This is a genomic window from Comamonas testosteroni ATCC 11996, from assembly GCF_000241525.1.
GTDB classification, from domain to species: Bacteria; Pseudomonadota; Gammaproteobacteria; order Burkholderiales; family Burkholderiaceae_C; genus Comamonas; species Comamonas testosteroni.
Genome location: NZ_AHIL01000049.1, coordinates 1 through 57,312, shown reverse-complemented (window position 1 = coordinate 57,312; position 57,312 = coordinate 1). Strand labels below are relative to the sequence as shown.

Genomic DNA, 57,312 nt, shown 5'->3' with positions numbered 1-57,312 from the left:
CTGGGTGTTCCCCCGGGCACGCCCAGCCTGGGCGAGCTGCTGAGTCAGGGCAAGAACAATATCGATGCCTGGTGGATATCCCTGTCCACCTTTGGCGTGCTGGTCATCACACTGCTGCTGCTGACCTTCATGGGGGATGCCCTGCGCGATGCGCTGGACCCGCGCAAGCAGGCGCGCACGCATGCAGCAAAGCGCGCGGGAGGCAAGCCATGAGCCAGGAGAAATACGGGATGGAGAGCCGCAGCCAGCTGCTGAGCGTGCATGATCTGAGCGTGTCTTTTGCTGGCAAGCCCGTGGTGCAGGATGTGAGTTTCGAGCTGGCGGCCGGTGAAAAGCTGGCACTGGTGGGGGAATCCGGCTCGGGCAAGTCGGTCACGGCGCTGTCGCTGCTGCGCCTGGTGGGCGATGCGCAACTGGGTGGCCGGGCCCTGCTGGACGGGCGCGATCTGCTGGGGCTTTCGGAGCGCGAGATGCAGGGCATACGCGGCGGCGATATCGCCATGATCTTTCAGGAGCCGATGACGGCGCTGAACCCGCTGATGACCGTGGGCGCGCAGGTCGCCGAGGTGCTGCAGCTCAAGCAGGCACTGAGCCGTGCCCAGGCCTTGGAGCAGGCGGTGGAGCTGCTGGCCACGACCGGCATTCCCGAGCCTGGACGCAGGGCGCAGAGCTTTCCGCACCAGCTCAGCGGCGGCCAGCGTCAGCGCGCCATGATTGCCATGGCCCTGGCCAGTCGTCCCCGGCTGCTGCTGGCCGACGAGCCGACGACGGCGCTCGATGTGACGCTGCGTGGCCAGATCCTGGATCTGCTGGCGGATCTGCAGCGGCAGACCGGCATGGCCGTGCTGATGATCACGCATGACCTGAACCTGGTGCGCCGCTTCGCCGACCGCGTGGCGGTCATGGAAAAAGGCCGTCTCGTGGAGCAGGGCGCTGTGGCCGATCTCATGCAGAACCCGCAGCATGCCTATACCCGCAAGCTGCTGGCCAGTCGGCCGGTGCGCAATGTGGTTGAGGGCCTCGAGCCGGCCGGCGAGGCGGCCGTGGTCCAGACCCGGGCCCTGCAGGTGAGCTATGCCACACCCTTGCCCGGCATTCGTGGCTGGTTCAAAAAAGGCGCATTCGTGGCGGTCAAGGGCGCGGATATGCTGCTGCGCCCGGGCCGCACCCTGGGCGTGATCGGTGAATCGGGCTCGGGAAAATCCACGCTGGCCCAGGCCGTGCTGGGGCTGTTGCCGGTGGCCGGGGAGCTGCAGGTGGCCGGCAGGCCGTGGCAGCAGCCGGCCATCCGCAACAGCGCGGCCAATCTGGCGCTGCGGCGCAAGATCCAGGTGGTGTTTCAGGATCCGTTTTCTTCGCTGTCGCCGCGCATGACGGTGGAAGAGATCGTCGGTGAAGGCCTGCAGATTCATGCGCCCGAGCTCGCCGCCGGGCTGCGGCGCGAGCGCGTGCTCCAGATGCTGGAAGAGGTGGGGCTGACCGAGGCCCAGTTTCCCGGCCTGCTGCAGCGCTATCCGCATGAATTCTCGGGCGGGCAGCGGCAGCGCCTGGCGATTTCACGAGCTCTCATCATGGAGCCCGAGGTGCTGGTACTGGATGAGCCCACCAGTGCGCTCGACGTCACCATTCAGCAGCAAGTGCTGGCCCTGCTGCAGCGGCTGCAAAAGGAGCGTGGTCTGGCCTATCTGCTCATCACCCACGATGTGGATGTGATTCGCGCCATGGCCCATGAGGTGCTGGTCATGAAGGACGGGCAGATCGTGGAGCAGGGTGGGGTGCAGGCGGTGCTCACGGCGCCGCAGCAGTCCTATACGCGTCAGCTGGTCGAGGCCGCCGGGGTCGTTGCCGAGTCGCCGGCGGTCTGAAGGTGATGGCGGGCAGCGCTTTCCCTTCAAGGGTTTGAGGCGTTGAACACCTGCAATTGCTGTCGATTCACTGATTCGTGAGGCAGGCATTCGCTGAAAAACACTGAATCCGCACTCGAAAGTTTGTATTTATTTGGCGCGAATTCTCTGGCTGTGGCCTAATTGATCCTTTTCAACCTCCCAATTGAGAATTCGACATGGGCAATAAGATCGTTACCGAAGCAGACCGCAAGGCCACTCCCCGTCCCCAGGCACCCAATGGCGTGACCCTGCCCACTCCCGGCCGTGGCCAGCGCGTGAGCCTGGAGCGTGGTTCGCACACTCGCAGCAAGAAGCAGCCCGGCAAGCGCCACGGCTAATTCCTGCAGCAGGCTGCGCCCTGGTGTGCGGCCCGCAAAAAAGCCCTCGTCACTTCGGTGCGAGGGCTTTTTGCTTTTCACGGCTTCAGAGCGCTGGTTCGCTCATCCCTGCAGATTCTTCAGCTTGCGGCGCAATTGCTGCACTTCCTCGATGAGATCGGTGGTCAGGGCGGCGAGCTGAGGGTCGGCGTCGAAGCTGTGTTCCAGTTGGGCAATGCGGCGTGCACGCACCAGCGTCTGGCTGCTGAAGCGCCATTGCTCGTGGCTGATCTCGCGCAGCTGACCTTCGTTGTCGTAGCTGATGACGCCTGTCTGCACATGCTCTATCACCCATTGCGGGCTGGTGCAGCAATGGCGCGCCAGCTCGTGCAGATCAAGCACGGCCTGCTCCAGCAGCTCGGCAGGTTCGTAGAAAGGGTAGTGGGAGGTGCTCATGGGAAAACCTTTCAACTCAGGCTGCGGGCATCGAACTGCGGGAAGGCCTTGGCAAAGTCGGCATAGGCCTGCTTTTGCTCGGGCGTCGCGGCGGGCGGGAAGACCACATCCAGCACCAGATACAGATCACCCGGCGTGGCGGCAGGCAGGCCCTTGCCCTTGAGGCGCAGCTTGCGGCCCGAGCGATAGCCGGCAGGCACGGTGACTTCCAGCTCTCCGGCCAGCGTCTTGAAGCGCACGGGGCCGCCCAGCTCGGCCTCCCAGGGCGCGAGCGGCACGCGCTGGTAGACATCCTTGCCCTCGGACCACCAGCGTGGGTCGCTGCGAAAGTGCACCTCCAGCAGCAGATCGCCCGGGGCACCCTTGCCCAGGCCGGGGTTGCCCTGGCCGGCAAGGCGAATCATCTGGCCCTCGCGCACGCCTTTGGGAATGGTGACCTGCAGCTCCTTGTCCTTGTAGGTGGGGATGCCTTGTTCGTCGAGTACGGTGGCACGCAGATGCAGCGAGCGCACGGCTCCGCTATAGCTGTCCTGCAGATCAAGCTCTATGCTGGCATGCTGGTCCTGGCCGCGCATATCGGGTGTGCTGCTCGCGCCTTGCTGGCCCTGATGGCGCCGTGCACGAGCGGCCTGGCCGAACATCTGCGAGAAGAAATCGCTGAAATCGGCGTCGCTGCCGGCATTGCCCTGGCTGCTGAAGTGAAAATCCTGCTGATCCCAGTCTGGCGGCGGGCGAAAGCCTCCGCCGCCCTGGGCTCTGGCGTTTTGCGCAAACTGCATCTCGTCGCCCATGGCGTCGTAGGCGGCGCGCTTTTCGGGGTCGGAGAGTACGGTGTTGGCTTCGTTGACCTCGGCCATGCGAGCGTCCGCATCTTTTTCCTTGCTGATGTCGGGGTGGTATTTGCGGGCGAGCTTGCGATAGGCCTTCTTGATGTCCTCGGTGGAGGCCTTTTTGTCCACGCCAAGTATCTTGTAATAGTCCTTGTAATCCATGGAGTCACCAATCTTCTTGTCGAAAGAAGGGCGCAAGCCAGCTGCTATGGCTGCTGCCATTGCCGCGCCCGGGTTCAGGAAAATAATAGGGATAGAGTGCGGCAGCTTCAAGGGTCTCAATGCGCGCTGGTCGGGTGATGACCGGGGTTTGAGTCCTTGGGGGCATCTGGCGCTACCATTGCGGGGATCAATGCAGGGGCGTGTGCGAAGGCCTGCCCAGAGTTTGTGAAATGAAACAAGAAATTACAAAAGCAGACGCATGGCTGGTTGTCTGCCTCTGTGCAGACTGGTGCGGTACCTGTAAACAGTACCGGCAGCCCTTCGAGGCTCTTGCTGCCCAGTTTCCGCAGATGCGTTTTGTCTGGCTCGATGTGGAAGACCGCGAGGATGTCGCTGGCGATCTGGACATAGAGACCTTTCCGTCCATTTTGGTGGCGCAGGGCGAGCAGGCCAGATTCCTGGGACCTGTGCTTCCGCAGACGGGGGTGCTGGCGCGGATGCTGCAATCCCTGCCCGCCGATGCAGCGGCGAGGCCTGCCGATGTGCAGGAGGCTCAGGATTTGCTGCAGCGATTGTTGCGCGCCGATGACCTGCAGGAAGTCTTGCGTTGATCGCTGTTTTATGCGAGACACTTTTTGCGAAAACAATGGTTTGCGGCTACAATCACGGCTTCACGACCAAACGGGCGGGTACATACCGCCCGTTTTTTTGGGCAATTCATGGCGAAACCTGTTTTTGACAGAGCTAAGTCCATGATTTGACAGATTTTTCGGGATTGAACTGAATACACGTGGCACTACAGCAAATCGTTGAACAAACCGTGACAGGTCTGGGCTATGACCTGGTTGAAATCGAGCGCTCGGCCGGTGGCCTGCTGCGCATCACGATTGATTTGCCTTGGCAGGCGCCGGAGGAAGGTGCGCCTGAGCTGCCCGAGCAGTTCGTGACAGTGGAAGACTGCGAAAAAGTCACGCGCCAGCTTCAGTTTGCGCTGGAAGTCGATGGTGCGGACTACGCCCGCCTGGAGGTCTCTTCTCCAGGCATTGATCGTTTGCTGCGCCATGAGCAGGACTTCATCCGCTTTGAAGGCTCGGAGGTGGATCTGACGCTCAAGGCTCCCATCGGGGCTGCTGGTGGCGACAAGATCAATGCAAACCGCAAGAAATTTCGTGGCACGCTGGAACGGACTGAAGAAGGTGGCTGGCAGATCGTCTGGAGCGATGAGCCGCCTCCCAAGCCGGGCGTGCGCGTCAGCAAGAAGCGTGAGCCAGCGCCGTTGAACGCCATGGGCTTTACGCTTGACGAGTTGCGCGAAGCTCGTCTGGCACCGATTGTGAATTTCAAAGGACGCGCAGCCAAGCCTGAATGAGGCAGCTGAAGCGTTGGAATCTTTTGGGGCAAAGAGGTCGCATGCAAATCCTCTTTGTGTGATTGAAATAGGAGAGTCGTCGCATGAATCGCGAACTGTTGATGTTGGTTGAAGCCATTTCGCGTGAAAAGAACGTGGAACGCGATGTGGTTTTTGGTGCCGTGGAATCCGCACTGGCACAGGCCACCAAGAAGCTGTACCAAGGTGAAGTAGACATCCGCGTGTCCATCGATCGCGAAAGCGGCGACTACGACACCTTCCGCCGCTGGGTGGTGGTGTCTGACGATGCCGGTCTGCAGAACCCCGACGCCGAAGAAATGCTGATGGATGCGGAAGACCGCGTGCCCGGCATTCAAATTGGTGAGTTCATTGAAGAGCAGATCGAGTCGCTGCCCATTGGCCGTATTGGTGCCATGGCTGCCAAGCAGGTCATCCTGCAGAAGATTCGCGACGCCGAGCGCGAAATGCTGCTCAACGAATTCCTGGCCCGTGGCGAGAAGATCTTCACCGGTACCGTCAAGCGCATGGACAAGGGCGACATCATTGTCGAATCCGGCCGTGTGGAAGGCCGGCTCAAGCGCGGCGAGATGATCCCCAAGGAAAATCTGCGCAATGGCGACCGAGTGCGTGCCATGATCATGGAAGTCGATGCCACCTTGCGCGGCGCTCCCATCCTGCTGTCGCGCTCGGCCCCCGAATTCATGGTGGAATTGTTCCGCAATGAAGTGCCCGAGATCGAGCAAGGCCTGCTGGAGATCAAGAGCTGCGCCCGTGACGCCGGCTCTCGTGCCAAGATCGCCGTACTGAGCCACGACAAGCGCGTGGATCCCATCGGCACCTGCGTCGGCGTGCGTGGTACCCGTGTGAACGCCGTGACCAACGAACTGGCCGGCGAGCGTGTGGATATCGTGCTGTGGTCCGAAGACCCCGCACAGTTCGTGATCGGTGCTCTGGCTCCTGCCAATGTCTCTTCCATCGTTGTGGATGAGGAAAAGCACGCCATGGACGTGGTGGTGGACGAGGAAAATCTGGCCATCGCCATCGGTCGCGGCGGTCAGAACGTACGTCTGGCCTCCGAGCTGACAGGCTGGAAGATCAACATCATGGACGCTGCCGAGTCTGCTCAGAAGCAGGCCGACGAGTCGGCTGTCTCGCGCAAGCTGTTCATGGAAAAGCTGGATGTGGACGAGGAAATCGCCAACATCCTGATCGAAGAAGGTTTCGAGACCCTGGAGGAAGTGGCCTATGTGCCGCTGCAGGAAATGCTCGAAATCGAATCCTTCGACGAAGAGACGGTGAACGAGCTGCGTAGCCGCGCCAAGGATGCACTGCTGAGTCAGGAAATTGCTCGCGAAGAAAATGTGAGCAAGGCATCCGAGGATCTGGTGTCTCTGGACGGCATGAGTGCCGAACTGCTGGACAAGCTGGCGCAAGCTGATGTGCACACCCGTGACGATCTGGCCGACCTGGCAATCGACGAGCTGACCGAAATCACCGGTCAGACTGCCGAAGAAGCCAAGGCCTTGATCATGAAGGCGCGTGAGCACTGGTTTACCGATGGGCAAGAGTAAGGTCAGGGAGGTACAGAGCATTTATGTCGAGTAATACGGTTGCAGAATTTGCGAAAGAGCGCAACACGACCCCTGATACCTTGCTGCAGCAGCTCAAGGCCGCCGGGGTTGACAAGGCCAATGCCGCTGATGCGCTGACCGAAGGTGACAAGCAGCGTTTGCTGTCTCACCTGCAGGCAAGCCATGGCAGCGGTGCCAAGAAGATCACGCTGACCAAGAAGTCCACCAGCGAAATCAAGCAGGCGGATTCATCGGGCCGTGCCCGTACGATTCAGGTGGAAGTGCGCAAGAAGCGCACTTTCGTGAAGCGGGAAGACACTCCCGCCGAGGCTCAGGCCAATGCGGAAAGCATGGCTAAGGCTGTGCAGGAGCGTGCCGCTAGTCAAGAGCTGGTACGCCGTGAAGAAGATGCTCGCCGCGAGGCCGAGCTGTTGAGCCATCAGGAAGAACAATTGGCCAAGGAACGTCAAGAGCGCGAAGAGCGCGAGCGCCGCGAGCGCGAAGCCGAGGAACGTGCTGCAGCCTATGCAGCCGCTGAAGTCGCCAAGGTGGCTGAAGCCAAGGCGGCAAAGGAAGAGGAAAAGCGCGAGCACGCCGCAGGCGCTGCTGCACGTGCTGCGGCCCAGGCCGATGCACGCGCCAAGGCGGAAGCCGAATCCCAGGCCAAGGCTGCTGAAGAAGCCAGCCGCGCCAAGGATCTGGATGAACGCCGCCGCAAGGCACTGGCCGAGGCGGAAGCCATCCGTGCCATGATGGCCGCGCCCAAGAAGGTGCTGGTTGCCAAGAAGCCCGAAGAGCCCAAGAAGGCTGCTCCGGTCGCTGCGGATGCCAAGAAGCCTGTTGCCGCCAAGGATGGCAACAAGCCTGCAGGCAGCGCTGGTGCAGCCAACGCCGGCGGCGGTGCCCGTCCTGGCAAGGAAGTCAAGTCTGCCAAGCTGTCTTCGAGCTGGTCCAACGATGCGGCCAAGAAGAAGGAAATCAAGACCCGTGGCGACAGCTCCGGTGGCGTCGCTGGCCGCTCCAACTGGCGCGGCGGACCCAGGGGTGGCCGTCGTGGCAATGACCGTCACGAGCAGCAACAGCAGCAGGCTCCCGAGTTCCGTCAGCTGGAGATCTCGGTGCCCGAGACCATCACCGTGGCCGAACTGGCCCACAAGATGGCCATCAAGGCATCCGAGGTCATCAAGGTTCTGATGAAGATGGGCCAGATGGTCACCATCAACCAGCCGCTGGACCAGGACACCGCCATGATCGTGGTGGAAGAAATGGGCCACACCGCCAAGGTGGCTGCGCTGGACGATCCCGAAGCCTTCACAGCCGAGGAAGTTTCCAACTCCGAAGCCGAGCAACTGCCCCGCGCTCCTGTGGTGACCGTCATGGGTCACGTGGACCACGGCAAGACCTCGCTGCTGGACTACATCCGCCGCACCAAGGTGGCGTCGGGCGAAGCCGGCGGCATCACGCAGCACATCGGTGCCTACCATGTGAAGACGCCTCGCGGCATCATCACCTTCCTGGACACTCCCGGTCACGAGGCCTTCACGGCCATGCGTGCTCGCGGTGCCAAGTCCACCGACATCGTGATTCTGGTGGCTGCTGCCGATGACGGCGTCATGCCCCAGACCAAGGAAGCCATCAAGCACGCCAAGGCGGCTGGTGTTCCCATCGTGGTGGCCATCACCAAGGCCGACAAGCCCGAAGCCAACCCCGACCGCGTCAAGCAGGAGCTGGTCGTGGAAGAGGTGCTGCCCGAAGAGTACGGCGGTGATTCTCCCTTCGTGGCCGTGTCCTCCAAGACCGGCCAGGGCATCGACGAGCTGCTGGAGCAAGTGCTGCTGCAGGCCGAGGTGCTGGAACTCAAGGCGCCGGTGGAAGCTGCTGCCAAGGGTATCGTGATCGAAGCCCAGCTGGACAAGGGCCGTGGTACCGTGGCTACGGTGCTGGTGCAGTCCGGTACGCTGAAGGTCGGCGACGTGGTGCTGGCAGGCCAGACCTATGGTCGTGTGCGAGCCATGCTCGACGAAGACGGCAAGCAGACCAAGGAAGCCGGTCCTTCCATCCCTGTCGAGATTCAGGGTCTGAACGAAGTGCCCATGGCTGGTGACGACTTCATGGTGCTGAGCGACGAACGCCGTGCCCGTGAAATCGCGACCTACCGCGCCGGCAAGTTCCGCAATACCAAGCTGGCCAAGCAGCAGGCTGCGAAGCTGGAAAACATGTTCGCCGAAATGTCCGCTGGCGATGTGCAGACTCTGCCCATCATCATCAAGGCCGACATGCAAGGCTCGCAGGAAGCTCTGGCAGCCTCGCTGCTCAAGCTGTCGACCGACGAGATCAAGGTTCAGCTGGTGTACTCCGGCGTGGGCGGTATCTCCGAGTCCGACGTCAACCTGGCTCTGGCTTCCAAGGCCATCATCATCGGCTTCAACGTGCGTGCGGATGCTCAGGCCCGCAAGACCGCTGAAGGCAACGATGTCGACGTGCGCTACTACAACATCATCTACGACGCCGTGGATGAGGTGAAGGCTGCGATGTCGGGCATGCTGGCTCCCGAGAAGCGCGAAGAGATCATCGGTATGGCCGAGATCCGCACCGTGTTCGTGGCGACGAAGATCGGCACCATTGCCGGCTCGTACATCACGCAAGGTCACGTCACCCGCAACGCACACTTCCGTCTGCTGCGCGACAACGTGGTCATCTACACGGGCGAGATCGAGTCGCTGCGCCGCCTCAAGGACGATGTCAAGGAAGTCAAGGAAGGCTTCGAGTGCGGTATCAAGCTGCGCAACTACAACGACATCAAGGAAGGCGACGTGCTGGAAGTCTTCGAGATCAAGGAAATCGCTCGTACGCTGTAAAAGCAATAGCTGCTAGCGCCTGCTGCGCAAGGGTTTGAGGCTGAAAACGCCTTGAACTCCTTGTGCAGCAAGCGCAAATAGCTCCTTTTTTATTCATGGCAACCAAACGCAAATCTGCTGCACCCAACCGCAGCTTCAAAGTTTCCGACCAGATCCAGCGTGATCTGTCGGAGCTGATCGCCCGCGAGTTGAAGGACCCGCGCGTCGGCATGGTCACGCTGCAAGGCGTGGAGGTGACTCCTGACTATGCCCACGCCAAGGTGTTCTTCAGCGTGCTCGTCGGCGATCCCGAAGTGACGCTGGCTGCACTCAATCAGGCCGCAGGCTTTCTGCGCAACGGCCTGTTCAAGCGTCTGCACATTCATACCGTGCCCACGCTGCATTTCGTCTACGACCGCACTACAGAGCGCGCTGCCGACATGAACGCCTTGATCGCCAAGGCTGTGGCGTCGCGCGGACCCGAAGAGGAATAAGCACATGAACGCCCCTCGCACCCGGGTGCAGCGGCGCCCTGTGCATGGGGTGTTGCTGCTTGATAAACCGCTGGGCTGGTCCAGCAACGATATCTTGCAGAAGGTCAAGTGGCTGCTGCGCGCCGAAAAGGCCGGGCATACAGGCACGCTTGATCCGCTGGCCAGTGGCGTGCTGCCGCTGTGTTTCGGCGCTGCCACCAAATTCAGTCAGCTTCAGCTCGAAGCCGAGAAAACCTACGAAGCCATTGCCCGCCTGGGCCAGACCACGACCACGGCCGATGCCGAGGGCGATGTGGTGCTGGAGCGTGCCGTCGATCTGGCAGCCATCACGCCCGAGCGCCTGGCGCAGGTGCAGGCCCAGTTCACGGGCGACATCAAGCAGGTGCCGCCCATGCACAGTGCGCTGAAGAAGGACGGCAAGGCACTCTATGAATACGCCCGTGCGGGCGTGGAAGTGGAGCGCCCCGCACGCGATGTCACGATTCATGCATTGGATCTGACGCTGGTGCAGGACGATCAGGGGCATCCGGCCGTCAAGATGAGAGTGACCTGCAGCAAGGGCACTTACATCCGCACATTGGGCGAAGACGTGGGCGAGGCCCTGGGCTGTGGCGCCCATTTGCGTTTTCTGCGCCGTGTGGAAACCGGCGGTCTTGAAGTGTCGCGCTGCGTGACGCTGCAGGCGCTGGAAGCCATGAACGATGAAGAGCGCATCGCGCAGGTCCAGCCTGTGGATACCCTGCTGCATCGTCATGCCGTCGTCACCTTGGGTGAACAGGATGCAGGACGCTTTCTATCAGGCTTGCGCCGTCGAGGGTCTTGGGCTGATGCCCCGGCCGTGGCGGTGTATGGTGAGCGCCCGCATGCCCTTTTAGGGGTAGGCCGTGTGGCGAGCGGGGAGTTGATCCCCGAGCGCCTGCTCAGTCCGCTAGAAATTCAACAAATTTTGGAAGGAACGCCGCGTCCACAAGCAAGCGGCATTTTGGAAACATTATGAGCAAACAAATCCGCAACATTGCGATCATCGCGCACGTTGACCACGGTAAGACCACCATGGTGGACCAGCTGCTGCGCCAGTCCGGCACTTTTGCCGAGCACGAAAAAGTCGTCGACACCGTGATGGACAACCATGCCATCGAACGTGAGCGCGGCATCACCATTCTGGCCAAGAACTGTGCCGTGTCCTGGAAGGACACCCACATCAACATTCTCGACACGCCCGGTCACGCGGACTTCGGCGGCGAAGTGGAACGCGCCCTGTCCATGGTCGACGGCGTGGTGCTGCTGATCGACGCGCAAGAGGGCCCCATGCCCCAGACGCGCTTCGTGACCAAGAAGGCTCTGGCCCTGGGTCTGCGCCCCATCGTGGTGGTGAACAAGGTGGACAAGCCCGGTGCCAACCCCGACAAGGTGATCAACGCCGCTTTCGACCTGTTCGACAAGCTGGGCGCCACCGACGAGCAACTGGACTTCCCCGTGGTCTACGCCTCCGGCATCAACGGCTGGTCGTCCAAGGAAGAGGGCGAGCCCGGTGCCAAGTGGGGTGAGGACATGTCCGCCCTGTTCGACACCATCCTGGATCACGTGCCTTCCGTGCAGGGCGACGCCAGCGCTCCCCTGCAGCTGCAGGTCTCCGCTCTGGACTACTCCACCTTCGTGGGTCGTATCGGCGTGGGTCGCATCACCCAGGGCACGCTCAAGCCCGGTCAGCAAGTGGCTGTGATGGCCGGTCCTGACGGCAAGAGCTACAGCGGCAAGATCAACCAGGTGCATACCTTCCAGGGTATCGATCGCGTGCAGGCCACCGAAGCCGGTCCTTCCGAGATCGTGCTGATCAGCGGTATCGAAAACATCGGTATCGGCGAGACCGTCACCGACCCGGTCAATCCCCAGCCTCTGCCCATGCTGAAGATTGACGAGCCCACCCTGACCATGAACTTCTGCGTGAACACCTCGCCCCTGGCAGGTCGTGAAGGCAAGTTCGTGACCAGCCGCCAGATCTGGGACCGTCTGCAAAAGGAACTGCGCTCCAACGTGGCTCTGCGCGTCAAGGAAACCGACGAAGACGGTATCTTTGAAGTCTCCGGCCGTGGTGAACTGCACCTGACCATTTTGCTGGAAGAAATGCGCCGCGAAGGCTACGAGCTGGCCGTCTCCAAGCCCCGCGTCGTGATGCAGATGATCGACGGCGAAAAGCACGAGCCTATCGAGCTGGTGACTGCCGACATCGAAGAAGGCCACCAGGGCGGCGTGATGCAGGCACTGGGCGAGCGCAAGGGCGAGCTGGTGAACATGGAACCCGATGGCCGCGGTCGCGTCCGTCTGGAATACCGTATTCCTGCCCGTGGCCTGATCGGTTTCACCAACGAATTCCTGAACCTGACACGTGGTTCCGGTCTGATCGCCAACATCTTCGACAGCTACGAACCCCATAAGGGCGACATCGGCGGCCGCAAGAACGGCGTGCTGATCTCCATGGACGACGGTGAAATCTTCACCTACGCCCTGGGCAAGCTGGACGACCGTGGCCGCATGTTCGTGAAGGCCGGCGACCCCGTGTACGAAGGCATGATCATCGGTATCCACAGCCGCGACAACGACCTGGTGGTGAACGCCACGCGTACCAAGCAGCTGACCAACTTCCGCGTCAGCGGCAAGGAAGATGCAATCAAGATCACGCCTCCCATCGACCTGTCGCTGGAATACGGTGTGGAATTCATCGAAGACGACGAGCTGCTGGAAATCACCCCCACCAGCCTGCGCGTGCGCAAGCGTCACCTGAAGGAGCACGATCGCAAGCGTGCTTCGCGTGATGCGTAATTCACAAGCCCAGGCTGTGAATCCAGAAAAAGGCCCTTAGGGGCCTTTTTTATAGCACGTCTGCTGCCAGGCGGGCTGCTCATCTGCCTGACTCGATACATCGCAACCGCTGCGGTATCGATTCGTCGCCATGCGAGCAATGGGCAGAGTTGCTGCCGAGTTGTTGCCGGACTGCTGCCGAGTTTCAGCCGGGCTGTGGCAGTCAAGTGCTGCAGATGCTGACCTCACGGGTGCGGAGCGAAGTCTGGACGTCTGGCGCCGCAGCGCTGATGCAAGAGCAGGGGGAGGTGCTGAGTCGCGGGGGCGTCAGAAACAAAAAAACCGCATGGCAGCCATGCGGTTTTTGAGAACGGCCCTGTCTCGCGCCGTTGAGAAGCAGTCGATTTACTTCTGCGCCAGAATCCAGGCCACCAGCTTCTTGGCATCGGCGTCGTTCACCTGGGGATTGGCGGGCATGGGCACGGGGCCCCACACGCCGGAGCCGCCCTTGATGACTTTGGCAGCCAGCTTGTCTGCTGCATCCTTTTGGCCTGCATACTTGGCGGCCACATCCTTGAATGCGGGACCAACCAGCTTCTTGTCAACGGCGTGGCAGGCCATGCAGTTCTTGGACTGCGCCAGGGCCTGATCGGCCATGGCAGGGGCCACGGCAGCGGCGGAAAGGGCGAAAGCGATCAGAAATTGCTTCATCATGAGTTCCCAGGGTGCGGGGTTAAAGTTGATCTTTTAGCGCATTGTAGTGCTTGGGTTGTGTACTCTCCAGTGCACTCTGTGTTTTGGAAAATCAGCAAAAAAGGGGATGTATGTATCTGTTAGGTTTGGCGATCGTGTTGTCGCTGCTCAAGCTTGCGCAGATCGGGCCTGTCGCAGGCTGGAGCTGGTGGCCGATTCTGGGTATTTATGGCGCGGCTGCCGCCTGGTGGGCCTGGGCCGATGCTTCCGGCTATACCAAGCGCAAGGCCATGGAGAAGATGGACCAGCGCAAGAAAGAGCGTATCGAGCGTCAGAAGCAGGCCATGGCACCGGGCCAGCGACGTCGTTGAGCAGCGAATCAGACATCGTGATTGACGATGTCTTGCGATTGTTTTGCCTGACAGCCCGCCATGGGCTAGGCATCGCTGCCTTGCTGTGCTGGGCCATAATCCAAAGAATCATTTCCCGATAACGTCTTATAGCGAACCCCATGCCCGCATACCGTTCCAAAACCTCCACTGGCGGCCGCAACATGGCCGGTGCGCGCGCCCTGTGGCGTGCCACCGGCATGAAAGATGGCGATTTTGACAAGCCCATCATTGCGATTGCCAATTCCTTCACCCAGTTCGTGCCCGGCCATGTGCATCTGAAGGATCTGGGGCAACTGGTCGCGCGCGAGATCGAGGCGGCCGGCGGTGTGGCCAAGGAGTTCAACACCATCGCCGTGGACGATGGCATCGCCATGGGCCATGATGGCATGCTGTATTCGCTGCCCAGTCGCGACCTGATCGCGGACTCGGTCGAATACATGGTCAATGCCCATTGCGCCGATGCGCTGGTGTGCATCTCCAACTGCGACAAGATCACCCCCGGCATGCTGATGGCCGCGATGCGCCTGAACATTCCGGTGATCTTTGTTTCCGGCGGCCCCATGGAAGCCGGCAAGACCAAGTTGGCCAACCCCGAAACCAAGACCATCGAGTTCAAGAAGCTGGACCTGGTGGATGCCATGGTGATAGCGGCCGATCAGCGCTATTCCGACGCCGAAGTGGCCGAGGTGGAGCGCTCCGCCTGTCCGACCTGCGGTTCCTGCTCGGGCATGTTCACCGCCAATTCGATGAACTGCCTGACCGAAGCGCTGGGCCTGTCCCTGCCTGGCAACGGCACCGTGGTGGCCACGCATGCGGACCGCGAAGAGCTGTTCCTGCGCGCCGGCCGCCGCATCGTCGAGCTGGCCCGCGACTATTACGAGAACGACAACGACAGCGTGCTGCCACGCTCCGTGGGCTTCAAGGCGTTCGAGAACTGCATCACGCTGGACATCGCCATGGGTGGCTCCACCAATACCATCCTGCACCTGCTGGCCATCGCCCAGGAAGCGGGTATCGACTTCACCATGGCCGACATCGACCGCCTCTCGCGCGTCGTGCCCCAGCTGTGCAAGGTGGCGCCCAACACGCCCAAGTACCACATCGAAGACGTGCACCGCGCCGGCGGCATCATGGCCATCCTGGGCGAGCTGGACCGCGCCGGCAAGCTGCACACCGACGTGCCCACGGTGCATGCCAAGACCATGAAGGATGCGCTGGAGCAGTGGGACATCATGCGCACGCAGGACGAGTCCGTGCGTCACTTCTACATGGCCGGCCCGGCCGGCATTCCCACGCAGGTGGCGTTCAGCCAGAACACCCGCTGGCCCAGCCTGGACCTGGACCGTGCCGAAGGCTGCATCCGCAGCTACGAGCACGCTTTCAGCAAGGAAGGCGGCCTGGCCGTGCTGCGCGGCAATATTGCGCTGGACGGCTGCGTGGTGAAGTCCGCAGGTGTGGACGAATCGATCCTGGTGTTCGAAGGTCCGGCCCATGTGGTCGAGTCGCAGGACGAGGCCGTTGCCAACATCCTGGCCGACAAGGTCAAGGCCGGCGACGTGGTCATAGTGCGCTACGAAGGCCCCAAGGGCGGCCCCGGCATGCAGGAAATGCTCTATCCCACCAGCTACATCAAGTCCAAGGGGCTGGGCAAGGCCTGCGCGCTGCTGACGGATGGCCGCTTCTCGGGCGGTACCTCCGGTCTGTCCATCGGTCACTGCTCTCCCGAAGCGGCAGCCGGCGGCGCGATCGGTCTGGTGCAGAACGGCGACATCATCCGCATCGACATTCCCAACCGAAGCATCAACATGCTGGTCAGCGACGAAGAGCTGGAGCGCCGCCGTGAAGCGCAGAATGCCAAGGGCTGGAAGCCTGCCCAGGCGCGTCCCCGCAAGATCTCGGCGGCCCTCAAGGCCTATGCCAAGCTGGTGACCAGCGCCGACACCGGCGCCGTGCGCGATCTGACTCTGCTGGACGACTGAACGATCGCCGTTACGTTTGTTTCGTCATTTCGTCAGCGCGGACTCCCATGCTGACGGACAATCTCACAGCCGCTCGATGCAAGTCGCGCGGCTGTTTTTATTGCCTTGCCAGAAAGTGATCTCCATGTCTTTCGCTGTTCGCCCCTCCTTCTTGTCGAAGACCGCAGGGCTGCTGGCCTTGCTGGGGGCATTGACGGCGCAGGCTGCAGAAGGGCGTTACCCGCAGCGTCCCGTGCGTCTGGTGGTTCCTTTCACACCCGGAGGCTCCACCGATATCGTGGCGCGACTGGTTGCCGATGCCATGCACACGACGCTGGGTCAGCCCGTGGTGGTCGACAACCGCTCCGGCGCCAGCGGCTTCATCGGGGCCGAGGCCGTGGCCAATGCCGCGCCTGACGGCTACACGATCGGCCTGGGCACCATCAGCACGCTGGTGGTCAATCCGATCATGCTGCCCCAGTCGGCACGCATAGACCCTGCCAAGGCCTTTGTACCGGTGGTTGCACTGGCGTCCATTCCGTCGGTGTTCTCCGTGCATCCCAATATGGGTGTGCAGAACTACGCCCAGTTCCTCACTCTTGCGCGCAGCAAGCCGGGTCAGTTCAATATCGGATCGGCCGGAGTAGGCTCCATCGGGCATCTGATTGCCGAGCGTCTCAATGCCGATCTCAAGCTCAAGCTGCACCACATTCCCTACAAGGGGCAGGGGCCGGTGATCAGTGGCGCGTTGTCGGGCGAGACCCAGGTTCTCAGCGATCAGTACCCCTCGTCGGCTGCGCATGTGGCTGCGGGCCGCCTGGTTGCGTTCGCCGTGGCTGCACAGGAGCGTTTGCCGGCCCTGCCGCAGGTGCCCACGTTCAGGGAGTTGGGTCACCCTTCGCTCAACGATCTGGCCATCACCTGGTTCGGTATCGTTGCTCCGGCAGGAACGCCGCAGGCCGTCGTGACCAGGCTCAACGGCGCTGCCAACGCGGCCCTGCAGGAGCCTGCCGTACAGGAGCGTCTGCAGACCATGGGCGTGCATGTCTTGGGCGGCACACCGCAGCGATTGAGCTCCATGATGGATGAGACCGCCAGGGTCGTGCGCCAGACCGTGCGCGAGCAGGGCCCGGCGGTGGACAAGCCGCATTGACGCTTCACATAGGACTGCCGGTGCCGGATGCCGCAGTCATCCAGGCCGCGGCTTGGCGCCTCTGAGGTCTTTGAATCGACGAATGAGGCCTTGCAGCGTTCTCGGAGCATGCAGTTTTGCAGAAACGTCATCGGCCTGCGGCACAATGCCTGACATGCTGATGTATCCGCACATTGATCCTGTAGCCGTGCAGATTGGCCCGCTGGCCGTGCACTGGTATGGCATAACCTATCTGGTGGCCTTTGGTCTGTTCCTGTTTCTGGGCACGCGCCGACTGCACCACCCTCCATTCAAATACATGACGGGCGAGCGTGCCTGGGCGCGCAAGGATGTGGAGGACATTCTCTTCCTCGGCGTGCTGGGCGTGGTCGTGGGCGGGCGCATCGGCTACTGCCTGTTCTACAAGCCTGGCTACTACCTCTCGCATCCGCTGGAGATTCTTGCCGTCTGGCAGGGCGGCATGAGCTTTCACGGCGGCCTGCTGGGCGTCATCGGCTCCATGATCTGGTTTGCTCGCTCGCGCAAGCGCAACTGGCTGGAAGTCGCAGATTTTGTGGCGCCTTGCGTGCCCACGGGGCTGGCTGCGGGCCGGATCGGCAACTTCATCAACGGCGAACTCTGGGGGCGTTTTGCGAGTGCCGATCTGCCCTGGGCCATGGTGTTTCCGCAAAGCGGCTCCATGCTGCCGCGTCATCCCTCGCAGATCTATCAGTTTCTGATGGAAGGGCTGCTGCTGTTCATCATCCTGTGGCTGTACGCGCGCAAGGAGCGCAAGCCCGGCCAGGTCGCGGCGGTATTTCTGATCGGCTATGGGGCCTTCCGCTTCATTGCGGAGTACTTCCGCGAGCCCGACGACTTCCTGGGTATTCTGTCGCTGGGCATGAGCATGGGGCAGTGGCTGTGCATTCCCATGATCGTGGCCGGTGTGCTCATGTGGGTGTGGTGCGGCAAGCGCCAGGCCTACGCGGTTCAGCGAACCACGGCCTGAAGGCCAGATTTTGAAAAACGCAGACCTCGGTCTGCGTTTTTTATGGTGCGGTGTGCGAGGCAGAAAAACTGCACATAATGGCTGAAAGCGTTACTGCAATTGCGGTATCTGCTTCTTCAATGAGAGCATGATGGTGCTGGAACAAGGAGATGCATATGGGGTGGGCAGCCGAGTGGATTGAGCAAACCAAGCTGTGGGTGCGCGGGGCTGAGGGCGAGAAGGGCGACGGCCAGCATCGCCCGCTGGCGCAACGCCTGGAGGCCACCTTGCGTCGCGGGGAGGAGGCGCTGTCGCCGCGCGAGCTGCGTCGCTTGCTGCAGGACATGCAGCAGGTGGCCGATACCGCGCTCAGTGACGTGGAAGGCGGCCGTCACGCGCAGGTGCTGATGGACTGGTATGGCAAGGCCGATCTGGCTGCACGCAAGGACTTCTGGCTGCTGGCGATCGAAAAGTTCGGCCCCGATGCCAAGGCCTTGCAGGCGGCCCGCGAGCGCTACGACAAGGCGGGCAGCGATGTAGAGCGCGGCGAGGCCGAGATGAGTCTGCGCCGTGCCCTGGTTTCATCGCGCACGCGGCTGCTGCAGCGTTTTGCCCAGCCCAGGGGCGGCATGGGCTTTTTGGTCGATATGCGTGCCGAACTGCTGGCCTTGCCCAAGGCCGAGCAGCACTATGTGGCGCTGGACGCCGAGCTGGAGCATCTGTTTTCCAGCTGGTTCGATGTGGCCTTGCTGGAACTCAGAAGCCTGAATTGGGACTCGCCCGCATCGCTGCTGGAGAAGCTGATCAAGTACGAGGCAGTGCACGATATCCGCAGCTGGGCCGATCTGAAAAATCGCCTCGACAGCGACCGCCGCTGCTATGGGTTCTTTCACCCGCGCATGCCCAATGTGCCGCTGATCTTTGTGGAGGTGGCGCTGCTGGACAAGATGGCGGGCAGCATGGCGCCGCTGCTGGACGAGGCCGCAGCGGCCGCCGATCTGGCCAAGGCCAATACCGCCATCTTCTATTCCATCAGCAACACCCAGACCGGACTCAAGGGCGTGAGCTTCGGCGATTCGCTGATCAAGCATGTGGTGGAGACGCTCACGCAGGAGTTCCCCAAGCTCAAGCAGTTCGCCACGCTGTCGCCCATTCCGGGACTGCGCAGCTGGCTGAGCAAGAACGGCGATGCAGCGCTGGCGGAGCTGGACGACAAGCAAAAGGCAGCTCTGGAAAAAGTCGCTGGCGGAGTGAGCGCTGCGCAATTGCTGGCTGCGCTGGACGACCCCGGCTCGCTGCCGGAAAAGTCGGTGGTGCGTCAGGCTGCCATGTTTTGCGCCGCGCGCTATCTGGGTCGGGAAACTGCCAAGGGCCGTCCGCTGGATGCCGTGGCACGCTTTCACCTTGGCAACGGTGCGCGCGTGGAGCGCCTGAACTGGGCGGCAGACCTGTCGTCCAAGGGGCTCAAGCAATCCATGGGGCTGATGGTCAACTATCTGTATGACCTCAAGCGCCTGGACAAGCACCGCAGCCTGTTGGCGCAGAGCAAGATTCCCGTTTCCTCGGAGATCGAATCGCTGTGCAAGGGTTGAGTGCATCGCGACTCGCGCTGCGCCCGGCCTGAGCCGGCTTTTGCTGCTGCGTCTTCCAACCACAAGCCTGGCTGCGGCGATGTTGCTGACCAGGCGCGCAGAGGAGACATAGATGCAGGATTCTTGGGCAAAGAGCGTGGGTTTGCAGCGGCGCACGCTGCTGGGGTCGGCGGGGGCGCTGCTGGCGGCTGGGGCATCGGGCTGGACGGGCATGGCCCAGGCATCGGAGTGGCCGAGCAGGCCTGTCAATTTGATCGTGCCTTTTCCTGCCGGTGGCGGCACCGACACCTTTGCCAGACCGTTCTCTGCCCAGTTCGCCAAGACCTCGGGCAAGACCCTGGTGATAGACAACCGCGGTGGCGCGGGCGGCACGCTGGGTGCCAGCATTGCGGCCAAGGCCGCACCTGACGGCTACAACTTCTTCATGGGCGGCACCCACCATGTGATTGCGCCCTCGGTCTATCCCAAGCTCGAATACGATCTGGAGCGCGACTTCATCCCGCTGGCGCTGCTGGCCAGCGTGCCGCAGGTCGTAGTGGTCAATCCCAAGAAGGTGACTCATGCCAGCTTGCAGGCTCTTGTGCAGGACCTGCGTGCCAACCCCGGCAAGTACAACTATGCCTCGGCAGGGCCGGGGTCTTCGCACCACCTGGCAGGTGAGCTGTTCAAGCTGCAGACCAAGACCCAGATCACCCATATTCCCTACAAGGGCGCAGGCCCTGCGCTGCAGGACCTGATCGCCGGCAATGTGGACATGCTGTTCGACGGCCTGGGCTCATCGGCCCAGCATATCAAGGGCGGCCGCATCAAGGCCTTGATGGTGGCGGGCGCCAAGCGCAACCCCGCCTTCCCCGATGTGCCCAGCGCCGCCGAGTGCGGCCTGCCGGACTTCACCGTCACCACCTGGTATGGGCTATGGGCGCCCAAGGGCACGCCTGCTGCCGTGCAGCAGCAGATGCTGGACGAGGTGCGCAAGATCGGCGCAGCCGAGGACATCAAGGCTGCCTGGGCCAAGAACGGCGCCGATTACGGCCAGCTGAGCCAGCCGCAGTTTGCTGCCATGGTGCAAAGCGAGATCCAGCGCTGGGCCCATGTGGTCAAGGCGGCGAATGTGAAGATTGACTCCTGAGCCGGCTGGCTGCCTTGCGGGGCGGCCTTTGCTCGCATCCCATTTGAAGAAGTGCGTTTTTTCAGTGCCTGGCGCCACCGGCCAGGCCAGGGCCGGGCCTATGATGGCCATGGACCTTTTGCTTTCACCGTTTCCGAGTTCGACAGCATCACGATGACCGACATGCCTCAAGCCAATCTTTTCAGCGCGCTGCGCGCTGCGTTTCCTGCGGATCTGACGAAAATCGCCGTGGAGGCCATCGAGCCCGATGGCTCCAGCCTCTACTACACCTGGGCCGATCTGGAGCAGGGCAGTGCACGCATGGCCAATTTGCTGGCCTCTCTGGATCTGCCCGAGGGCAGCCGCATTGCGGTGCAGGTGGAAAAGTCGGTCGAAGCCATGATGCTCTACCTGGCCACGCTGCGCAGCGGCCATGTGTTCCTGCCGCTGAACACGGCCTACCAGAGCGCAGAGATGGAGTACTTCATCACCAATGCCGAGCCGGCCGTGGTGGTCTGCGCACCCGGCTGTTTCGGCTGGGTGTCCAAGATTGCATTCAACCACGGCGTGGGCCATGTCTACACCCTGGGTACCGACCGCACGGGCAGCTTGCTGGAGCGCGCGGCCCACCACAGCGACGAGCACCAGGTCGTTGCGCGCCGCGCCGACGATCTGGCGGCGATTCTCTACACCAGCGGCACCACGGGGCGCAGCAAGGGCGCCATGCTCAGCCACGGCAATCTGCTGAGCAATGCGGCCATGCTCAAGGTGTACTGGGGCTGGCAGGAAGGCGATGTGCTGATTCACGCGCTGCCCATCTTCCATGTGCATGGCCTGTTTGTCGCCATTCACGGGGCGCTGCTCAACGGCAGTCCCATGATCTGGTTTGCCCGCTTCGAGCCCGAGGCCGTCATGGCGCGCTTCAAGGACGCGACCGTCTTCATGGGGGTGCCGACCCTTTATGTGCGCATGCTGGCCGACGCCCGGCTGGACCGCGACATGGCCGCGCACATGCGTCTGTTCATCTCGGGCTCGGCCCCCATGCTGATCGAGACCTTCCGCGCCTGGAAGACGCGTACCGGTCACACCATCCTTGAGCGCTATGGCATGAGCGAGACCATCATGCTGACCTCCAACCCCTATCAGGCTGATGCGCGCTATGGCAATGAGGCCGAGCGCCGTGGCGCAACCGTGGGCTTTCCCCTGCCTGGCGTGGGCGTACGCATTCATGGCGACGACGGCAAGGCCCTGCCCGCAGGCGAGATCGGCAATATCGAGGTGCAGGGCCCTAATGTCTTCAAGGGCTACTGGCGCATGCCGGAGAAGACGGCAGAGGAGTTCACGGCCGACGGCTGGTTCAAGACCGGCGATGTGGGTCTGCAGGATGAGCGCGGCTATTTCAGCATCGTGGGACGCAGCAAGGACTTGATCATCTCGGGCGGCTACAACGTCTATCCGGCCGAGGTGGAGGGCTTCATCAACGATCTGCCTGGCGTGGACGAAAGCGCACTGGTTGGAGTGCCGCACCCGGACTTTGGCGAGGTCGGCGTTGCCGTCATCGTGCCGCGCAAGGGTGCGCAGCTCGATGGGCTGAAGATTCTGGAGTCGCTCAAGGCCAGGCTGGCCAACTTCAAGGTGCCCAAGCGCTGCTATGTGGTGGACAGCCTGCCGCGCAACACCATGGGCAAGGTTCAGAAGAAGCTGCTGCGCGATCAGTATCAGCAGGAGTTCTCCTGAACCTGCTGCCGAGTGTCTCCAGCTGGACGCCAAGCGTTGGTTTTTGGCTGCACTATTGGCTGCGTTTCAGGCGCTTGTCTTTTGACTTGACTCCTGAAAAGTGAGCTGTTCACGCAGCTTGCAAGGCAGATTCAGCATCGAATCGACCCATAAATAAAGCAGCTTGTACGCAAGCTGCTTTTAATTTGTGAGTGGCAAACGGCGACCCCTGAGCAGCCTGTGTCACTGGATATCAGGGGCAAGATCGGCCAGGGGCGCCCGGCGAGGTCCGTCCCGTCATTGGAAGCCGCGAAGCGGCTCAAGGGGAGCCAGTCAGCGCAGCACCAGCACCGGCACGGGTGAGTGCGTCAGCACATGCTGGGTTTCGCTGCCCAGCAGCAGGCGCTGCAGGCCCTTGCGACCGTGCGAAGCCATGACGATCAGGTCACAGTCATGCTTTTTGGCCATTTCCACAATCGACTCGGCCACCAGGTCGGAGTGGGCGATTTCGGTCGTGACATTGACCTTGCGCTCATGGCCAAAGGCTTTGACGCCGTTCAGCAGGGTCTGGGCCTGATTGGTCCATTGCTCCTCAACGCGCTTGGCTTCCTTGATGTCCAGCAAGTCGCTGCCTTCCAGATAGCTGCGCGGATAGTGCGAGACAACCTTGAGCGCAATCACGCTGGCGCCGCACAAAGCGGCCAGATCCAGGCCTGCATGCACAGCCTTGTCCGAGAGTTCGGTGCCGTCGGTAGCAATCAAAATGCGGTTGTACATAGCTTTCTCCTTAGGTTGCAGGTGTTGTAAATACAAGCATATGTCGATTGGGCAGTTAACGGTTGATTAATGTCAAGGTGGGTATCATCTGGCGTAGTTACGCTTGAAACATGTCCCAACACACTACTGTCCAGCCTTCCGCGGCAGAGCATGCTGTTGCTGACACCGGTTCCCTGAACTTGTCCCAGATGCACAGTCATCTGCTGGACGATCCGCAAGAATGGAGCTCGTTTGGTCGCCCCGCCGGCCAGAGCCCCAAGGCCCCAATCTCCGAGAACGCAACCGAGTCCCCGGTGTGGGATTCCTTCGTGGTTTTGGAGGGCATGCACTGTGCTGCGTGCGCGCTGACCATCGAGGAGGCGCTTCGGGCCGTCCCCGGAGTGCAGGCAGCCGAAGTCAGTGCCGCAACGCGCCGAGCCCGTGTCGAGTGGCGTCCTGCCCAGGTGCTTCCATCGCAATGGATGGAGGCCGTATCGCGTGCCGGCTATCGGGCCTTGCCCGCGCGCGATGCGTTCGCGCGCGAGCTGCGCCAGGCCGAGACGCGCCGTGCCCTGTGGCGCTGGCTGGTGGCCGGCCTGTGCATGATGCAGGTGATGATGTATGCATGGCCGGCCTACACGGCGCGGCCCGGCGACCTGTCGCTGGAGATGGAGACCTTGCTGCGCTGGGCCTCCTGGGTGATTTCTCTGCCTGTGGTGCTGTTTTGCTGCGGCCCCTTCTTCAAGAGCGCGCTCAAGGACATCAGCCAGCGCCGCGTGAGCATGGACCTGCCCGTGGCCATTGGCATGCTGATCACCTTTGTCATCAGCACGCTGGGCACTTTCGATCCCTCCGGTCCCTTCGGTCACGAAGTCTTCTTCGACTCGCTGACCATGTTTGTCTTTTTCCTGCTCACGGGTCGCTGGCTGGAGCTGCGCCTGCGCGACCGCACGGCCGGTGCATTGGAGGCCGTGATGAACCGGCTGCCGGATTCGGTGCTGCGTCAGCAGCCCGACTCGGGCGAGTTCGAGCGTGTGGCCACGCGCCGCCTGCGTGTGGGTGATGTGGTGCGTGTGCTCACGGGCGAAGCTTTCCCCGCAGACGGCCGGATTCTGCGCGGTACCACCCATGCCGATGAGGCGCTTTTGACTGGCGAATCCACGCCTGTTTTGCGCGCACAAGGCGATGCCGTCACCGCTGGCAGCTACAACCTGGACAGTGTTGTCGATATGAGGGTGGACAGCGTGGGTGAGGGCACCCGCTTTGCGCAGATCGTGAATCTGATGGAAAGCGCTTCGCTGCAAAAGCCCACTCTGGCCCAGCTGGCCGACAAGGTGGCCCGGCCTTTCCTTGTCGTGGTGCTGCTGGCGGCGCTGGCTGCCGCCATCTGGTGGTGGCCCACCGACCCGGGCAAGGCCATGATGGTGGCCGTGGCGGTGCTCATCGTCACCTGCCCCTGTGCGCTTTCGCTGGCCACGCCCGTGGCCATGCTGACGGCGGCTGGCACCCTGGCGCGCAGCGGCGTGCTGGTGCGCAATCTGCAGGGGCTGGAGGCGCTGGCCGCTGTGGATACGCTGGTGTTCGACAAGACCGGAACGCTGACGCGCGACGGCCTGGTGCTGCGCGCGCTGACACCTGCTGAAGGTCAGGACACGGATGAGCTGCTGGCGCTGTCCGCCTTGCTGGCGCGTCAGTCCATGCATCCCGCTTCCAGGGCCCTGGCGCAGGCAGCCGAGGTGGCCGAACTGCCTGCCAGCGCATGGCTGCTGGACTCCGTACAGGAAGTTGCTGGCAGCGGCCTTGATGTCTGGGTGCAGGCGCGCAGCAATACCGCTTTGCGCCGCCACCTTCGCCTGGGCTCGGCCGCGCATTGCGGCGTGCCCGAGTTGGCACCGCATGAGCCGGGTCAGAGCGTGATGCTGGCCGAGGAATCGAAAAGTGGCTGGCTGCCCCTGGCGCAGTTCCATCTGAGCGAGGACGTGCGCCCCGAAGCGGCCCAGGTCATTGCCGACCTCAGGCAGGAAGGTGTGGCGGTGCAACTGCTCTCGGGAGACCGTTCTGCAGCGGTGCAAACCGTGGCCGCCAAGCTGGGCATAGAGCAGGCGCAGGGCGATTGCCAACCGCAGGACAAGCTGGCAGCCATGCAGGCGGCACAGGCTGCAGGGCATAAGGTTGCCATGGTGGGCGACGGCCTGAATGACGGCCCAGTTTTAGCCGGAGCGCATGTCTCTTTTGCTTTTGGTAGAGCAGTGCCGCTGGCACAATCGCGAGCAGACTTCGTGGTACTGGGAGACAGCCTGGAGTTAGTGTTGCAAAGCCTGTTGCTGGCCCGACGGACCCTGTCCGTGGTGCGCCAGAACCTGGGCTGGGCAGCAGCCTATAACGCGATCTCTATTCCTCTGGCCCTTGTGGGCTGGATGCCTGCCTGGCTGGCAGGGCTCGGCATGGCGCTGAGCTCCTTGCTGGTCGTCGCCAACGCAGCCCGTCTTGCACGTGCGTTGCCGCTGCAGGCTGTAGATAGCAACGCGTCCGCCCCCGCGCACCTTGCGCCGCGGGGCACCGTCATGCCACTGACTCAAGGAGGCCATTGATGGATATTTTGTATGTATTGATTCCGCTGTCGGTTGTTCTGGTCATGGCCATTGTGGCTGCCCTGTGGTGGGCCGTGTACCGGGGCCAGTTCGAGAGCGTGGAACAAGAAGGCGAGCGCATTCTTCGCGACGATTGATGTGGCTCAACGAGCCCGACCAGAAACCAATGAACACTTTGCAAGATATCTAAGAGGTGCCCGATGGAAGCAACAAATAACAATGCTGTCTATTACGACGACACCGTCGTAAGACAGTTCTCTATCATGGCTGTGGTATGGGGGGTGGTAGGTATGGCGGTGGGCGTGTTTATCGCGTCCCAGCTGGCCTGGCCGGAACTCAACTTCGGCATTCCCTGGCTGAGCTACGGACGTCTGCGTCCGCTGCATACCAATGCCGTGATCTTCGCTTTTGGTGGCTCGGCGCTGTTCGCGACCAGCTACTACGTGGTGCAACGCACCTGCCAGACCAAGCTGTTCATGCCCAAGCTGGCCAGCCTGACCTTCTGGGCCTGGCAACTGGTTATCGTCGGCGCTGCCATCAGCCTGCCTCTGGGTTATACCCAGGGCAAGGAATACGCCGAGCTGGAATGGCCTCTGGACCTGCTGATCGCAGTGACCTGGGTGTCCTACGCCATCGTGTTCTTCGGCACTATTGGCATCCGCAAGGTCAAGCACATCTATGTGGCAAACTGGTTCTTCGGCGCCTTTATCCTGGCCGTGGCCCTGCTGCACATCGTCAACAATATTTCCATCCCCGCCGGCTGGATGAAGAGCTACTCGGCTTACGCCGGCGTGCAGGATGCGATGGTTCAGTGGTGGTACGGGCACAACGCCGTGGGCTTCTTCCTGACCGCCGGCTTCCTGGGCATGATGTATTACTTCATCCCCAAGCAGGCGGGTCGTCCCGTGTACTCGTATCGCCTGTCGATCGTGCACTTCTGGGCGCTGATCTTCACGTACATGTGGGCGGGTCCTCACCACCTGCACTACACCGCTTTGCCTGACTGGACTCAGTCCGTGGGCATGGTGTTCTCGCTGATCCTGCTGGCTCCCAGCTGGGGCGGCATGATCAACGGCATCATGACGCTGTCGGGTGCCTGGCACAAGCTGCGCGACGATCCCATCCTGCGTTTCCTGATCGTGTCCCTGTCGTTCTACGGCATGTCCACCTTCGAAGGCCCGATGATGGCCATCAAGACCGTGAACGCGCTGAGCCACTATACCGATTGGACCGTGGGTCACGTGCACTCCGGCGCGCTGGGCTGGGTGGGTCTGATCACCATGGGCTCTCTGTACTACCTGATCCCCCGTCTGTTCGGCCGCGAGAAGATGCACTCCGTGCCCGCAATCGAGCTGCACTTCTGGATGGCGACCATCGGCATCGTGCTGTACATCGCCGCAATGTGGATTGCCGGTGTGATGCAGGGCCTGATGTGGCGCGCTGTCAACCCCGACGGCACGCTGACCTACACCTTCGTGGAAAGCGTGAAGGCGACCTATCCCTTCTATGTGATTCGCGTGACTGGCGGTCTGCTGTATCTGGGCGGCATGCTGGTGATGGCATGGAACACCTGGAAGACCGCAGTGGCCGGCCGTTCCGTCAAGGTGGCAGTGCCTGCCGTGGTGGCTCACGCCTGAGCATTGAGGAGCAAAAGCAATGTCTGATCAAAATAACGCAGCTCCCAAGAGCTTTTCGCACGAGAAGATCGAGACCAGCAACTTTTTGCTGATCGCGCTGACGCTGTTCGTGCTGACCATTGGTGGCCTGGTGGAAATCGTGCCGCTGTTCTTCCAGAAGTCCACGACCGAAGCCGTGGCGGGTCTCAAGCCCTACACGCCGTTGCAGCTGATGGGGCGCGACGTCTATCTGCGCGAGGGTTGCTACAACTGCCACTCGCAGATGATCCGTCCCTTCCGCGCCGAGACCATGCGCTACGGCCACTACTCGGTGGCTGGCGAGTTCGTGTACGACCACCCCTTCCAGTGGGGTTCCAAGCGTACCGGCCCCGACCTGCATCGCGTGGGCGGCAAGTACAGCGACGAATGGCATCGCATCCACCTGAACAACCCGCGTGACGTGGTGCCCGAGTCCAACATGCCTGCCTACCCCTGGCTGGAAGCCAACAAGGTGGAAGACACGGCCGTGGCAACGCGCATGAGCGCGCTGCGCAAGGTGGGTGTCCCGTACACCGATGCGGAAATCGCCGGTGCTCAGGCCGAGGTCAAGGACAAGACAGAGATGGAGGCAGTGATTGCCTATCTGCAGGTCCTTGGTCGCGCTGTCAAGTAAGAGAGAAAGGGCTGGAAATGGATATCACCACCATGCGTATCGTGGCCACGCTGGCATCGCTGGCGTGTTTCGTGGGCATCTGGTGGTGGGCGTATGCCCGCCGCAACCAGGCCCGTTTTGACGAGGCAGCTCAGGTTCCATTCCTGGAAGACTGAGTCTGATCACCACAACGAGAACATCCCATGAGCGATTTCATTAACAATTTCTGGTCGGTGTATGTCGCGGCGATTACGCTGATCGGCATCTTTGGCTGCTTGCTGCTGCTGATTCTGGTGGCCAGCAAGAAGGTCGTTCCCTCGGGCGACAACACCACGGGCCACGTCTGGGACGAAGACCTGCGTGAACTCAACAACCCCATGCCCAAGTGGTGGATGGGTCTGTTCGTGATCACCGTGGTTTTCAGCCTGGGCTATCTTGTGGTCTACCCAGGTCTGGGTGGCTTCAGCGGCAAGCTGGACTGGAGCCAGACCGGCGCCTACGACAAGGAAATGGCCAAGGCCAAGGCGGACCTGGAGCCCCTGTATGCCAAGTTCACCAGCATGCCTACCGAAGAAATGGCCAAGGACCCTCAGGCCATGGCTATTGGCGAGCGTCTGTTCATGAACAACTGTGCCCAATGCCACGGCTCTGACGCTCGCGGCAGCAAGTCCTTCCCGAATCTGGCGGACGGTGACTGGTTGCATGGTGGATCTCCCGAAAAGATCAGGGAGACCATCACCAACGGCCGTATCGGCATGATGCCGCCCATGGCGGCAGCCGTGGGCTCGGCGGAAGATGTGCGCAATGTGGCGCACTATGTGCTGAGCCTTTCGGGCAGCCCTCACGATGCCGTCAAGGCTTCGCAAGGCAAGTCCAAGTTCGTGGCCTGTGCGGCTTGTCACGGCATGGACGGCAAGGGCAACCCTGCACTGGGAGCGCCTAACCTGACCGATGACATCTGGCTGCATGGCTGGGGTGAGGCGGCAATCGTCAACATTGTCAACAACGGCAAGCACAATGAGATGCCTGCCCAGAAAGAGAAGTTGACGGAGGCTCAAATTGCCGTGTTGGCTTCCTATGTCTGGAGTCTTTCGAATACGCAAAACCAGAAGTAATGCGTTCTTAAAAGGCGGTGCTCTGGCACCGCCTTTTTCGCGTTTCAATTTTCAGTAATTACAAAAATATTAAGGAACTGCGATGCCGTGCGATCAGGGAAAGCCCCGAAAAGTCATACCGATCACGCCTGAGCCTCACGAGGGCGGGCCTGAGTTGGTGCCGATGTTCGCTTCCGAGCAAAAAGTGTACTCACGCTCTATTAGCGGCGTGTTCTCACGGTGGCGCTGGGCCATGGTGTTTCTGACCCAGATCGTCTTCTACGGCCTGCCCTGGCTGCAGTGGGGCGAGCGCCAGATGGTGTTGTTCGATCTGGGAGCCCGGCGCTTCTATCTGTTCGGACTGGTGCTGTATCCGCAGGACTTCATCTATCTGACGGGGCTGCTGATCATCAGCGCGCTGGGGCTGTTCCTGTTTACCGCCGTGGCCGGGCGTCTGTGGTGTGGCTTCTCCTGTCCGCAGACGGTCTACACCGAGATCTTCATGTGGATCGAAAGCAAGGTCGAAGGCGATCGCAGTGCCCGCATGCGTATCGACAAGAACGGCTGGACTTTGGAGAAGATCTGGAAAAAGTCGCTCAAGCAGTTTCTCTGGATCGTTCTGTCTCTCTGGACAGGCTTCACCTTTGTCGGCTACTTCGTGCCCATCCGTGAATTGGGTGTGGAGTTGATGGCCTTCCAGGGCAACTGGCAGATTTTCTGGGTGGCGTTCTACGGCTTCGCCACCTACGGCAATGCTGGCTATATGCGCGAGCAGGTCTGCAAGTACATGTGTCCCTATGCACGCTTTCAGAGTGCCATGTTCGACAAGGACACCATGATCGTCAGCTACGACGCCGAACGTGGCGAGGCTCGTGGTCCGCGCAAGAAGGACGTTGACTACAAGGCTCAGGGTCTGGGGGACTGCATAGATTGCAAGCTTTGCGTTCAGGTCTGCCCCGTGGGCATCGATATCCGCAAAGGGCTGCAGTACGAGTGCATTGGCTGCGGTCTGTGCATCGATGCCTGCAACTCCGTGATGGACAAGATGGAGTATCCGCGCGGCCTGATCCGGCTGACCACTCAGAATGCCGTGGCCAAGGCCTGGAAGCAGGTGCAGGTGATCCGCCGCATTTTCCGCCCCCGTGTGTTGATCTACTCGGCCGTGCTGGTGGCCCTGAGCGCCGCCATGATCGCCAGTCTGGTGCTGCGCGAGCCGCTCAAGGTCGACGTGATTCGCGACCGTGCTGCGCTTTCGCGCATCGTGGCGGGAGGCAAGCTGGAGAACGTCTACCGTCTGCAGATCATGAACGCCACCGAGTCCGAGCAGCACTACCGTATCAGCGCCGTGGGCCTGGAGAATCTGGAAGTCGCATCCGAGCAGGAAGTGACCGTTGGCCCTGCCGAGACGCGCGGCATTGCGGTGCGGCTGCAGATTCCGTATGGCTCCGCAGCTCCCGGCTCGCACCCCGTACACTTCAATGTGGATGCAGTGACTGCCGGAGCAGGGCGTATTTCCGAGAAGACGGTGTTCCTGGTGCCGCGTTGATGCCAGGTCTTGCCGGTCTTCGTGAGCCATCACGGAGGCCGGACAAGGACACTGCCAATCGGCAGCAATCTATGCCACCTTGCCATATGTGCCTGGGTGGCCAGAATTTTGGAAAGAGGTTTCATCATGTCGGCAGCACAAGCCAAGGTCTCGCAAACGGCCAAGATCATCCACCCCGAGGACGGCAAGCCGTGGTGGAAGTTTGCCCATGTCTGGCTCATCATCGCCGGCCCTGTGATCGTGGTGATTGCCGGCTTTGTCACCGCATACATCGCACTGAGCAGGCCCGATCCCGTGATTGACCCTGACTACTACCGCCATGGCATGGAAATCAACCAGCGCCTGAGCGAAAGTGAAAAAAGCATGGCCCCTGCAGTCACCGGCCGCAATCATGCGGCCACTCCAGCCAAGGATCATCCGCTGGATCGCTGAGCGCTCCGGCGCTTGCTCCGCCAAGGTCGCTTTTGCGGCCTTTTTTGTTCCCGATATCAAAATCAGAGCATGCTGCGCATGCTCTGTCTAACGTTGATGCAGCAATAAATGGTTTTTTGTTATTCGGATGGCGCAGGGTGCTACTGAAAAGAGAGTGATTCAGGGTTTCCCGCCACGGTGCATGCCCGCAGTCCTGCATGAATGGTCACCACTGTTGTGCAAAATATGACCAAGCCCACAGCCCAAGGAGAATCAGGATGGATGCTCGACGCTGGATGTGGATTGTCTGGCCGGCCTTTCTGGCGGCGGCAATCATGGAGATGGTGGTTTTTGCCTTTGTGGACCCGCTGGATGTGCACTGGCTGGGCTCCCCTCTGGACTGGTCGCGCCAGGCCATCTATACGGTCGCTTTTTTTGCCTTCTGGGTCGTGACCCTGATCGGAGGTGCGATGACGGTGATGCTGGGGCGCTCCGTCAGCGATCTCAATGGAGGCATTGTTTCCGAGCCTCTGCCCGAGTAATTCGCCCAGACAAAAAAGCCCGCTGTCCGCGGGCTTTGTCTTGAGTGCGTCTGCTGACTCGGTTCAGCTCTGGCATTGCTGGCTGTTGACGATGCGTTTGAGCGCCTCGGTATCCAGAATGCGCAGGTGGCGCTGCTTGACTTCGATGATGCCTTCCTCGGCGAACTTGGAGAAGGTGCGACTCACGGTTTCCAGCTTGAGGCCCAGATAGCTGCCGATTTCTTCTCGCGTCATGCGCAGCACCAACTCCGACTTCGAAAAGCCGCGTGCCGACAGGCGCTGGACCAGGTTCAGCACAAAGGCCGCCAGGCGTTCTTCGGCACGCATGCTGCCCAGCAGCAGCATCACGCCATGCTCGCGCACGATTTCGCGGCTCATGACCTTGTGCACGTGGTTCTGCAGGGCCGTGACCTCGCGCGAGAGCTGCTCCAGTTTGTCAAACGGCATGACACAGACCTCGGCGTCTTCCAGGGCCACGGCATCGCAAGTGTGGTGGTCGTTGACGATGCCGTCCAGACCAATGATTTCGCCCGCCATCTGAAAGCCTGTGACCTGATCGCGTCCGTCTTCGGTGGCCACGCTGGTCTTGAAGAAGCCGGTTCGAATGGCATACAGGGAAGTGAACTCTTCGCCATTGCGAAACAGCAGCCCGCCGCGCTTGATTTTGCGGCGCGTGGCCACAATCTCGTCAATGCGCTCCATTTGTTCATCGTCCAGGCCCATGGGCATGCACAGTTCACGCAGATTGCAGTTGGAGCAGGATGCTTTGATGGTCTGAAGATTCATGGGCTTTTTGCAACCGCGCAGACAGGCACAGAGTGGAGAGTCGCGCTGGTCATTGACCTCGTGGTTGAAGATGAGATGGATCAAATTGTCGCAGCACTTGCCTTGAAGTCTCTTGATTTTCATCAAGGACAGGGTGATTGCCTTGGGGCACATTGCCTATATTCGTTCAAAAACATGCGCTTTTGCCTATTTTGGGCATGATTTTCAGGATCTGATTTCCATTGAAATATGCTCCATACAGTGTGTGGGCGCACCCTAACTCCCAGTTATGACCGCAGTCACGCCTGAGTTGCTGAGCCGCTTTGATATCCCCGGCCCACGCTACACATCGTTCCCAACAGCCGACCGTTTTGTTGAGGCTTTTGGTGCAGACGACTACATACTGGCACTAAAGCAGCGCAAGACGCATTCCGGCTCGCGCGCTTTGCCCCTGTCCGTTTATGTGCATGTGCCGTTCTGTGAGTCGCTTTGCTATTACTGCGCCTGCAACAAGATCGTGACCAAGCATCATGAAAAGGCTGCCGAGTATCTGGACTACCTGAGTCGAGAGCTGGCCATGCATACCGAGCATTGCGGCAAAGGCCAGCTCGTAAGCCAGCTGCATCTGGGTGGAGGCACACCGACCTTCTTCAGCGATGCCGAGTTGCAGCAACTGATGGTCTTGATGCGTGAGCATTTCAAGCTGGATCCGGCGGGCGAGTACTCCATCGAGGTCGATCCGCGCACTGTCAGCAACGAGCGGCTGAGAGCTCTCAAGGACATGGGGTTCAATCGACTGAGCTTTGGCGTGCAGGACTTTGATCCCGCGGTGCAGAAAGCGGTGCACCGCGAGCAGCCCGCCGAGCAAGTCTTTGCGTTGGTGGCCGAGGCGCGCCGCCTGGGCTTTGTCTCCATCAATGTGGACCTGATCTACGGGCTGCCCAGACAGACGCCCGAGTCTTTTGCGCGCACGCTGGCACAGGTCAATGAGCTGCGCCCCGATCGCATTGCGCTGTATGCCTATGCGCATCTGCCCGAGCGTTTCAAACCGCAAAGGCGTATCGAATCGGCAGACCTGCCCATGGGACAGGACAAGCTGAACATGCTCTCCGGCGCAATCGATGCGTTCATGAATGGCGGCTATGTCTATGTAGGCATGGACCACTTTGCACTGCCTGACGACTCTCTGGCCATTGCCAAGCGTCAGGGGCGCTTGCATCGCAACTTTCAGGGCTACAGCACCCAGCCTGATTGCGATCTGATTGCACTGGGCGTATCGGCTATCGGCAAGGTGGGCGCGACCTACAGTCAGAACGTCAAGACTCTTGAAGAGTATTACGACGCCGTCGATGGTGGCGTGCTGCCCGTGCAGCGCGGATTGGCGCTTTCGCGTGACGATCTGGTACGCAGAGCCGTCATCATGTCCATCATGTGCCAGGGCTCCGTCCTGTATGAACCCATGGAGCAGGCCTGGCTCATCAATTTCCGCGAGTACTTCGCTGCGGAGCTTGATGCGCTGGCGGAGATGCAGCGCAACGGCTTGGTCGAACTGTCCGTCGAGGGCTTCAAGGTCACCGGCCTGGGCTGGTTTTTTGTGCGCGGAGTAGCCATGCTGTTTGACCGATATTTGCAGGCCGACCGGAACCGCGCCCGCTTTTCACGCATCATCTAGCGCATGTTGTTTTCGCTGGTCTGGACTGCTTTGATCATGGGGCTCGTGGGTGGGCCCCATTGTCTTGTGATGTGCGCTGCCCCCTGCAGTGTGGTCACAGCAGCGAAGCCCATCGGTGGCGGGCAGCCCATTGCCGTGCACGGCCTGCAGAAACGCCAGTGGCTGCGTACTAGCCTGTTTCATCTGGGCCGCATCGCTGCCTATGCCCTGCTGGGCGGGATTGCGGCCGTGGCCATGGAAAGTCTGGCCTGGCTGACCAGTCAGACAACGGCATTGCAGAGACTTTGGACGCTGATGCATGTGGCGGTAATGGCCTGGGGACTGGCCATGGTGGTGCAGGCGCGGCAACCAGCCTGGCTGGAGCGGGCGGGGCGTTCCGTCTGGGCCAGGGTTCAGCCCTTGGTCACTGCGCCGGGCGGCAGTCTGGCCGCCGGCTTTGCCTGGGCACTGATGCCTTGTGGTTTGCTGTATTCGGCGGTATTGGTGGCAGCCTTGAGTGGCGGTGCCTGGCAAGGTGCTTTGTCCATGGCAGCCTTTGCAGTCGGCGGCGCAGTGTGGCTGCTGGCGGGACCCTGGCTGTGGCAATTGGGGCAGTCACATGTCAATGCATTGCGGGCCAGGTGGGGCACTAGAGTCGCAGGTCTGATGCTGATTGGTGTTGCGAGTTGGGCTTTGTGGATGGACCTGGTCTACAAACCCAGCCTTTGGTGCCGATAAGTCACACAAGAGGGGCTTGTTGATGCTGTTTGCATCCCAACAGACCCTAGTCATGGTTGAGCAGTCATGGAACTGCGGAATAATGTCTTATCTTGTGTGTAGCGCTCAAAGTGAATCGTTTCGTTGCTATTGATATCGGACAACTGCGTATCGGCATGTATGTCCATCTGGAGACTGGCTGGTTGCGCCATCCATTTCCCGTCAGCAGCTTCAAGATTGTCAATGACGAGCAGTTGCAGACACTAAGGACTCTGAAGCTCAAGGCAGTTCAGGTCGATCTCTCAAGAAGTGATCTGGAAGAGGCGGCAGCGTCTGTGGCTGCAGACCCTCAACCCGCTCCTTGCCCCCCCGAGAACGATGCGCATGCATGGCGCAACAGTATTTTGGGCCTGCAATCCAGGTTTCTGGGCGCGGTTTCCGTATTTGATGACGTGCAGGCCTTGTTGCCAGTCAACCCCGAGAAGGCTCGAACAACGACGGATATGCTGGTTGCGCAGCAAGTCGTCAAACTGGCACAGGCTCGTGATCTGAGTTTGCATCTGCTCGCGGATACGGGGGGCGCCACCTTTGGCGTTCATGGTGTCAATGTCTCCGTACTGAGTCTGTTGCTGGGCAAGACGCTGGGCCTGCGCAATGACGTATTGCAGGATCTGGGCACGGCGGCGCTGTTGCATGACATGGGCAAGCCGGGGCTGGAGATTTCCGCATCGGCCAACGCACTGAATCAAGGCACGGGCCGCACGCCTCTGCGAGAGACCGTGTATGCACGTCATGTCGGAGAGTCAGTGGCATTGGCTCTATCCATGGGCTATCCTCCTTCCGTCACGACGGCCATCGCCCAGCATCATGAATGGGCCGATGGGTCAGGCTTTCCACTCGGCTTGCTGGCCGCAGATATGGACATTGCCGGACAGATCCTGGCGCTGGTCAATAATTTTGAGCGCTTGTGCAATCTGCCACTGCAAGGCAACGAAATGACGCCTCATGAAGCCATGGCTGCACTTTACGGGCAGTATCGCCAGCGATATGCGCCCGATGTGCTCAAGGCATTCGTGCAGACCTTGGGGGTCTATCCGCCGGGCTCTTTGGTGGAGCTAAGCGATGGGCGGATGGGCGTGGTGGTGTCCGTCAACACCAGCCAGTCGCTCAAGCCGCAGGTGCTGACCTATGACATTCAGGCGCCGCAGAAACTGCGGTTCGTAGATTTGCTTGAATATGTGGGTTTGGGTATTCGCCGAGGGTTGACGCGAAATCAGCTTTCTCGAAATGCGTTAGAAGCTTTACAGCCGCAAAGGCGTCTTTGCTACTTTTTTGATAGTTCTGCAGCACCTGCTGCCGAGAAAGACCTCGCGTGACTTTGCAGCAGAGTTTTTTGATTGACCCTCTGCTTGCCTCCATGCTCGATGGTTTGCAGGAGGCGGTCTGGCTGCTGGATGCGCAGACGTTGCGTGTCGTGCATGCCAATGCAGCCAGTATGCAACTCACAGGCTACACGCCCGAGCAGGCGCAGGAGCAGTATGTGGATGTGCTGTGCGCCTCTCTGGTGCAAAAAGCGTTCTGGCAGGATGCCTCAAACTGGGTGGGTGGTGCGAAATTTCTCACGGAAATTTGTACAGCCAATGGTTCATTGACAGCTGTGGAGATGGGGGTGGGCTCCGTCGCCCTGAACCCACGCTGGTTGATGCTCACCATGCTCGACCGCAGCGAGCAGTTGCGGCACGAGAGCGAACTGGACATGCTGCTTGCTGAGTTGCGGGCGACGCTTGAGTCCGCTGCAGACGGCATGCTGGTCTGTGATCTGCGCGGCGGCATTCGTGCATTCAACCACCGTTTCGCGGAGCTGTGGCAACTACCCGAACCACTGCTCGTGCAGCGAGATGATGCGGCCATCTTTACCCACCTGGAAGCGCAGACCATCAGCAGCGAGAGTCAGTTCACTCTTTTGCAGGATGCGCAGGACCTGTCAGCTCCTGAAACCTCGGAGGTACTGCAACTGCTCAATGGCAGGGTTCTGGAGCGCCGCTCCGTGCCTCAGCTCAGTCGCGGTGTGGCAATAGGACGTATCTACTCGTATCGAGACATCACGGTGGAATCCAGCTCGGCGACCGAGCTGCGTCTGGCTGCAAGAGTGTTCGAGTCCAGCCTGGACGGTATCTTCATTGCCGATGCCAATGGTGTCATCGTTCAGGTCAACCCGGCTGGCGGGCAGTTGCTGCATGGCAAGGCGGTGCTGGGGCTCGCTGCCTGGACTCTGTTCGAGTCCGAGGGGGGGGCTGTGTCCGACCTGCTGGAGCTGGCCGCTGCGCGCTGGGATGTGGGCAGCTTCTGGGAGGGTAATCTTTGGCTCAAGCAGAGTGAAGGTCAGCGCTGCGCGGTCTGGCTGTCCTGGGTGGCATTGCGTGACGGCTATGGGCGTCTAGTGCAAAGCATTGGCTTTATGCGCGACATGACCATGCAGCGCAGTGCACAAAAGCAGATTGAGCAGCTGGCTTACAGTGATGCGTTGACAGGGCTGCCCAATCGCCTGAGTTTGAGCCGTCACGTGCAAGCCGCCATCACTGCTGCGCGCTTCACACAGCAGCCTTTCAGCATTCTGTTTCTGGATCTGGACCGTTTCAAGATCATCAACGATTCACTGGGCCATGACTTCGGCGACCGGGTGCTCAAGCTGGTTGCTCAGCGGCTGAGCGGACTGCTGCGCCCTGCCGATGTGCTGTGCCGTCAGGGCGGAGATGAATTTGTTCTCTATCTGCATGATTGCACGGGGGAAGGGGCTTCGGCCGTGGCCGCCCGTATCCTGGACGAAATGCGCCAGCCCTTCATGCTTGACGGTCTGGGCTTTTCCGTTCAGTGCAGCATTGGGGCTGCGCAATTTCCGGCAGATGGTTTGACGCTGGACGAGCTGATTCGCCAGGCCGATATCGCCATGTATCGCGTCAAGGAGCGTGGACGCGGCAATTTCAGCTTCTATCAGCCGCAAATGAGTGCGGGTCTGCTCTCGCGCATGAAGCTGGAGCATGCCATGCGCCAGGCGCTTGACAAGGGGCATATGGCCGTGCACTTTCAGCCACAGGTACATATCCGTTCGGGTCGCATCGTGGCGGCAGAGGCTTTGCTTCGATGGACGGACCCCGAACTGGGGGTGATCTCTCCTGCAGCCTTCATTCCCTTGGCGGAGGAGTCCGGCTATGTGGTTGCGCTGGATGCCTGGGTGCTGGAGCAATCAGTACAAGAGGCGGCGCGCTGGCTGGCCATGGACATGCCCGTCAAGGTATCGGTGAATGTCTCCGCGCTGGAGTTCAGGCAGCCGGACTTTGTGGATCGCCTCAAATCTGTGCTGGAAGCCAGCGGCTTGCCGGCACAGTGGCTGGAGCTGGAGTTGACCGAGAGCATTTTGCTGCAGGAGGCGCAGGAAATGGCTTTGCGTGTCCACCAGATCGCAGAACTGGGTGTGGGTCTGGTCATTGACGACTTCGGTACCGGCTATTCGAGCTTGGCTTATTTGAAAAAACTGCCGATCTCCAAGATCAAGATCGACCAGAGTTTTGTTCGCGGCCTGCCGCACGATGCGGGAGACAAGGCCATTGTGGGCGCCATCATCAGCATGGGGCAGGCATTGGGCGTGGAGCTTGTGGCAGAAGGTGTGGAAACACAGGAGCAATGCCAGGCAATTGAGCAGTTACAAGGCGACTACTTTCAGGGCTATCTGTGCTCGCCAGCCTTGCCTGCGGAGCAATTCCGAAAGCGTTTGGAGCAGAGCGCATCCGAGCAGGAGCCGAGGGTTCAGCCGTATTCGCCGGATGACGATGCCAGCGGTATTCATATTGCAGGTCTGCAATAGTCGGGGGACATGCTTTTTTGCTAGGTTTCCTATCGTCTGATTTGACGATGCGCAGTTTCTGAGGATTCAGCAAAATCAAGGCATTTCTTGGGCCGACTTCCGGGTGCGTGCATCAATGAAGAACGCGCGCAGAGTTGAGTAACTGTGCAGTATTTGATGGGCCGGATTTTTTGAGACAGCAAATGCCCAAAAGCGATTACGCATCTTTTGATTTCTACAACTATCGCTCGGATGCTCTTCAGGCCATCGCCGGCTTTCCCGTTCCTAACGCTGTGGAGCCTGAGGCAGCTTCTTCGCCGGAGCAGGCATCGGTCATCGGTGCCGAAGCCCTGAGTCAACTGATTACTGCGCTGTACGAGTCAGCCATGGACCCGCAGAACTGGAAGGTATTTCTGGAGCTGCTGCGCTCAAGCGCCAATGGCAACTACGCCTCGCTCGTGGTGCGAGACCCTCATGGTGAGAATGTGGGCTGGGTAATTTCAGCAACGGGCGGTCGCTCCGAAGTCATTCCTTACGACCCTTATGCGCAATGGAGTCCGTTTCTCGGTATCGTCAAGGACAAGGTGCTCACCCTGCTGGATGTGATGACGGAGGCCGAATGGCATTCCTGTCGCTACTACACCGACTGGTGCAAGGGGGTGGACATCGAGCACATTCTGGCCGTGGATGTCATGACCGATAACGGCTGCTCCTATGGTTGGCGCATCACGCGGCCAGCGGCGGCGGGAGCATTCGATTCAGCACATCTGGACATGGTGCGCATGTTGGTGCCGCACCTCAAGCGGGTGTTGAACATGCAGCTGAATCTGCATCGCGACCGGCAGGTCATCTCGCTATACGGGCGTGCCACCGCGCAGCTGATGATGGGCGTGGTCATTCTCGATCAGACGGGGAAAATGATCGAGGCCAACCCGGCGGCCACCACCATTTTGAACGTGGGTGATGGAATACGGGTCAACAACGGTGCGCTCGAGGCGGTCTATGCCAATGACAATCGCCGGCTGCAGCGTCTGATCCGTGATGCCTTGCTTTCGCCCAAGCTGGAGAGCGTCTCCATGACTGAGGGCATGTCCATCACTCGCCAGTCCGGTCAACTCAACTGGGGTGTGGTGGTGCAGAGCATCTCTCCCGACGAATGGACCGAAGGCAAGCAGCGTCCCAGCGTAGCGGTTTTTCTGCGCGATACGACGGGCAAGGCAGAGCCGCCCGTCAAGCTCACACAACAGCTTTTCCATCTGACTCCTGCAGAGACAGCAGTGGCCACGCATCTGAGCAACGGCATGTCTTTGGAGGAGGCGGCCGAGGCGTTGGGTATCAAACCCAATACCGCCCGTGCCCATTTGCGCTCCATCTTCTCCAAGACCGGTGTTCGTCGTCAGACCGAACTGGTGAGACTCTTTCTCAACAGCGTGGCCTGGCTGGGCAATCATTGATTCCAGCTCGGGAAACAGGCAAAAAGGTCCTCATTCACCGGCTGGGCCCATGCCTTGGAGGTCGGCACTATCACGGCGGAGACGCAGCCTGCAAGGTTGAAACCAGCTTTGAATGCGAAGGCAAGCACTCCACCGACGTCTGGAGCTGTCGAATGCCGATCGCAGTCTTTCAGTGGGCCGCCTGGTACGCTTGCTGCAGAGGCGAGAGCATCGAGCACTGTCGGCTGAGTTGCCCGCACAGGCTGCATGCAGGGGAACAGGGTGGCAGTTGTTTGCAATGCTTTGCGGCATGCTCGGGGATCTCGCTTTCTATTTCTGCACCCCGAATGAGAAAAGCACGCGAAGGGCCGGGGTGTTTGTGGGCAGTGGCTGCAGGGCGGTGCTCGTCTCTGGCCTTCTTGAAAGCTGGAAGGGATGGATGCGCGGAAGCTGCCGCAGCACCTACCAGATTGAGTGGTGATCACAGGGCGCCAGAAAGTAAAATTTAAATAGTTGAGAGCTATGGGTAAACTGCTTCTGATTAATTGAGTGAGGCATGTATGGATCGAATGGATGCCAGTGCAACGTATGAAATGAGCCCGCGCAGGGTCGTGTTTGAGTACAGGACCAACGGTGAGGCTCGATCGGCAGCTATCAGTGGCGATGCGCTTGAGCGCCTGACGAGAGCCAAGGAACTTGCTGGAGCGGGGCAGAATCTGGCGGCATACAGAGCCCATTGGCAAGCAATTCATGGGCTGGCTGCGACAAAGCACGATCAAGGTCAGGGGCCTGTCGTCATTCGCGTCGGTGATATTCACGCTCGATAGAGTGATGTGGGTCCTGTGCCAGCACTCCCTGTGCTCATGAAGGAATCGGACGGCGGCCTTTCTTGCTTCCTGAATCTGAACGTCAAGCCACTCGGCCTTGACGGTCCGCTCTGTACGTTACGAAGCGGCTGTAAAGGGTATGGGATTTGCTTAATGGTGCAGTGCGCATCGCGCTCCAGGAAGTTAAAAGCTCGCTCGGTGGCGAGCCTGTTTGCCGGTTGAAGTGGCTTGTCAGGGCTCACTCATGTGGCTCACGTTTGGAGTGCAGTTAATTCATGTCGGACGTCTTGGCGTTGGCAGATGGCCGCCGTCGACGTAGATGTTCTGACCGGTGATCCACTCGCCTTGATCGCTGCACAGGAATGTGACCAAGTGGGCGATGTCTTCGCCGGTACCTGCCCGACCCAGAGAGATGTAGCCGGCGATCATGTCGTCCCACACTTTGCCGCGAGGCACATCATCCAGGCGACTTGTTTCCACGATGCCTGGAGCCACGACATTCACGCGGATCTTCTTGGGGCCAAGCTCTCGCGCCATGATGGTGCTCAGACCATTGATGGCCACCTTGGTGGTGGCGTAGGCCCCGGTGTCGGGTGCCAGCAGCTGCGCTGCCAGCGATGAAATATTGATGATGGCGCCGCCGTCTCCCTGTTCCCCCATTTGTTTTGCGAACGCACGAGACATATAGAAGGTTCCGTTCAGGTTGACATTCATCACCCGATGCCATGTATCGATGGATAGCTCCGTCACCGGGATGCGGTCGTCGCCGCGGGTTGCGCCCGCGTTGTTGATCAGAAAATCCACACGCCCCAATTCTGCAATCGTGCGTGCAAGCAGTGCGTCGATGGACTCTGGGTTGCTGACGTCGGAAACCACAGGCAGGGCGCGGCGCCCGAGCTGGCGGATTTCATCTGCCACCGATTCGATATCGCGCCAATGCGCCTCGCGCTCATCTTCCGGATAGGTTTCGGGGGCGCGGCCCGTGCCCGTCAAGACAACATCACAACCCGCCTGCGCCAATGCCAGTGCAATGGGCCGACCGATGCTGCGCATCCGGCCAGCACCAGTGACTACGGCCACTTTGCCTTCAAAACCAGTCAACGTATACGACATGCCACTTCCTTACGATAGGGTCCCGGAACATTCAGACGAATCAAGATTCTTCGGTCTGGCTTGAGGCTCATGCACTCCAATCTGCGCATCAGGGACGATGCATCCGTTGAAGATCGAGCAACTCATCAGCCGGATTCTTGGAGTGGCGCCGCTGAGGAAAATCGTCTGATGAGACTAGGGATACGCGCCCATTGATGCATTCCTGCTTGCTTGTCAGTCAGGAGGCGCGCGCTGGTTGCAAGTGGGTGAGGTCGGTACTCCTTTTGCGCTAGAGCAGCGCCAGCCTGGACGCAGGGTGGAGCGACTGGCAGCATGGGCTGAAGCAGCGCGCTCTCCAGAAAGAAAAAACCCGCTCAGTGCGGGTTTGGATCGGGGCCGATCAAGCGCGGCGAAGTGCTCAGATGCCTTGAAATTTGAATGGCGGCGACGCTTTGAATTGTTTGGTTGCATCCCCGGAATAGGTGTGATTCTGGTCCGGTCCCAGATCGATCTTCATTACCTTGCCTTTTTCCTTGCTGAAGTCCAGTGCCTTCAGGTCCACCCAGAATGTGTTGGGTGTCAGTGCCGACTCAAAGAAATACAGCTTGCGCTCGTGATCAAACACGGTGCGCCAGCGGGTGGAGGAGATATTGGGCTCTTCCGGGGTATTGAGGCCGTACGGCACGGAGGCATTGCGGATCACGCTGAAGACGCTGGCCAGTGCCTTGTTCGGGCTTTGATCCTTGGGTATGGCGTTGACGTAGAACGAAGCGCGGGCGAAGCGGTCTGCAGCACGGTTGGTACCGGGCAGCATGGTGGTGCCCCCAATCTGCTTCCAATAGGTATTGAGCGCCAGTTGCTGGTCGAAGGTCGGCGAGTTTGTCATGACCTGGTATTGGCGACCATGATGAATGACTTGCTTGCCGCCGATGTACTCCACGATCGCGCTATCACCGCTGGCATCGGAGATGGAGAGGTGCACGGTGGTCAGCCGATTTTCTCCCGGCATGGTGTCGGATACCAGGGTGAATGGTTCTTCGCTCAGGGCGGCCACAGCCTGCTGCACGGTCGCAAAGTTGTCCAGCACATATTGAGCCCAGGCAGCGATTGACAGACCCGGCTTGCTATTGGCGCCGAAGGAGGGATATTGAGACTCGACGAGCCACAGAAGGTTGGCATTCAGGCCGGCCTCGTTGACGCCGTCGGTGGTGGAAATGTCATAGCCCGAGGTGATGACGCTGCCGTACTTGGATGTCCAGCGCGCGGTGTTGGGGCCGGTTTCGCCGGTGCGCTGCATGCCTCGCGGCAGGACCCAGAGGTTGCTGACGATGTCACTTTTCCAGTCCATGGATCGTGCAGTGATCACGTGGCCGTTGGCGCCCTGAAATACCAGTCGTGTGCATGCCCAGGAACTGGACACCGCCGCAAGACCTGAAACTCCCAGCACAAAAGCAGCCACATGAGGGCGGATACATGGCATGTTCATCTTCATTAGTGCCTCCACGGTTAAAAAATGTGAATGGTGCCAAGCATGCCACATGCATCGGTAGTGAGATATTGATCAAGCTCCAGCGGCATGGATGCCAGGCTGTAGACATTCAAGCGCCCTCAGTACCCGCTCTTGCAAGAAGCCCAGCAAGGCAGTGGTGATTTGCGAACGTCAGGTGCATGCGCTCTTCCAAAGACAAATCACGTTGCATGGCAGGCAGGACTCGAGAAGTGGATCTTCAGAACACTTGTTCGCATGGCACGTCGGCTCCGGGCGCGGCCTTGGTGTCGGCGATGCTGGCGCTGTCCGGGAAGAATGCAAGACCATTGCGGCCTTGGCCTCCCTTCGCTTCAACTAGATCGGGATTCAGACGCGGAAGCTTGCCCTTGGCAATGGCACCATCAGTATTAGGCGGCGATCGTCCAGGCTCTCGGCGGCCATGATCGTATCGAGAAGCGCCAAGTTCTTGATAGCTGCGGGTAGAGGGCGGGAATGACCATCCATAAGGACGTTATCTGGTGGATCAGGCCCTTGGCTAGCTAAAGATTTGAACTAGGCGAGTACCACGCGATTGCGTCCAGCTGCCTTGCCTTGATACATGGCAGCATCAGCGCGCGAGATGAGGGCTTCTGCGGTTTCTCCCTGTCGATACTGAGCCGCACCCAGCGTACAGGTCACTTGCAGATCCTTGTGCACTAACTGTGCCCACGGGAGTGCTTCTGTGCTTTCGCGAATTCTTTCGAGCAGCACTTCTGCCTGGGCCAGTTGCGTGTCACAGAGCACCAGAAGAAATTCTTCTCCACCGTAACGACCAGCGCAATCGGTTGCACGAATCTGCGAAGACAGAAGCTGTCCAAAAGCTCGAAGCACTTGATCTCCTCCTTCATGCCCGTAACGGTCATTGACCTGTTTGAAGAAGTCAATGTCAAGCATTGCGATGCAAAACGAGGCGCCTCTGCGTTGAGCTGCATGAATACATTGCTGCAGTCGATCCATGACCCCTCGGCGGTTTGCCAGTCCCGTCAAGTCATCGTTGCGCACCAAGTTTTCAATCTGCTTCAGCGCGACGGCCAGTTTTTCATTACTCGCACTGAGTCGATATTGCATGCTGCGAAAGTAGGTGACCAGGACGCTGCATCGGACGACCGCTCCGAGCATGACACCGACAGTGAGGAACTGCCCGATGAGGGTATCGGTGGTCATGCGCATCTGTGGCCCTACCCAATAAACGGCCAACGCAATTGCAATGAGCGTGCAACTCCAGGTCATCCAGAAACTGGTACGCCGCGGAGCAAGAAAGCCGTCGGTACTGAAGACCAGAAGCATAACCAGTGCCTGGAACGCAGCCTGAGGAGCGGCGACAAGTAAGCCCAGCACCCCTGTAACCGCGACTAGCTGGTGCCAGAAGAACAAGCCAGGGTCACTCCGAGTCTGGCTCCAGCCGCTGGCGTAGGCCCAGGTGATAAAGGCCATCCCTGCGCCTATCCAGAGTCCATACAGCAGCACTGCATGCAACGGTACGTAGCCTGCCCAGCAGTGGCCGAGGAATAGCAGGAAGGCATATAGATGGCTCAATAGGACCGAAGCGTGCAACTGCCATGTGCGCTTACGCCAGCGTTCGAAATGCTGAGTTTCATCGGCAAGAGGCGATGAAGACTTAGGGCCCCACAAAGGTGGTCCGCGTGTTTTTTCAGGGGAGTGAGCCATTGCCGGTTAATGGTCGCTGAAGTGCAAAGTGCGATTGGTTGTTACAAATAACAGTTTGCCCGAATTCTGGCCCTGGAAAATTACGGCGAGTGACCTGACGAAGCTCGGATCGAACTGACAACTATCGGGGTGTCAGACAATGCGACTCAGAGCCATTGGAAGGCTATATCGGTAGAAGTGTTTCCTGACGCCTTTAGCTCGACATGACGACCTAGGGCACAGCGGTAAATGTTCATGCTCTTGAACATTGCGCTCCAGAAACAAAAAAGCCTGCTTGAGCCGGGCTGGTGCACTAATTGGGTAGGCAAACAGGAAGTTCAACAAGAACTTACATGAGGCGCGCGCGGCAAGACTAGCCTGCAAGGCTCCACGTTCTTAAGGAGTTGCTATGAAGGCGCTACTTTTAATCGCAGCACTTGCCGGTACGCTGGCTGGATGCTCAATGATGCCGGGGCGTAGTTCAGGGTCCATGCCTGCCGAGGGTTCCAGTCAGACGATGGGTGGCATGAATATGAGCGGCGACCGGGATCGCTGGATGTATGACGACAATGGGCGTCCTTGGACCGGAGGTGATGGTGCCTTCTATGGCGCACAGAACAGATAGGTGAATAGCTGGGTCAAGGTTTTGCTTTGAGGCACTGCACGGTCCTTTCGTCCAGCCGCTCGGCATACGTGTCTGGGCATACGAATTCGTCGCGCAGTGCCTTCACTGAAACAAAGGACTCATCAGCCTGCGCGAAAGAGCCGATCAGCCTCTACCTCTGGTAGACAGCCAAGTTTTATGGCTTCGAAGCTTCAAAAAACAGAGCGCATGAATACTGACTGTTGTATGAATTAGGTAAGCAAAGTAGCCGTTCAACAAGAATTTACAGCGGGCACTCACCTCAGGAATAGTCTTGAAGACTCCTTCTTCTCAAGGGGTTGTCATGAAAGCGCTACTTTTAATTGCAGCAGTAGCCAGTACGCTGGCGGGCTGCTCAATGATGCCGGGGCGTGATGCCGGGCGCATGCAAGAGCAAGGTGCCCAACGGACGATGGGAAACAGTGATATGCGCTATGAGTGGGGGCGTGGAGCGTATCAAGGTCCTGGCAGCATGCCGCAGTGGGCAGGCGGGGATGACACTTCTGGAGGCCTTGGCTGGCGTCGTGATTAGGCTGGAAGAGCGCATCTTGTGCGAACGCCGCTATTTTCTACCTGGCCCCCAAGGATCTTCCTTTAGACACTGCACGCTCTTGGCGCCCAGCCACTCCAGGAGGCTCCGATCGCCTGGTACTGACTGAGTAAGTCGAGCATCCTTCAACCAGAGGCATTTCCCTGCCATCGACCGCAATCATCACGCCTGTTGCGTTGGCGTCGATTTCAACAGCGAAATCATTGGGTTTGTCCAAGGAGTTGATGTGATTGGCCAAGTACCGGCCTTGCCTCAGATGCGCGAGGTGCTCATTCCCGATGCGCCCGATGCGTCCAATGTGAGCCTGCCGGACGCGCCGGCGTTTTTGGCGCTGAGCACGCACCAGTTTGGCGGCGTGAATCTGCACGAGGACTGGCTGGCCAAGCTCGATGACATACCCGAGTTGCAGTTGCTGGAGGCGGCGCCCTTTGAGTTCAAACGTGCGCCGGGCTATGCATCGGCCTTGCTCGACAACCTCAAAGCCGTGATCGCAGCCCGCATTCAGGGCAGCACCGGGCTGAAGCCCGAAGCAGAGCAAGCCATCTGGGACCGTTCGCGTGACCGCGAAACCCAGGTGGCGCTGGCGTGCGAGCATGAGGTGATGCGCGCGGCCGAGGAGCTGGGCTTTCCGCTGCCGTCCGGGGTGCTGGTCGGCCAGTTGACCGATGCCCGTCGTGAGTTCCACGACAAGCTCTCGGGCCTGTCGCGCGACATCGCCATCAAGCAGGCCGAGCTGGAGCAGGCCAATGTGAAGGACGCGATCACCCAGGGGCTGGTGCAGGAAGGCCAGTTGATGGACCAGGCCATGCAGCTGGACCGCCTGTCATTCGAGGCGGTCAAGGCGACGGCCGACCATGGCATTGCGACCCATAACGCGGCGCTCGAGCGCTTCAAGGCCTTGCAGAACTGCCGGAGATGGATGCAGCAGCCAAGCCGTCGGCCATTCTGGTGGACGGCTACAAGGTGAGTGCCCGCGCCTAGAGCAGGGTGCCTGCTTCGGCAGGTATCACTGGCGGCGTTGGCTGGAGCTATAGCGGATCGCTTTATCAGTGATGAAGGACTGAAAACGACCCAAAGCGGAATTCCAAAAGATCAGGTTCAGTGCTAGATGCGCAGAGGATGCCTTCCTTTACCTGCATAAAATTTGAGGAGAATCCACAGGTTAGTAAGCAGAATCAGGGGCCGCTGCGTCGGCTTTGGTCTGATCTCGCATCCGATGACCCCATTGATCAGCCCACTGAGTCAGGGGTTTGAGGGCACTTCCCAGCTTCCTGCCTTCTTCCGTGAGCCGGTACCCCCCCTCCGCGTGATCCACCAAGCCCACCTCGCGCAGTTCGCCGAGTCGAATGTTCAATAGACGGGTGTTTGTCTCGCAAGCGTCCAGCAAAGCGCGAAACGTCAGGGAGCCTGACTGCAGCTCCCAAAGAATTCGCAGCGTAGTCCGTCTTCCTAGCAAATCCAGGACGACCATGAGAGGGCGTCCTGACTTGGAACCTCGGACTGGTTTGTCAATAGCGGGTGTCATACGTATGCTTTACTTTATACAGCGCGCAATATAGCCTGAACTTCAGGTTAGGGGCGCCGGCTGGCGGTTGCTCCAACCTGCACTATTTGGAAGGCAATACATGACAGCACGCATCGCCCCCGCACACCCCCCCTTTGAGTCCGATATCGCGGAGCGCATCGACAAGACCATGAAGGGTCGCCCGCCGCTGTGGCTTTTCGCGACCTTGGCCCGCGATCCTCGTCTGGCCAGGAAGTTTTTCTCCGGCAGTCTGTTGGATCGCGGTCATTTGACAATACGGCAAAGGGAAATCGTAATTGACCGCACGACGGCTCTGTGTCGCTCTGAATACGAATGGGGGATCCACGTAACCGGCTTTGCGAAGCTGGCCGAACTCACTCACGATCAGGTTCGCTCGACCGTTCTCGGATCGGCAGCAGATGCCTGCTGGAGCGACGAGGAGAAACTGCTGATACGGGTCTGTGATGCACTGCACTTGCACTGCGATATCGACGACCAACTCTGGGCGAGCCTCAGTGCCACCTTCCCCGAGAACGCCTTGATGGAACTCCTGATGCTGGCAGGTTTCTATCGAACAGTCAGCTACCTGACCAACGCACTGCGGATGCCGCTCGAAGACAACGCGGAGCGATTTCCCACGGCCTAGCGCCGGATTGGGCTGTGCCTACGCGGAGCCCCTTTGGCATCCGCGTACATGCAAGATTCTGTTGCAGAAAATCGTTCACAGGAAGCTGAGCCAGCAGAGGCGTGAAGTTCATGCATGGCGGGGCTGACCCTAGATCTGGACAGCCCGGCCAATGAACTGGATGGGGCCGGTGGGGCGTCCACTCGGCGATCCGCCGTAGGGCTCCAGGGTCAGCTCAAACAGTTGGTTGGGCTGCAGGGGCGGGAGCTTGTCCACTGGGACCTCTATGGCCTGGCCCGGCGTGACCAGACCGAGCGATACCGGAGCGCTCCAGCCGTCGGCTTTGGTCCAGAACTGCAGAGACTTCTCGGCGGGAACACTATCGGTGCCCAGCGGGAGCAGGCGCAGTCTTCCTTCGACTTGGGCCTGTACCAACCAGCCTGGAGACTGGCTCTGGGGTGCGGCCAACACGACGAAATAGCGTGGCGCTGCCGGAGGAGACGCTTCACGCACTGCAAGAACAGCGGCCAGCACTGCTGCAGCGGCGAAACCCGCGCCCGTCAGGCTGCGCCAAAGAGCGAGGCTGTCCCATTGCCACCAGCGTATTCGGGATGGAGTGGCTTGGGGGTGAGTCTTGGGTGCAATGCTTGCGGCGATGCGCTGCCATAGGCCGGCCGCCGGCTCGACCGGCTCGGCCAGGGTCGTGAGCGGCAACAGGCGCTGCTCCCATTCATCCACTGCTGCGCGCAGGGCAGGCTCAGATATCAGGCGGGATTCAATGGAGCGGCGCTGGTCTGCATTGAGCGTGCCCAATACATACTCTCCGGCCTGGGTGTGCAGGTCGTCTGGAGGCAGTGATTGTTGGGTTTCGCCGCTCATTGCATGCATTCCCGCAGTGCGCGCAGTCCGCGCTGAATCCAGGCTTTTACTGTGCCCAAAGGGGCTTGCACCCTTTCGGCAATTTCGCTGTGTGTGCAGCCGTCAACATAAGCGTGCAACAAGCAGGCGCGGCGTGCAGGCTCCAAACCATCCAGGCATTGCCCCAGACGGCCAAGCGCTGCCTGTCGTGCAAGCTCGTCGCCGCTTTCCTGCCACGTCGCAAGAGCTGCTTGTGCATCGAGGTGAGTCGTCGCCGGTTCATCCAGCACTGTCTCGCGAGCACTGTCCCGCACTCGATTCAGGGCAGCATGTCTGACTATGCTGTAGATCCAGCCCCGCCCAGCACCTCGGCCGGCGTCGAAGCTCGATGCGCGCTCCCAGATGGACACAAAAGCATCGTGCAGAACATCCTCTGCAGCAGCACGATCCCGAACAATTCTGAGAGCCACGCCCAGCAGGTAGCGCGCTTCGTGCTCATAGATGCTGCGCAAGGCCTCGCGATTACCTCGCGCACAGGCTTGTAGCGCAGCGTCGTGGTCGAAAGCGTCGTCTTTAGGGGCGGCTGCAGGCGGCACAAATAAAAGGGTAGAAGGAAATAGAGATAGATCCTTCATGCATTCTAGTCATGCTGTTGCAAAGCCTTACATCGTGGGTTTCCAGAAGATGTAATCGGCCTGGTACTTGACCATGGTTTTTTGGCCTTTGGTGGTCGAGGTGCAAGGTTGGTCGGCCGGTGCGACGCCTCCTTGGAGCGCTACGCGTTGGATGTAGCTAACGCCTACCAGAGCGCCGGCACCCATGGCGGGATTGGCTTTGACCAATTGGTATGGCAAGTTGCCGGGGCCAGAAGGAGCGACTGCAATCTGCGTAGCCGTAAGCTTGGAGCCGTCGTTGGCCTCCCAGGTTGCGGGAGGGCCGTAGTAGCGACCAATGGACTTGCCCGCACGATCTTTCAGCACCGCATCGGGGCCGACGAAGACCCATTCGGTTTGACCTGGTGCGTTGGCCTTGTCCCGGCACTCATAGGTGATGTCGCCACTGCCTACGGTTTCCCAGGCTACCTTGTGACCTGCGGGGACCTGAATGGGCGCTGGCAGCGAAGCCTGCGAGAAAGTGCTGGCCGGAGACTTCATCGAGCCGCAGGCGGCGAGCAGCGCTGCCGTAGAGGTAACGGCAACCATGGCCGCGAAACGGGGTGCGAAGCGAGTGGACGACATTGAGATTCTCCAATTGGATCGGTTGCAAGGATTCACTGAAGCAGCACATTTCTTGTGTTGCTGCAGGTACTACCCACGAGATCGATGTTTGGATGCACCCGATGCAGATTTTTCTTTGAAAATGTCCCGTAACGCTATGACTTGCGCTGCTTTAGTAGCCTTCGACCAAAGACATCTCCGTTCCATCGACCGCCATCATCACGCTCGTGGTGTTGGGGTCGATTTCAATTGGGATGCCCCACAGCTCGTTGGGTGTACCGAAGGAATTGATGATGTTCAACTGCCGCAGCACTTGCGGCGGCATCTTGATGATGCTTGGGATCGCGTTGTTATGGGCCTTCCAGTGCCTCAGGAGGGTTTGGCAAACACGCTTGCGGACTGTGTGGATCGGTGATTCATCGATCATGGCGCGATTGTCTCAGAGCAGATCGCTCTTTTGTCGGCCATGCTGAGCCATGTCTTGCACCGAGCGGCACAATTCCAGCATCTCAATATGCTGCGCATCCAGTAGAGGGTCGCGTACAGCTCATGCTGTACGACCATTGAAGGATGACTTTCATCGGCGAACTCCTTGCGCCCTCTGTACACAGTCACAGCACGGAGCCCACCAAATTCAATTTATGCGCTGCTTTCTCGGTTTATGTCATACCGGTGTGACGATCTCGGGAAGTTTTACCGATGCCTGGACTGAGCACTTGGCTCCCTCAACTGTGTAAGGCAACTAGCGCTATTGGATTCCTGCTTGAGGTCGATCTGCGCCAGTCGCGATCAGGTTGTGAGTTCAACTGGTCAATACAGCATATGTGCTGAAAATCTCCGCAGGTGCTATAGCCAGCCGGCACGACGAAAGCGGTAGTAGATATAGGCGCAAACGCCGACAATCAATAACAGTGCCGCAGGGTAGCCATACTGCCACTTCAGCTCTGGCATATGCTCAAAATTCATTCCCCAGATGCCTACGAAGGCCGTGCATATTGCAAAGATGCTGGCCCAGGCCGCCAGCCGTTTGGTGACTTCGTTTTCATCGATTGCGACCAGTGCCAAGTTGACCTGCATCGCGGTCGAAATGGTGTCTCGCATTCCCTCGATGAGACCATTAATGCGGACCAAGTGGTCTGCTACATCACGGAAGTAATCCTGCGATCCAGTGCATACCTGTGGCACACGTCCACCGTAGAGCTTGCTTACCGCCTCGAGCAATGGTGCAACAGCGTGTTTGAGAACCATGACGCGTTGCTTCAGCCCATAAAGCTGCTTGATGCTCTCTCGTGCAGCTCGCTGCGTGAAGATCTGTAGCTCAACGGCCTCTAGCTCGGCCTCTAGGGCTTCAAGGATCGGAAAGTAACGGTCAACCACCGCGTCCATCAGCGCATACAAGACAAATCCCGCGCCGTGTTTAAGAAGCTCGGGTTCTTTCTCGCAGCGATCCCGTACTCCCAGAAAACCTTGTTTGCTGCGATTTCTGACCGATAGAACGTAGTTGGAGCCGATGAACACATCCACCTCACCCAAGTTGAAATGGCCTGGTTGATTGGGGTCTGGCTCCAGAAGGTGCATGACGGCAAAGAGCGACTGACCGTACTCCTCTATCTTGGGTCGTTGATGCCCATGATGGGCATCCTCTACAGCAAGCTCATGTAGGTCGAACTCTTCACGCATTTCTTCTAGCTCTGTCGACGTCGCATCGGACAGAGCGACCCAGACAAAGCAGTTAGGTCTTGCAATGTACTCGCTGATATCGGCGACCGGAATGTCTGCCAGTTTGGATCCTTTTTCGTAGGCCACGCAATTGATCAGCATCGAGATCCTCTTGAAACAATCGAAAAGCACCAATGGTGCCATGCACGAACCTCAGCAGAGTCCGGCGATAAACAGATGAAAGTGGACCGATAACAGAGGGACAGGTTTTCCTTAACGCCCTTCACCCTCTTTGAGGCTATTGCTGAGGAAACACTACGGTCCCGGCCCGAAATACACAAGCCCATCCTCTACGTTGACCGCAAGCAGTCATCCAAGGTGGGCTTCTTCTGTGATCTGGTCGCTGGCGCTGCTTGGCAGGATGCGCTCATTGAGGCGCCCTCAGTTCGAGGGCGCTTTTGTTCCAGTGAGCGGGGGCATGGCAACAGCTTGTAAGCCGTTGAGCTGAGCTGGACGCGAAACAAAAAACACTTCCGGGCGAATTAAGACTCCCCAGGACGGTACATCGGTTATGGTGGGTAACTTAAATCACTAAGGAATCGCCTGATGCCAAAACCAAACTACCAATTCGAAAAAAGGCAGCGGGAGCTCGAGAAAAAGAAAAAGAAGGCTGAGAAGGCTCAGCGCAAAGCCACAGGGCCCGAAACAGCTGCGCCAGTCCTGAACTCTGAGGCACTGGTTGAGAACAAGTAGGTAAGGGATAGGCTTTGTGTCGGTGCGACTTTTGAGAGCCTCAAAAGAGCTGCGCCGGCATTTAGATAAGCGGCTTACCAAAGCATGATCAATGGTGCCTGGATATCTACAGCCTTGAACTTTGGAAGCTGGAAAAAGATTGCCTGCTAGATGAGTCATCGCGCAGACAATTTTTTTCCAAAACCGGAACACATGCTGGAACAGTTCCCGGAACGTCTTCAAAATATATAGCATTACATCTTTGATGCCTGGGGTCGGAATCGACCCCCCACGTCTTGCGGCGGGGGATTTTGAGTCCCCTTGGTTGGGCGATCGATGAGCCGGGCTCGGGGCAGGCAAAACGTGTGGTATGGAGTATGGATTTCGCCGCGCCGTGTGCGCTGGCCGAGTTGTGAAATCGCTGGAAGGATCCGGCGTCCGGTGAGCCGGTGCAGAGCTACAACACGCTGACCATCAATGCCGACTCACATTCCCTGATGAGTCGCATGCACAAGCCAGATCCCAGGCTGCCGGCGGACCAGCAGGACAAACGCAGCGTGATACCGATCGAGATGCAGGGTGTGGACCAGTGGCTGGCGGGGACTCAGAAAGAAGCGTCTGAACTGTTGCGGCTGGCACCGGTCGGCGTGTTCGATGCCGTACCGGCCTGGTTCCAGGCGCCTGCTATCGGCCAGAAGCCCTTGCCTCGGGTTTTCACCCTCCCCCGCGTTTGAATGCTTTGACCTGCCACAACATGCCAAGCTTCAGTGATTGCCCCGTGCGCGGGCTTGCGTCCACACTCGACTTCGTTTCAAAAGTAACAAGTCATTAGCTGTGCGCCTACAAATCCCTGTCGCCTTCCAGGCTCTCACCCTGGCCACCTGCCAGACTGCTGTTCCCAGCTCCTTCACACGCTCCAGCTCCGCCGGACTGCTGGGCCTGCTGTGTCTGGGCTGGCTCTCGCCGGTGCTGTCCCAGCCGGTCTCTATTCCCGATGCGGGCAGCCTGCAGCGTGAGACCGAGCGCAGCCTTCAAGCGCCGGGTGCCATCCCCCAGTTGCGCGCCAAGCCGGCGCAGGAGCAAGCCGCAGACCCCGATGCCCCTCGCGTCACGGTGCAGCGCTTTGTCATCGAAGGCGCCCAACTGCTGCCAGAGCCCGCGCTGCAGGCCTTGCTGGCCGATTTGCAGGGCCATGCGCTGAGCATGCAGGAGCTGGAGCAGGCCGTGTCCCGCATAGAGCGGGCCTACCGCGATGCCGGCTGGTATGCCCGGGTCTGGCCGCCGCCGCAGGATGTCACCCAGGGCGTGGTGCACATCCAGGTGCTGGAGGGCCGCTTTGGCCAAGCCAGCGTGCAGCCTGCCGCATCGTCCGCCGGTGCTCCGCTGCGCGCCGATGCCCAGCGCGTTTTGCGCACCGTCACAGCAGGGCTGCAAGCAGGCCAGCCCCTGTCGGCGGTCAAGCTGGAGCGCGGCCTGCTGCTGGCCAACGACCTGCCCGGCATGGAGGCCACGGCCGTGCTGCAAGCCGGCCAGGCCACGGGCAGCAGCGACCTGGCCATCGAGGTCGCAGACCAGCCCCTGCTCACGGGCGATATGGCCCTCAGCAACTACGGCCTGCGCACCACGGGAAAGGGCCAGCTCTCGGGCGGGCTGGCCGTCAATAATCTCTCGGGCCGGGGCGACCAGCTCAGCCTGCGCATGCTGGGCTCGGCCCACCTGGGCAGCGTGCAGGCCCGCTACAGCCTGCCCCTGGGCTACGACGGCCTGCGCCTGGCGGTCTGGAGCTCGGCCATGGATTACAAGCTGGCCGGCAGCTACAGCAGCCTGGACGCCAAGGGCCAGGCCTACAGTGCCGGCATGGGTCTGAGCTATCCGCTGCTGCGTCAGCAGGCCCGCAATCTGCAGCTGCATGTGGGCCTGCAGCACCGCCGCTACGACGACGACATGCTGGACACGGCCGTGCGCCGCCAGCGCAACGAGGTCTTGAACTTAGGGCTCAGCGGCGACCTCAGCGACAGCCTGGGCGGCGGCGGCATCAACTGGGGTAGCGTGCAGCTGCTGCATGGTCGGCTGCGCATGCAGGCCAGCACCGGAGAAGTCACACAAGACGCGGCAGGCCCCAACACCCGGGATGATTACACCAAGCTGGCCTGGCAGGCCAACCGCCTGCAAAACCTGGCGGGCTGGCTGGGCCAGGGCTGGCAGCTGCAAGCCAGTGCCAGCGGGCAATGGGCCCATCAAAACCTGGGCAGCGCCGAGCGCATGAGCCTGGGCGGACCCGACCAAATCCGCGCCTACCCCGTCAACGAGGCCATGGGTGACCAAGGCCTGCTGCTCAAGCTGCAGCTGCAGCGCGAGCTGGGCAGTGCCCTGGGCGGGGGCTGGCAGGCCCAGCTGTTCTACGACTGGGGCCAGATCCGCCAGCACAAAAAGCCATGGCAGGGCTGGGATGGAGGCAGCGGCATGGCCAACAGCTACCACCTGGCCGGCTGGGGCCTGGGCCTGCGCTGGAGCGGCCAGGGCGACTGGCGTGGCTGGCAGGTGCAAGCCAGCGTGGCCACCCCGGTGGGCAACAACCCTGCTGCCAGCCAGGGGCGCAACAGCGACGGCAGCAGCCAGCGCAGCAGCCGGGGCTGGTTGGTACTCAGCCGCAGCTTCTAAGAGGTAAGGGGCGGCCCAGTCCCCATCGCTTGAACTCACAGAACCATCGCTGTCAGCGCAATACGGATAGGTGCGCACAGCGTTTTTTAACCCATTTTTTTGCAGGTGCATCGCATGAACCACTACTACCGCCTTGTACGCAGCGCCGACGGCACGCGCTATATGCCCGCCCCCGAAACCGCCAAGAGCCAGGGCAAGGCCAGCAAGGCCGTGGCCTCGGTCAGCGTGCTGCTGGGCCTGGTGGCGGCAGGGGGCAATGCCTGGGCCCAGGCGCCACCGGCCAATGCATTGCCTACCGGCGCCCAGGTAGCGGCTGGCCAGGCCAGCATCGGCCAAAACGGCAAGCAGATGACCATCAACCAGGGCAGCGACCGTGCCGTCATTAACTGGCAGGGCTTTGACATCGGCAGCCAGGCTGCCGTGCGCTTTAACCAGCCCGGCACCAGCTCCGTGGCCCTGAACCGCGTGGTGGCAGGCGACGCCAGCCAGATCCACGGCCAGCTCAGCGCCAATGGCCAGCTCTGGGTGCTCAACCCCAACGGCGTGGTGTTTGGTGCCGGCAGCCGGGTGGATGTGGGCGGCCTGGTGGCCAGCACCATGCACAGCAGCGACGCCGACTTCATGGCCGGCAAGGCCGTGTTCCATCGCAACGGCAGCACAGGTAGCGTCCTCAATCAAGGAGAGATCACCGCCCATGGCGATGGCGGCCAGGGCGGCCTGGTGGCCCTGCTGGCCCCCACCGTGAAAAACGAGGGCATCATCCGCGCCCAGCTGGGCAGCGTGGTGCTGGCCGCGGGCGATCGCATCACGCTCAGCACCGGCGTGGGCGGCAGGCTGCAGGTGGCGCCAGACCCGGCCACCGTGAAGACGCTGATCGAGAACAAGCAGCTCATCGTGGCCGACGGCGGCCAGGTGCTGATGACCAGCCGCGCCGCCGATGCGCTGTCGGCCGGCGTGGTCTCCAACAGCGGCGCCGTGCAGGCCCGCACCCTGGCCCACCAGGAAGGCCGCATTGTGTTGCTGGCCGATATGCAGCATGGCAGCACCCAAGTGGCAGGCCTGCTGGACGCCAGCGCCCCCGATGGCGGCAATGGTGGCTTTGTGGACACCAGCGCCGCCCAGGTGCAGATCCAGGCCGGCACCCGCGTGACCACCCAGGCCGCCAGTGGCAAAACCGGGCAGTGGCTGATCGACCCCACGGACTTCACCATCAGCGTCGGCGAAGCTACCCAGACAGACAGCGGCATTGGCGCAGACACCCTGGTTGCCAACCTGGCCAGCACCGATGTCACACTGCAAACCGTTGCCGCCGGCAGCGACAAGGGCAGCATCCATGTGAATGCCGATGTGCGCTACGACGCCAACCAGCTCACGCTCAATGCCCACCACGACATCAACATCAACGCCACCATGGATGTGGGCGGCACGGGCAGCCTGGCGCTGAACCATGGCAATACCCTGGGCAACGCCGCGACTGCTCCGGCAGCAGACAGCCAGCTGAGCATCAATGGCCGCGTGAACTTTGCGCAAGCCGGTGCGGGCCTGCTCAGCATCAACGGCCATGGCTATACCGTGATCAACGATGTGGCCGCCCTGCAAGACATGGACAGCAATCTGGGCGGCAAATACGCCCTGGGTGCCGACATCGACGCCAGCGCCACAGCCGGCTGGAACCTGAATGCCGGCATCTACAACGGCTTTGTACCCATTGGCAGCAACAGCGATAGCACCGACGCCACGCGCTTTACCGGCAGCTTCGATGGCCTGGGCCACAGCATCCGCGATCTGACGGTCAATGTGAATCAGCCGCTGGGCAGCTATGGCTACAGCTAT

Annotated in this window: 50 protein-coding genes (1 of these 50 only partly in view); 36 read left to right on the top strand and 14 right to left on the bottom strand. The window is 60.3% G+C overall.

What is annotated here, in order from left to right; translation table 11 throughout:
- The 3 genes from CTATCC11996_RS21630 to CTATCC11996_RS25925 all read left to right on the top strand — a co-directional run.
- On the top strand, positions 1–213 hold the final stretch of the coding sequence (locus CTATCC11996_RS21630) for an ABC transporter permease (RefSeq protein WP_003080501.1). It extends 888 nt beyond the left edge of the window; the window shows 213 of its 1,101 coding nt (coding positions 889–1,101); its start codon lies off the left edge, out of view; its stop codon occupies positions 211–213.
- Positions 210–1,865 carry an ABC transporter ATP-binding protein gene (locus tag CTATCC11996_RS21625; protein WP_034349994.1) on the top strand — a complete coding sequence of 552 codons (1,656 nt, stop codon included), beginning with the start codon at positions 210–212 and terminating at the stop codon, positions 1,863–1,865. Before CTATCC11996_RS21630 ends, CTATCC11996_RS21625 begins: the two co-directional genes overlap by 4 nt.
- Before the next feature lie 197 nt (positions 1,866–2,062).
- Positions 2,063–2,224: a hypothetical protein gene (locus CTATCC11996_RS25925; RefSeq protein ID WP_003056362.1), complete on the top strand. Its 162-nt coding sequence runs from the start codon at positions 2,063–2,065 to the stop codon at positions 2,222–2,224.
- A 102-nt stretch (positions 2,225–2,326) separates the two neighbouring features.
- Here the strand turns inward: CTATCC11996_RS25925 and CTATCC11996_RS21620 are convergent, their stop codons facing one another.
- Positions 2,327–2,659 (bottom strand): chaperone modulator CbpM, encoded by a 333-nt coding sequence (locus CTATCC11996_RS21620; protein WP_003080495.1) that lies wholly within the window; start codon positions 2,657–2,659, stop codon positions 2,327–2,329.
- Positions 2,660–2,670: 11 nt separating this feature from the next.
- Entirely contained in the window at positions 2,671–3,651 is a 981-nt protein-coding gene (locus CTATCC11996_RS21615) for a DnaJ C-terminal domain-containing protein (protein WP_034350051.1), read from the bottom strand.
- A gap of 230 nt (positions 3,652–3,881) precedes the next feature.
- Between CTATCC11996_RS21615 and CTATCC11996_RS21610 the strand changes: the two genes are divergently transcribed.
- The 7 genes from CTATCC11996_RS21610 to typA all read left to right on the top strand — a co-directional run bounded on the left by CTATCC11996_RS21610 (position 3,882) and on the right by typA (position 12,742).
- A complete protein-coding gene (locus CTATCC11996_RS21610; protein WP_034349992.1) occupies positions 3,882–4,262 on the top strand; it encodes a thioredoxin family protein in 381 nt (126 codons plus the stop codon).
- 179 nt (positions 4,263–4,441) lie between these two features.
- On the top strand, positions 4,442–5,020 hold the full coding sequence (gene rimP / locus CTATCC11996_RS21605; RefSeq protein ID WP_003080490.1) for a ribosome maturation factor RimP: 579 nt from the start codon (positions 4,442–4,444) through the stop codon (positions 5,018–5,020).
- An 83-nt stretch (positions 5,021–5,103) separates the two neighbouring features.
- On the top strand, positions 5,104–6,591 hold the full coding sequence (gene nusA / locus CTATCC11996_RS21600; RefSeq protein ID WP_003080487.1) for a transcription termination factor NusA: 1,488 nt from the start codon (positions 5,104–5,106) through the stop codon (positions 6,589–6,591).
- A 23-nt stretch (positions 6,592–6,614) separates the two neighbouring features.
- Entirely contained in the window at positions 6,615–9,449 is a 2,835-nt protein-coding gene (gene infB, locus CTATCC11996_RS21595; RefSeq protein WP_034349990.1) for a translation initiation factor IF-2, read from the top strand.
- A gap of 95 nt (positions 9,450–9,544) precedes the next feature.
- Positions 9,545–9,922, top strand: a complete 378-nt coding sequence (rbfA, locus tag CTATCC11996_RS21590; RefSeq protein WP_003080483.1) for a 30S ribosome-binding factor RbfA — start codon at positions 9,545–9,547, stop codon at positions 9,920–9,922.
- Between the two features lie 4 nt (positions 9,923–9,926).
- Positions 9,927–10,919 carry a tRNA pseudouridine(55) synthase TruB gene (truB, locus tag CTATCC11996_RS21585; RefSeq protein WP_003080481.1) on the top strand — a complete coding sequence of 331 codons (993 nt, stop codon included), beginning with the start codon at positions 9,927–9,929 and terminating at the stop codon, positions 10,917–10,919.
- Entirely contained in the window at positions 10,916–12,742 is a 1,827-nt protein-coding gene (gene typA / locus CTATCC11996_RS21580) for a translational GTPase TypA (RefSeq protein WP_003080479.1), read from the top strand. Before truB ends, typA begins: the two co-directional genes overlap by 4 nt.
- A 384-nt stretch (positions 12,743–13,126) precedes the next feature.
- Here typA and CTATCC11996_RS21575 read toward each other — a convergent pair whose 3' ends face one another.
- Complete coding sequence (locus CTATCC11996_RS21575) at positions 13,127–13,432, bottom strand: c-type cytochrome (RefSeq protein WP_034350048.1); 306 nt, start codon at positions 13,430–13,432, stop codon at positions 13,127–13,129.
- 113 nt (positions 13,433–13,545) lie between these two features.
- Here CTATCC11996_RS21575 and CTATCC11996_RS21570 point away from each other — a divergent pair, with 113 nt between their 5' ends.
- The 7 genes from CTATCC11996_RS21570 to CTATCC11996_RS21540 all read left to right on the top strand — a co-directional run bounded on the left by CTATCC11996_RS21570 (position 13,546) and on the right by CTATCC11996_RS21540 (position 22,321).
- The gene (locus CTATCC11996_RS21570; protein ID WP_003080475.1) at positions 13,546–13,785 is read left to right on the top strand and encodes a TIGR04438 family Trp-rich protein; all 240 of its coding nucleotides are present in this window, start codon (positions 13,546–13,548) and stop codon (positions 13,783–13,785) included.
- Positions 13,786–13,925: 140 nt separating this feature from the next.
- On the top strand, positions 13,926–15,785 hold the full coding sequence (ilvD, locus tag CTATCC11996_RS21565) for a dihydroxy-acid dehydratase (protein WP_003080473.1): 1,860 nt from the start codon (positions 13,926–13,928) through the stop codon (positions 15,783–15,785).
- 124 nt (positions 15,786–15,909) lie between these two features.
- On the top strand, positions 15,910–16,917 hold the full coding sequence (locus CTATCC11996_RS21560) for a Bug family tripartite tricarboxylate transporter substrate binding protein (RefSeq protein WP_003080470.1): 1,008 nt from the start codon (positions 15,910–15,912) through the stop codon (positions 16,915–16,917).
- A gap of 145 nt (positions 16,918–17,062) precedes the next feature.
- A complete protein-coding gene (lgt, locus tag CTATCC11996_RS21555; protein ID WP_003080469.1) occupies positions 17,063–17,905 on the top strand; it encodes a prolipoprotein diacylglyceryl transferase in 843 nt (280 codons plus the stop codon).
- A 155-nt stretch (positions 17,906–18,060) separates the two neighbouring features.
- On the top strand, positions 18,061–19,476 hold the full coding sequence (locus CTATCC11996_RS21550; RefSeq protein WP_003080467.1) for a malonyl-CoA decarboxylase: 1,416 nt from the start codon (positions 18,061–18,063) through the stop codon (positions 19,474–19,476).
- Positions 19,477–19,588: 112 nt separating this feature from the next.
- A complete protein-coding gene (locus CTATCC11996_RS21545) occupies positions 19,589–20,605 on the top strand; it encodes a Bug family tripartite tricarboxylate transporter substrate binding protein (RefSeq protein ID WP_003080465.1) in 1,017 nt (338 codons plus the stop codon).
- A gap of 162 nt (positions 20,606–20,767) precedes the next feature.
- The gene (locus CTATCC11996_RS21540; protein ID WP_034350043.1) at positions 20,768–22,321 is read left to right on the top strand and encodes a malonate--CoA ligase; all 1,554 of its coding nucleotides are present in this window, start codon (positions 20,768–20,770) and stop codon (positions 22,319–22,321) included.
- 312 nt (positions 22,322–22,633) lie between these two features.
- On the opposite strand, the gene CTATCC11996_RS21535 is transcribed toward CTATCC11996_RS21540, so the two are convergent.
- Positions 22,634–23,077 carry a universal stress protein gene (locus CTATCC11996_RS21535; protein ID WP_003080460.1) on the bottom strand — a complete coding sequence of 148 codons (444 nt, stop codon included), beginning with the start codon at positions 23,075–23,077 and terminating at the stop codon, positions 22,634–22,636.
- Positions 23,078–23,265: 188 nt separating this feature from the next.
- On the opposite strand from CTATCC11996_RS21535, the gene CTATCC11996_RS21530 reads away from it, so the two are divergent.
- The 9 genes from CTATCC11996_RS21530 to CTATCC11996_RS21490 all read left to right on the top strand — a co-directional run bounded on the left by CTATCC11996_RS21530 (position 23,266) and on the right by CTATCC11996_RS21490 (position 31,508).
- Positions 23,266–25,647, top strand: a complete 2,382-nt coding sequence (locus tag CTATCC11996_RS21530; protein WP_003080457.1) for a heavy metal translocating P-type ATPase — start codon at positions 23,266–23,268, stop codon at positions 25,645–25,647.
- A complete protein-coding gene (gene ccoS / locus CTATCC11996_RS21525; RefSeq protein WP_003056328.1) occupies positions 25,647–25,784 on the top strand; it encodes a cbb3-type cytochrome oxidase assembly protein CcoS in 138 nt (45 codons plus the stop codon). The genes CTATCC11996_RS21530 and ccoS overlap by 1 nt, the downstream gene beginning before the upstream one ends.
- 63 nt (positions 25,785–25,847) lie before the next feature.
- Entirely contained in the window at positions 25,848–27,284 is a 1,437-nt protein-coding gene (gene ccoN / locus CTATCC11996_RS21520; RefSeq protein WP_034349987.1) for a cytochrome-c oxidase, cbb3-type subunit I, read from the top strand.
- A gap of 19 nt (positions 27,285–27,303) precedes the next feature.
- Complete coding sequence (gene ccoO / locus CTATCC11996_RS21515; RefSeq protein ID WP_003080453.1) at positions 27,304–27,936, top strand: cytochrome-c oxidase, cbb3-type subunit II; 633 nt, start codon at positions 27,304–27,306, stop codon at positions 27,934–27,936.
- A gap of 17 nt (positions 27,937–27,953) precedes the next feature.
- Positions 27,954–28,091 carry a cbb3-type cytochrome oxidase subunit 3 gene (locus CTATCC11996_RS21510; RefSeq protein WP_003063128.1) on the top strand — a complete coding sequence of 46 codons (138 nt, stop codon included), beginning with the start codon at positions 27,954–27,956 and terminating at the stop codon, positions 28,089–28,091.
- A 27-nt stretch (positions 28,092–28,118) separates the two neighbouring features.
- Positions 28,119–29,030: a cytochrome-c oxidase, cbb3-type subunit III gene (gene ccoP / locus CTATCC11996_RS21505; RefSeq protein ID WP_003080451.1), complete on the top strand. Its 912-nt coding sequence runs from the start codon at positions 28,119–28,121 to the stop codon at positions 29,028–29,030.
- An 82-nt stretch (positions 29,031–29,112) separates the two neighbouring features.
- Positions 29,113–30,555 carry a cytochrome c oxidase accessory protein CcoG gene (gene ccoG / locus CTATCC11996_RS21500; protein WP_034349985.1) on the top strand — a complete coding sequence of 481 codons (1,443 nt, stop codon included), beginning with the start codon at positions 29,113–29,115 and terminating at the stop codon, positions 30,553–30,555.
- A 126-nt stretch (positions 30,556–30,681) separates the two neighbouring features.
- Positions 30,682–30,987, top strand: a complete 306-nt coding sequence (locus CTATCC11996_RS21495) for a FixH family protein (protein ID WP_003080438.1) — start codon at positions 30,682–30,684, stop codon at positions 30,985–30,987.
- Between the two features lie 257 nt (positions 30,988–31,244).
- Positions 31,245–31,508 (top strand): hypothetical protein, encoded by a 264-nt coding sequence (locus tag CTATCC11996_RS21490; protein ID WP_003080436.1) that lies wholly within the window; start codon positions 31,245–31,247, stop codon positions 31,506–31,508.
- A 63-nt stretch (positions 31,509–31,571) separates the two neighbouring features.
- On the opposite strand, the gene fnr is transcribed toward CTATCC11996_RS21490, so the two are convergent.
- Positions 31,572–32,294, bottom strand: a complete 723-nt coding sequence (gene fnr / locus CTATCC11996_RS21485; protein ID WP_034350040.1) for a fumarate/nitrate reduction transcriptional regulator Fnr — start codon at positions 32,292–32,294, stop codon at positions 31,572–31,574.
- 268 nt (positions 32,295–32,562) lie between these two features.
- Here fnr and hemN point away from each other — a divergent pair, with 268 nt between their 5' ends.
- The 5 genes from hemN to CTATCC11996_RS21460 all read left to right on the top strand — a co-directional run bounded on the left by hemN (position 32,563) and on the right by CTATCC11996_RS21460 (position 39,936).
- Entirely contained in the window at positions 32,563–33,945 is a 1,383-nt protein-coding gene (hemN, locus tag CTATCC11996_RS21480) for an oxygen-independent coproporphyrinogen III oxidase (protein WP_003080434.1), read from the top strand.
- A 3-nt stretch (positions 33,946–33,948) separates the two neighbouring features.
- Positions 33,949–34,662, top strand: coding sequence for a sulfite exporter TauE/SafE family protein (locus CTATCC11996_RS21475; protein WP_003080433.1), 714 nt, complete (start codon positions 33,949–33,951; stop codon positions 34,660–34,662).
- Positions 34,663–34,772: 110 nt separating this feature from the next.
- Positions 34,773–36,017: an HD-GYP domain-containing protein gene (locus tag CTATCC11996_RS21470; RefSeq protein ID WP_233506265.1), complete on the top strand. Its 1,245-nt coding sequence runs from the start codon at positions 34,773–34,775 to the stop codon at positions 36,015–36,017.
- A gap of 41 nt (positions 36,018–36,058) precedes the next feature.
- Positions 36,059–38,503, top strand: coding sequence for a sensor domain-containing protein (locus CTATCC11996_RS21465; RefSeq protein ID WP_042437916.1), 2,445 nt, complete (start codon positions 36,059–36,061; stop codon positions 38,501–38,503).
- A 182-nt stretch (positions 38,504–38,685) separates the two neighbouring features.
- Positions 38,686–39,936, top strand: a complete 1,251-nt coding sequence (locus tag CTATCC11996_RS21460) for a helix-turn-helix transcriptional regulator (protein WP_003080430.1) — start codon at positions 38,686–38,688, stop codon at positions 39,934–39,936.
- A 1,079-nt stretch (positions 39,937–41,015) separates the two neighbouring features.
- Here CTATCC11996_RS21460 and CTATCC11996_RS21445 read toward each other — a convergent pair.
- From CTATCC11996_RS21445 to CTATCC11996_RS21435, 3 genes are all read right to left on the bottom strand, one after another.
- Complete coding sequence (locus CTATCC11996_RS21445; RefSeq protein ID WP_003080426.1) at positions 41,016–41,855, bottom strand: SDR family NAD(P)-dependent oxidoreductase; 840 nt, start codon at positions 41,853–41,855, stop codon at positions 41,016–41,018.
- 397 nt (positions 41,856–42,252) lie between these two features.
- On the bottom strand, positions 42,253–43,326 hold the full coding sequence (locus CTATCC11996_RS21440; RefSeq protein ID WP_003080424.1) for a linear amide C-N hydrolase: 1,074 nt from the start codon (positions 43,324–43,326) through the stop codon (positions 42,253–42,255).
- Between the two features lie 549 nt (positions 43,327–43,875).
- On the bottom strand, positions 43,876–45,030 hold the full coding sequence (locus CTATCC11996_RS21435; RefSeq protein WP_238532434.1) for a GGDEF domain-containing protein: 1,155 nt from the start codon (positions 45,028–45,030) through the stop codon (positions 43,876–43,878).
- Positions 45,031–46,428: 1,398 nt separating this feature from the next.
- Between CTATCC11996_RS21435 and CTATCC11996_RS21430 the strand changes: the two genes are divergently transcribed.
- Positions 46,429–47,169, top strand: a complete 741-nt coding sequence (locus CTATCC11996_RS21430) for a hypothetical protein (protein WP_003080415.1) — start codon at positions 46,429–46,431, stop codon at positions 47,167–47,169.
- A gap of 195 nt (positions 47,170–47,364) precedes the next feature.
- On the opposite strand, the gene CTATCC11996_RS21425 is transcribed toward CTATCC11996_RS21430, so the two are convergent.
- A complete protein-coding gene (locus tag CTATCC11996_RS21425) occupies positions 47,365–47,673 on the bottom strand; it encodes a winged helix-turn-helix transcriptional regulator (protein ID WP_003080412.1) in 309 nt (102 codons plus the stop codon).
- 154 nt (positions 47,674–47,827) lie between these two features.
- On the opposite strand from CTATCC11996_RS21425, the gene CTATCC11996_RS21420 reads away from it, so the two are divergent.
- Positions 47,828–48,373, top strand: coding sequence for a carboxymuconolactone decarboxylase family protein (locus tag CTATCC11996_RS21420; protein ID WP_003080410.1), 546 nt, complete (start codon positions 47,828–47,830; stop codon positions 48,371–48,373).
- Between the two features lie 129 nt (positions 48,374–48,502).
- Here CTATCC11996_RS21420 and CTATCC11996_RS21415 read toward each other — a convergent pair whose 3' ends face one another.
- The 5 genes from CTATCC11996_RS21415 to corA all read right to left on the bottom strand — a co-directional run bounded on the left by CTATCC11996_RS21415 (position 48,503) and on the right by corA (position 52,248).
- The gene (locus CTATCC11996_RS21415; RefSeq protein WP_003080408.1) at positions 48,503–49,231 is read right to left on the bottom strand and encodes an anti-sigma factor; all 729 of its coding nucleotides are present in this window, start codon (positions 49,229–49,231) and stop codon (positions 48,503–48,505) included.
- Positions 49,228–49,806, bottom strand: a complete 579-nt coding sequence (locus CTATCC11996_RS21410) for a sigma-70 family RNA polymerase sigma factor (RefSeq protein WP_034350038.1) — start codon at positions 49,804–49,806, stop codon at positions 49,228–49,230. The genes CTATCC11996_RS21415 and CTATCC11996_RS21410 overlap by 4 nt, the downstream gene beginning before the upstream one ends.
- A gap of 66 nt (positions 49,807–49,872) precedes the next feature.
- The gene (locus tag CTATCC11996_RS21405; protein ID WP_003080404.1) at positions 49,873–50,448 is read right to left on the bottom strand and encodes a DUF3455 domain-containing protein; all 576 of its coding nucleotides are present in this window, start codon (positions 50,446–50,448) and stop codon (positions 49,873–49,875) included.
- A 151-nt stretch (positions 50,449–50,599) separates the two neighbouring features.
- Positions 50,600–50,854, bottom strand: a complete 255-nt coding sequence (locus CTATCC11996_RS21400) for a hypothetical protein (protein WP_003080403.1) — start codon at positions 50,852–50,854, stop codon at positions 50,600–50,602.
- 419 nt (positions 50,855–51,273) lie between these two features.
- A complete protein-coding gene (corA, locus tag CTATCC11996_RS21395; RefSeq protein WP_003080402.1) occupies positions 51,274–52,248 on the bottom strand; it encodes a magnesium/cobalt transporter CorA in 975 nt (324 codons plus the stop codon).
- Positions 52,249–53,267: 1,019 nt separating this feature from the next.
- Here corA and CTATCC11996_RS21390 point away from each other — a divergent pair.
- The 3 genes from CTATCC11996_RS21390 to CTATCC11996_RS21380 form a co-directional block, all read left to right on the top strand.
- Positions 53,268–53,552 (top strand): hypothetical protein, encoded by a 285-nt coding sequence (locus tag CTATCC11996_RS21390; RefSeq protein WP_003080400.1) that lies wholly within the window; start codon positions 53,268–53,270, stop codon positions 53,550–53,552.
- A gap of 100 nt (positions 53,553–53,652) precedes the next feature.
- Entirely contained in the window at positions 53,653–55,479 is a 1,827-nt protein-coding gene (locus CTATCC11996_RS21385) for a ShlB/FhaC/HecB family hemolysin secretion/activation protein (RefSeq protein ID WP_003080398.1), read from the top strand.
- A 114-nt stretch (positions 55,480–55,593) separates the two neighbouring features.
- The coding region (locus CTATCC11996_RS21380) for a two-partner secretion domain-containing protein (protein ID WP_003080397.1) at positions 55,594–57,312 on the top strand (1,719 nt) is incomplete at its 3' end.

Coding starts and splice junctions, on each gene's coding strand:
- CTATCC11996_RS21625 (WP_034349994.1), top strand. CDS start 210: ATGAGCCAGGAGAAATACGGGATGGAGAGCCGCAGCCAGCTGCTGAGC.
- CTATCC11996_RS25925 (WP_003056362.1), top strand. CDS start 2,063: ATGGGCAATAAGATCGTTACCGAAGCAGACCGCAAGGCCACTCCCCGT.
- CTATCC11996_RS21620 (WP_003080495.1), bottom strand. CDS start 2,659: ATGAGCACCTCCCACTACCCTTTCTACGAACCTGCCGAGCTGCTGGAG.
- CTATCC11996_RS21615 (WP_034350051.1), bottom strand. CDS start 3,651: ATGGATTACAAGGACTATTACAAGATACTTGGCGTGGACAAAAAGGCC.
- CTATCC11996_RS21610 (WP_034349992.1), top strand. CDS start 3,882: ATGAAACAAGAAATTACAAAAGCAGACGCATGGCTGGTTGTCTGCCTC.
- nusA (WP_003080487.1), top strand. CDS start 5,104: ATGAATCGCGAACTGTTGATGTTGGTTGAAGCCATTTCGCGTGAAAAG.
- infB (WP_034349990.1), top strand. CDS start 6,615: ATGTCGAGTAATACGGTTGCAGAATTTGCGAAAGAGCGCAACACGACC.
- rbfA (WP_003080483.1), top strand. CDS start 9,545: ATGGCAACCAAACGCAAATCTGCTGCACCCAACCGCAGCTTCAAAGTT.
- truB (WP_003080481.1), top strand. CDS start 9,927: ATGAACGCCCCTCGCACCCGGGTGCAGCGGCGCCCTGTGCATGGGGTG.
- typA (WP_003080479.1), top strand. CDS start 10,916: ATGAGCAAACAAATCCGCAACATTGCGATCATCGCGCACGTTGACCAC.
- CTATCC11996_RS21575 (WP_034350048.1), bottom strand. CDS start 13,432: ATGAAGCAATTTCTGATCGCTTTCGCCCTTTCCGCCGCTGCCGTGGCC.
- CTATCC11996_RS21570 (WP_003080475.1), top strand. CDS start 13,546: ATGTATCTGTTAGGTTTGGCGATCGTGTTGTCGCTGCTCAAGCTTGCG.
- ilvD (WP_003080473.1), top strand. CDS start 13,926: ATGCCCGCATACCGTTCCAAAACCTCCACTGGCGGCCGCAACATGGCC.
- CTATCC11996_RS21560 (WP_003080470.1), top strand. CDS start 15,910: ATGTCTTTCGCTGTTCGCCCCTCCTTCTTGTCGAAGACCGCAGGGCTG.
- lgt (WP_003080469.1), top strand. CDS start 17,063: ATGCCTGACATGCTGATGTATCCGCACATTGATCCTGTAGCCGTGCAG.
- CTATCC11996_RS21550 (WP_003080467.1), top strand. CDS start 18,061: ATGGGGTGGGCAGCCGAGTGGATTGAGCAAACCAAGCTGTGGGTGCGC.
- CTATCC11996_RS21545 (WP_003080465.1), top strand. CDS start 19,589: ATGCAGGATTCTTGGGCAAAGAGCGTGGGTTTGCAGCGGCGCACGCTG.
- CTATCC11996_RS21540 (WP_034350043.1), top strand. CDS start 20,768: ATGCCTCAAGCCAATCTTTTCAGCGCGCTGCGCGCTGCGTTTCCTGCG.
- CTATCC11996_RS21535 (WP_003080460.1), bottom strand. CDS start 23,077: ATGTACAACCGCATTTTGATTGCTACCGACGGCACCGAACTCTCGGAC.
- CTATCC11996_RS21530 (WP_003080457.1), top strand. CDS start 23,266: ATGCACAGTCATCTGCTGGACGATCCGCAAGAATGGAGCTCGTTTGGT.
- ccoS (WP_003056328.1), top strand. CDS start 25,647: ATGGATATTTTGTATGTATTGATTCCGCTGTCGGTTGTTCTGGTCATG.
- ccoN (WP_034349987.1), top strand. CDS start 25,848: ATGGAAGCAACAAATAACAATGCTGTCTATTACGACGACACCGTCGTA.
- ccoO (WP_003080453.1), top strand. CDS start 27,304: ATGTCTGATCAAAATAACGCAGCTCCCAAGAGCTTTTCGCACGAGAAG.
- CTATCC11996_RS21510 (WP_003063128.1), top strand. CDS start 27,954: ATGGATATCACCACCATGCGTATCGTGGCCACGCTGGCATCGCTGGCG.
- ccoP (WP_003080451.1), top strand. CDS start 28,119: ATGAGCGATTTCATTAACAATTTCTGGTCGGTGTATGTCGCGGCGATT.
- ccoG (WP_034349985.1), top strand. CDS start 29,113: ATGCCGTGCGATCAGGGAAAGCCCCGAAAAGTCATACCGATCACGCCT.
- CTATCC11996_RS21495 (WP_003080438.1), top strand. CDS start 30,682: ATGTCGGCAGCACAAGCCAAGGTCTCGCAAACGGCCAAGATCATCCAC.
- CTATCC11996_RS21490 (WP_003080436.1), top strand. CDS start 31,245: ATGGATGCTCGACGCTGGATGTGGATTGTCTGGCCGGCCTTTCTGGCG.
- fnr (WP_034350040.1), bottom strand. CDS start 32,294: ATGAATCTTCAGACCATCAAAGCATCCTGCTCCAACTGCAATCTGCGT.
- hemN (WP_003080434.1), top strand. CDS start 32,563: ATGACCGCAGTCACGCCTGAGTTGCTGAGCCGCTTTGATATCCCCGGC.
- CTATCC11996_RS21475 (WP_003080433.1), top strand. CDS start 33,949: ATGTTGTTTTCGCTGGTCTGGACTGCTTTGATCATGGGGCTCGTGGGT.
- CTATCC11996_RS21465 (WP_042437916.1), top strand. CDS start 36,059: ATGCTCGATGGTTTGCAGGAGGCGGTCTGGCTGCTGGATGCGCAGACG.
- CTATCC11996_RS21460 (WP_003080430.1), top strand. CDS start 38,686: ATGCCCAAAAGCGATTACGCATCTTTTGATTTCTACAACTATCGCTCG.
- CTATCC11996_RS21445 (WP_003080426.1), bottom strand. CDS start 41,855: ATGTCGTATACGTTGACTGGTTTTGAAGGCAAAGTGGCCGTAGTCACT.
- CTATCC11996_RS21440 (WP_003080424.1), bottom strand. CDS start 43,326: ATGAAGATGAACATGCCATGTATCCGCCCTCATGTGGCTGCTTTTGTG.
- CTATCC11996_RS21435 (WP_238532434.1), bottom strand. CDS start 45,030: ATGGCTCACTCCCCTGAAAAAACACGCGGACCACCTTTGTGGGGCCCT.
- CTATCC11996_RS21425 (WP_003080412.1), bottom strand. CDS start 47,673: ATGGTCGTCCTGGATTTGCTAGGAAGACGGACTACGCTGCGAATTCTT.
- CTATCC11996_RS21420 (WP_003080410.1), top strand. CDS start 47,828: ATGACAGCACGCATCGCCCCCGCACACCCCCCCTTTGAGTCCGATATC.
- CTATCC11996_RS21415 (WP_003080408.1), bottom strand. CDS start 49,231: ATGAGCGGCGAAACCCAACAATCACTGCCTCCAGACGACCTGCACACC.
- CTATCC11996_RS21405 (WP_003080404.1), bottom strand. CDS start 50,448: ATGTCGTCCACTCGCTTCGCACCCCGTTTCGCGGCCATGGTTGCCGTT.
- CTATCC11996_RS21400 (WP_003080403.1), bottom strand. CDS start 50,854: ATGATCGATGAATCACCGATCCACACAGTCCGCAAGCGTGTTTGCCAA.
- corA (WP_003080402.1), bottom strand. CDS start 52,248: ATGCTGATCAATTGCGTGGCCTACGAAAAAGGATCCAAACTGGCAGAC.